A 57,671-nucleotide genomic window follows, 5' to 3' on the forward strand; every position below is an offset into this window, starting at 1 on the left:
TAGGCAAGCGTTTTATCCCATTCTTCTCCCTTTGGAGCGAACTCACGTCCTTTTACATATTCGAATGTCGTTTCGTCCGGAGCAATCATTCCACCACGAGCACCGCATTCAATACTCAAATTACAAAGTGTCATCCGCGCTTCCATGCTCAGGCTGGTAATCGCTGATCCTGCATATTCAATAAAATGACCTGTTCCACCACTGGTAGAGATTTGCGAGATAATGTAAAGTGCGATATCTTTTGACGTTACACCTTTACTCAGTTCTCCATCAACTGTAACACGCATCTTCTTTGGCTTTGGCTGCATGATACACTGACTGGCCAACACCATTTCCACCTCGCTGGTACCAATTCCAAAAGCAATTGCTCCAAAAGCTCCGTGCGTAGAAGTATGACTATCGCCACAAACAATGGTCATACCAGGTTGTGTTAAGCCCATTTCAGGCCCAATAATGTGAACAACTCCGTGTCCTTCGCTTCCTAAACCATGATGAGTTATACCATGTGTTTCGCAGTTACTTTTCAGCATGTCTACCTGCTTACGCGAAAGTTCGTCCTTGATACTCAGCTCCTGATCAATTGTTGGAACATTGTGATCTGGTGTCGCGGTAGTTTGATCTGGGCGAAACACTTTCAATCCTCTGTTTTTCAAGCCCAAAAATGCAACTGGACTAGTCACTTCATGAATAAAATGACGATCGATATACAATACATTTGGGCCTCCTTCTACTTGCTTCACTACGTGAGTATCCCAAATTTTGTCGAATAAAGTTTTTGCTTCCAATTTATTATCGTTTTTTGTTAAATTATACTTGATTATTTTACCGGAATCTTATTTACGGCATCAATAAAAGCTTCGACCGATGCTGTGATAATATCGGTATGAGCTCCGAATCCGAAAAATTTCACGCCATCAAAGTCCAGTTCCATATGCACCTTACCAACGTCGTCGCTTCCACGAGTAATGGCCTGAATCAAAAATTCTTCCAAGGTTACCTGACGACGAATAATTTGCTTCACCGCATTGATCGCTGCATCAACAGGACCGTTACCCGATGCTGTTGCATCAAATAGTTCTCCGGCAACATTTATTCGAACGGAAGCCATTGGCAACAACGACTTTCCGGTTACCACTTGCAAGAACTCCAGTTTTACGCGACGTTCCTTCTGCTCGGCATCGCCTACCAATAAAGCAACATCATCATCACGGATGTCTTTTTTCTTATCAGCCAACTCCAGAAATTTCTCATAAACGTCTTCCAACTTCTCTTTGGTCAACTCATAGCCCATCACTTCCAAACGGTGCTTCAATGCAGCACGTCCACTTCGGGCAGTCAGCACAATCGACGATTCATTGATACCGACATCTTTGGGATCGATGATTTCATAATTCTCACGATTCTTCAATACACCATCCTGGTGAATACCCGACGAGTGAGCAAAAGCATTACGCCCCACAATCGCCTTGTTTGGCTGCACCGGCATATTCATCAAGTTCGAAACCAATCGGCTGGTTTTATAGATATTCTTGGTATTGATATTCGTATCGAGACCCAACACCTGATAACGGCTCTTTAAGGTCATCACCACTTCTTCCAACGATGTATTTCCGGCACGCTCGCCAATTCCGTTAATAGTTACTTCAGCCTGACGAGCTCCATTTATAACTCCGGCTATTGTATTGGCTGTTGCCATTCCCAAATCGTTATGGCAATGGGTTGATAGAATTGCATTCTCAACACCACGAACATTATCGATCAGGTATTTGATTTTTTCACCAAATTCATAGGGCATGGTATAACCCGTTGTATCAGGAATATTAACAACCGTTGCCCCGGCTTTAATAACTGCTTCAACGACTTTAGCCAGATATTCGTTATCCGAACGACCGGCATCCTCGGCGTAAAACTCCACATCCTCGACATACTTTTTAGCGTATTTTACTGCAGCAACAGCACGTTCAAGAATTTTTTCAGGAGTTGAATTGAGTTTATGGTAGATATGGTAAGGTGATGTTCCAATTCCGGTATGAATCCGTCCCTTTTTTGCATATTTGAGGGATTCGGCGGCAACATCAATGTCTTTTTCTACTGCGCGGGTAAGGGCACAAATCGTTGGCCAGGTTACCGCTTTTGAAATTTCGACTACTGATTCAAAGTCGCCAGGACTTGAAATTGGAAATCCAGCCTCGATTACGTCGACACCCAATTCCTCCAAAGCTTTGGCCACTTCAATCTTCTCAACCGTGTTTAACTGACACCCCGGAACTTGTTCTCCGTCCCTCAAGGTTGTGTCAAAAATGTACAATCTGTCGCTCATGATGAAATGATTTATTTATTTTCTGTTACTCTTGTTTACGCCACAAAAAAAGCCACTCTCTTTTGAGAATGGCTTTATGTCTATTTTTTATTATTAGTTACTCCATACCATTCTCATTACCGCATCCATAGTAGAATACCGAGTAGAATACCGAGAATAGAAATAGAGCTAACGTGTGTCATTTGTTCAATGATTTCCTGCAAATATGACAATTTAATTTTAAACTGAAAATTTAAACGCCATTTATTTTACGATTCTTAATAAAAAGATGGAGTTATCCGTTTTATAAAAAAACTGATTATTCTTCTTTTCCGTTTAATATCCCGCACTCTAAAAAACCAAAAGTCTTTTTTTGCAATTACTCGCCTTTTCTTGTAACATTTCTTACTAGCTTGCATCAAAGGGGCAAAACTTAAAAAATAAAACAATGGAAGACTTGATGTTAGCATTAATTTGGCTTGGTTTTTTTGCCAGTATTTTCTTTGGATGGTATTATTTTCTGCAGGCTCGAAATAAAGAACGAATGGCTCTGATTGAGCGGGACAAGGATGTTTCTGAAATTTATGCCAAACGTGAATTTCGATTTCGGTTCCCTTGGTTAAAATTGGGGATGCTAATCACCGGAGTTGGCTTTGGTTTTACATTAACGGTACTAATGATGATGAACCCGGTACTGGAACAATTCGTAAAGCGAACAGACGGCATGGTTATAGCAGCATCAATAATTCTATTTGGAGGCATATCTATGGTAATTGCGCACTACATCGACAAACCAAGTAAAAACTAGAAGTCACGAATGGACGACCTTTACATCAAAAAGGTATTGAACGGTGACACGGAAGGATTCAGGTATTTTATAACTAACTACAAGGATCTGGCTTTTACTGTGGCCATCTCAATCGTAAAAGATGAGTTTTGGGCTGAAGAGGTCGTCCAGGAGTCGTTTATTAAAGTATTCAGAAATCTTAAGTCATTTAAAGGACGTTCGAGTTTTATAACCTGGTTTTATCGCATTGTTATCAACGAGGCATTTCAACGAATAAGGAATGAAAAGAAAGAACATTTTTACACCGATAATTTCTTCGACCAGGAACCGACAGAAGAAAGCTTCGTTGGACTGAGCGCCGAAGAGCAGATTGCTCTGGTTCAGGAATCACTAAAACGACTCTCACCAAAAGAAAGTTTGGTACTTCGCTTGTTTTATCTGGAAGAACAAGATGCCAAGACAGTTTCAGAAGAAACAGGATGGTCAGAATCCAATATTCGGGTGATCCTCCACCGTGGGAGAAAAAACATGCTGGCTATTGTTGAACAATTGATGCAAAACGAATACAAAGCAACTTGATATGGAGAATTTAAAAAAAGAAGACAGATTCATAAAAGACATGATGAGACATTCTGCCTTTAAAATGCCTTTCGAGGATTTTGAAGATCGGATGATGGACAAAATTTACGAGGAAAAGCAGCAAAAAACTTCCGTCCAAAAAAGTACTCGTATTGCCTGGGTCTTCTTTTTTCTGGGCTTGTTTTTTGGCTTGCTGATTACAAGTCTAACCTCTACAATGGACTACCAACTCATTGGAATTCCGCTGAAAAAACTAGCCTATCTTCTTCAAATTGGTATTGCTCTCGTACTTCTTTTCCAGCTTGATTGGTTATTGAACTTGACCTTGCGAAAAAAAGACTAAAAAACGACTCGAACCGGAGGTAATTCCTCTTGTTTTTCAAAACTGATTGTTGCTATCAAATCCTCATCCGAACCCCAACTCATTGGTGGGCAAGTTAACTTGAGGCTTTTACCTCTAAACCGAGCCTTCCGTATTTTGTCCAAACCTTCGTCATTGGGAAACAACGATCCCTCAACATGATGAATGATATAATCCTTTTCCCGGTTGTATTCGTAACTGCCGAAATAGGAAATTCCTTTTAAGTTGCTCTGATCTTGTTCTTTTGGCATATATTGAACCGAAAAATGACCCGATGCGGTGTAATTCACATACCCAATTGCATCTTTCCCGAACGGATATTTCAATTCTCCATTTTCTTTCTGAAGCTCAAAAGATAAAAGCTTCCAGGTACCAACAATTACACTATTCATGCTTTTCTGATTTAAATAAAATTGAATAGTGTTACGCTCAATGATTCGAATTGTTCACGAAAGGAAATATGTTTAAAAGCTTATTACTACAGGAAGTTTGATTGAAAATTAGCCCAAAGCAACATCTAAAGTCATCATAACAGCAAAACCAAGCATGGCACCAATTGTGGCAATATCAGTGTTTTTCTCCAACTGTGACTCGGGAATTAATTCTTCAACAACCACATAAATCATTGCTCCGGCAGCAAAAGATAATGCGTATGGCAATATTGGGCGCATCAGTAAAACAGCAGCAGCTCCAATTACGCCGGCAATGGGCTCAACAATACCGGATGCTTGTCCGTACATAAAACTTTTTGTTCTCGACATTCCCTCCCGGCGCAAAGGAACAGACACAGCTGCACCCTCGGGGAAATTTTGAATGCCAATACCAATGGCTAATGCAATTGCCCCGGCCAACGAAGCGGCAGGAATACCGGCAGCAACAGCACCAAAAGCCACACCTACTGCCAGTCCCTCGGGAATATTGTGCAAGGTAATTGCCATAACCAGCAGCACACTCCGACGCCACGATGTTGGTATCCCTTCGGCTTCTTCTTTCGGAAACCCAAGGTGAAGGTGTGGGAGATACTGGTCGGCTAGCCATAAAAAAGCTCCTCCGGACAAAAAGCCAATTACTGCTGGGATCCATGGTGAATTTGTGGTTTCTTCCGCCAACTCAATAGCTGGGGCAAGCAAGGACCAAAAGCTGGCAGCAATCATCACTCCTGCTGCAAATCCAAGCATTCCATCCAATACTTTCCGATTAATTTTTTTGAAGAAAAAAACCATCGCAGCTCCAAGTGCTGTTACAAACCAAGTAAATAATGTTGCAAGCAAAGCTTGTGTGATCGGACTCAATTCAACAAACCAAGAGTACATATTTTGTCTTTATTATATTCTGTATCAATTTTCATCAAAAAAAATAAGTCGGATAAAAAACGACAAGTCAATGTCTATTATTCCGGCGAGATGAAATTATAAAAAAAATAACGGTGTCCACTATGTCCTTGTTCAATGAAACTACCCAAATTCTGTATCCGCTAATAATCATCTTAAGTAAATGTCGGTGCAATCATGCTACAGATATACCACTTCCTTAAAATGATACTCGTGCATTGGCCCATCTTTCTCTTGTATCCTGAGTTGCCCAATCTCATTTACTCCTGTAATTTTCCCTGTGTAATGGTGATTTTCATCCTTGAAAGCGTGCCATTCATCAAATCGATATAGTCGGTCATGAAACTCCTGATCGAGGTATTCAAACTTTCCCGCAACCAACTGCGCATAATAATAATCGATCGATTGAAGAACCTCCTTCAAAAGCGCATCTAAATCGTAGGTCTCTCCTGAAATAAGTTTTAACGACACCGGATTAGAGGCATCAGAGTAAAAGCGAGCTTGATTGACATTTAGTCCAACACCAATAACACTCTGCCGAATTTGGCTATTCATAATTCCATTTTCAATTAAAATGCCACACGCTTTTCGATCATTTACATAGATATCATTGGGCCACTTTATTTTTACGTCGTCAATAAATTTACTCAAACAGTTTTCAATTCCAAGGCAAACAACCTTTGAGAGCATAAATGTTTGGTAAACTGGCAAAAAAGCAGGCTGAATAAAAATTGAAAAGGTCAGGTTTTTTCCAGCTTCACTTTCCCACTTATTTGCAAAGTGCCCACGTCCGGCAGTTTGGTCATGTGCCAAAAAGACAGTCCCCTCTTCTACTTCATTTTCATACACTTGACCGATGGCATAGTTATTGGTACTCTCGGTTCGATCTACTTTAACGATGGTTTTACCGATATACTGACACATAGTTCAAAAAATTAATTCGCATTTTAAAATAAGCTATTTTATAGATTTTCAAGCGTTTCCGATTTTTAAATAAAAAGTAACACCTGAATCTGAATAAAGAACAATCGGAATTTAAAATCGTTACTGTATTGATGCTTATTTCAGGTTGTTACCTAATGCATTTAAAATCGTCAAAATAAGTGAAAAAATTTATCTTTGTAGTTCTAAAATAAATCTATGCAGAAAACGCCAATAGGAAAAGATAGTCGACAGCTGTTAAACGCTATTCTTGAAGGGATTCATAAGATCAAGGGGAAAGACATTGTGAAAATAGACTTGACAAAAATAAATCATTCGGAATGTAATTACTTCATCATATGTCATGGGAACTCAACCACCCAAGTTGATGCTATTGCACGTTCAGTAGAAAAAACAGTTGAAGAGATGGTAGGAGAAAAAGCCTGGCACAAGGATGGTTACCAAAACTCAGTTTGGGTTTTGTTAGACTATGCAGATGTCATGGTACACGTATTTCAACATGAAACTCGAAAACATTATAATTTAGAAAACCTTTGGGCTGATGCAGCCACAGAAAAAATACAAACAGAAAATTAGACGAAATGGCAGATAACAATAAAAAGAATAAACAGCGTCCTAATTTGGGAAATTTTAAACCCGGGGGAAAGCCACCAAAATTTAATCCTTATTGGATTTATGGAATCGTAATTGTCATTTTTCTGGCAATCCAGTATTTCAGCTTTGGCGGTGGACCTGTAAAAACAACCTGGAACGAGGTTAAAAACGACATGTTGGAACAGCATGACATTGAACGAATTGTTGTGGTTAACCGGGAGGAAGCTCAAATATACCTGAAAGAGTCGAGCTATGATGACTATGCTGACAAATTAAACACCGGCCTTGGTGCCCCTTCAAAATTTGGTCCTCATTTCGTATTTACCATCGGATCAGTTGAAACTTTTGAAAGCAACCTGCAAGAAGCGCAAGCTAATTTTAACGATTCGGATAAAGTTCCCGTCGAGTATCAAACTGTTCACAATTATTTTAGCGAAATATTAAGCTGGATACTTCCTTTTCTGCTCATCATTGCTATTTGGTGGTGGATTTTCCGCCGTATGAGCAAAGGTACTGGAGGTGCTGGAGGTGCTGGAAATATATTCAGTGTCGGGAAATCGCAAGCTAAGGTTTTTGATAAAGACTCACGCGTTAGCACTACGTTTAAAGAGGTTGCCGGATTAGCTGAAGCAAAACAGGAAGTTGAAGAAGTTGTTTCCTTCTTAAAAAGCCCTGCAAAATATACGAAACTGGGTGGTAAAATCCCTAAAGGTGCACTTTTGGTTGGACCTCCGGGAACTGGTAAAACATTGTTGGCAAAAGCAGTTGCCGGCGAAGCCAACGTACCGTTTTTCTCCATGTCGGGTTCCGACTTTGTCGAAATGTTTGTCGGAGTTGGAGCATCACGTGTTCGGGATTTATTTAAACAAGCTAAAGAAAAAGCACCATGTATTGTCTTCATTGATGAGATTGATGCCATTGGGCGTGCCAGAGGTAGAAATCCCAACATGGGCTCAAACGACGAGCGCGAAAACACGCTAAACCAACTACTTACCGAGATGGATGGTTTCGACACCAATTCCGGGGTAATTATACTGGCTGCAACAAACCGGGCAGACATGCTTGACCGCGCCTTAATGCGTGCCGGGCGTTTCGACCGCCAAATACACGTAGAATTGCCCGACCTGAATGAGCGTGGTGAAATTTTCAAAGTTCACTTGCGCCCCATCAAATTATCAGATGAGGTGGAGGCCCAATTCCTGGCCAAGCAAACACCCGGATTTTCGGGTGCCGACATTGCCAACGTGTGTAACGAAGCAGCTCTGATTGCAGCCCGAAAAGAACGTGACAATGTTGGTCGCCAAGACTTTCTGGATGCCGTTGACCGTATTATCGGCGGCTTAGAAAAGAAAAATAAAATTATTTCGAAGGAGGAAAAAGAACGAATTGCCTACCACGAAGCAGGTCACGCTACAATTAGCTGGTTGCTCGAGCATGCACATCCATTGGTGAAAGTAACCATTGTTCCTCGCGGAAAAGCACTGGGAGCTGCCTGGTATTTACCCGAAGAGCGATCGATTACAACAAAAGAACAACTGCTTGACGAGATGTGCTCAGCCTTAGGAGGAAGAGCCGCCGAAGAAATTATTTTTGGAACGATTTCATCAGGTGCTCAAAACGATCTGGAGAAAATTACCAAACAAGCTTATGCGATGATTAGCATCTTTGGGATGAGCGAAAAAGTTGGAAATGTTAGTTTCTATGATTCAACCGGCCAAAACGACTATGGTTTTACGAAACCATACAGCGAAAAAACAGCCGAACTGATTGATGCCGAAGCAAAAGTACTGATCGATGCGCAATACAAACGGGCATTACAAGTACTGAAAGATAACGCTGATGGCCACAAAAAACTCGGAGCTCGCCTGCTGGAAAAAGAAGTTATTTTTGGTGAAGACCTGGAAGAAATATTTGGTAAAAGACCTTGGGTAAGAGAAGAATTGACAGCAGAAAAGCAAGAAGTCATTAAATCAATACCGTCGAAAGAAGAGCCCAACGAAGCAACTTCAGTGTAATTTCAATTACAATGAACTCATCAAGAGCAAAAATACTAAATAGATTACAGGAAACTCAAAATAAAAGGGACGGGCAACATTTAGCCCGTCCCGATTTCAAATCTCCAATTTACCCTTCACTGGACAAAAATCTAGTTGACTGTTTCCAAACGAACCTTGAACTGATTGGAGGTAAAGTTCTCCGCATCGAAAACCTTAATGCCGTAATTCCTGAATTAAAAAAACTGTTTGAATCAGAAAAGCTTGAACACCTTGTGTGTTTGGAGCCTAAAATACAGGATGTCCTAAATGGGAATATGGCATATAAAAATTCGCTGGATGATTTTGAGCACGTTGGCGTGGGTATAACAACCTGTGAATACTTAGTTGCACACCTTGGGTCTATTTTAGTCAGCTCAGCCTCGAGATCCGGTCGTCGACTAAATGTTTTTCCTGAGTGCCACATTGTACTGGCAAGTAAAGATCAGCTAGTTAGCTTCCTGGATGATGCATTAACCAAAATAGAAACGAAATATCCAGACCAATTTCCAAGTATGATTACCAACATCACCGGTCCTAGCCGTACCGCAGATATTGAAAAAACATTGGTCATGGGAATGCATGGTCCCAAAAAATTATTCGTACTTTTAGCTGACGAACTATTTTAAGAATCAGGCTATGGAAAAAGATTTAGTAATTGTTTATTCCTCCGATCAGGAATATCAGGTAAAGATTGCTCAGGAATTATTGGATGAACATGGTGTTGAATCCTTCACTCTTAATCAGCATGATTCTGTCATACCAAGTATCGGTCTTGTCGAGCTTTATGTGAACCAAAAAGATCAAAAAAACGCAGAGAAAATCCTCAAAAAGCTCAAACGTTGAAAAACCTTTTTGTCAGAACGCTTACTGGAATTGCTTTCACTGCGGTTGTTATTGGGAGTCTGTTGCTGAGTGAGTATGCCTTTGGCGCGCTTTTTTTAGCTGTTATAATCACCGGACTTCGTGAGTTTTTTAGCTTTTTTAAGAAAGCCCCTATTTCTCCAAACCAGATTGTGGTCGTCCCCATTGGCATTCTATTTTTTGTTTCCTTTTTTCTGGTTGGGAAAGGTATTTTACCGCAAATAGCCTACTACTGCCTCATTCCAATTTTTCTTTTAGTTTTTATTGCTGAGCTATATCGAGGAAAAGATTTTCCGTTTGAAAATATGGCCGCCGGTGTCCTCGGACTCATATATATTGCCCTTCCAATAAGCATGATCTGCCTATTGGTCTTTCCTTCAGCCAACATTTACAATCCATCGCTTTTACTGGCGCTATTTGCAATTATTTGGACCTATGACTCGGGTGCCTACCTGTTCGGAGTAAGCATAGGAAAGCATCGATTATTCGAGCGAATTTCACCAAAAAAATCATGGGAAGGAGCGATCGGTGGAGCACTGTCGGCTGTTGGCATTGCGGTTCTTATTTCAAGCAAATTTATTCCTGAAATTGCAATTCACCATTGGATCGCAATCGCTTTGCTCACTGTTGTGTTTTCAACTTTTGGCGATTTAACAGAGTCACTTTTCAAACGGCAATTCAACTTGAAAGACAGCGGCAACTTTCTGCCCGGTCATGGAGGCATTTTAGATCGGTTCGACAGTATCTTCTTTGCCGTTCCCATCATTGTCCTTTATCTCAAAATCTTCACCTGAAATCAATCAGAATTACGTCACTATTAATTATAAATTCTTATAATTCGTTTGTTAAAAACAACTCCATAAACACGGCATTGATTTATTTCCTTATTTTTGCACTGACAAAAACGAATGTTATTCTAATGGATCAACATTCAGACAACTATTGACATTACATACATTGACATTATGAAATTTCATCCGGCGGGAAAACCGATTATTCGAAATACAATAATAATCGTTCTTATAATAAACCTTGCGACCTGGCTATTAGCATCATGCGCTATTGTGGGATCAATCATTTCCTTTGGCACATTAATTCTACTAGCCCTTGTCCTTCAGTTTTTTAGATATCCTGATCGCAAAATTACACTCAACAGCAAACAAGTATTAGCTCCGGCTGATGGCAAAATTTGTACTATTGAAGAAACCGAAGAAAACGAGCACCTCCATCAAAAATGCAAGAAGGTCTCTATTTTTATGTCTCCTTTAAATGTGCATATCAATTGGATTCCGGCTCCCGGAACCATCACCTTTGTGAAGCATAAAAAAGGTGAGTTTTACGCTGCGTTCAAAGACAAATCGGCCGAGGAGAACGAACGAACCTGCGTTGCCATCAAGCTAAAAGACGGACGTGAAATCATGGCCAATCAGGTTGCCGGAGCAATGGCGCGGCGTATTCTAAACTTCCTGCATGTTGGGCAACTGGTTACACAGGATATGGAAATGGGCTTTATTCGATTTGGTAGTCGCGTTGATTTGTATTTACCGCTCGACACTGAAATTAAAGTAAAACTTGGCGATAAAGTCACGGGGTCACAAACTATAATTGGGGAGTTAAGCTAATGAGACGAGTCAGTGAATTATTTTTTTGGGTTCCTAATTTCATTACCTCAATGAATCTTGCGGCGGGAAGCTTGGCTGTTTTCTTTGGAATAGAAGGACAGTTAGGCTGGGCAGCCGTGTTTATTCTTGCTGCCGCGGTATTTGATTTCTTAGATGGGATGGCTGCACGTTTATTAGGCGCATATTCTGAAATTGGCAAACAATTGGACTCACTGGCTGACTTGATATCATTTGGACTGGCTCCGGCTGCCATGCTATTTACCATGCTCGAACTAGCCTTGTTTCAAAACAATCAACCCATTTTTGAAATTGATGCGACTCCATTACAGTGGATCTTTTTATTTTCAGTATTGCTTGTCCCTATTTCCGGAGCATTTCGGTTGGCAAAATTCAACCTGGATACCCGGCAAAGCGAGAGTTTCCTGGGACTACCCATACCGGCCAATGCTATTTTTTACGCATCACTCGGTCTCATCCTGGAACTAGGCACAAGCCCAGTCATTGAAAAGATCATTCTCAATCGGTTTAATCTACTCACAACAATTGCACTTCTCTCCGCTCTAATGATTTCAGAACTTCCTATGTTTTCAATGAAGTTCAAGCATCTGAAATGGACAGGCAACGAGGTTCGCTTTTTGTTTATCGCATTTTCTGTAGTACTTGCTATCCTGCTCCAATATTATGCTATTCCATTAATTATAATCGGCTACATTTTGATCTCAGTTCTCTTAAGGGTGATCAAAAAATAAGGCCATACCGACTTGGCATGACCTTGATTTATCTCCAGTAAAGAAAGTTTACTCTTCTACTCTCTCCAGTACATCGCTATATTTTTTCACAAAATACTTGACCAAATGATACGACAAAACAATTAGTGCCGGCCAGGTCAGGAAATATAAAATTAGTTTCAAATACATAGTTTCAAGCTTTAAATTGTAACATTAGCGGGTACTTAAAACCCGCTGATTATTAATTGTTTATTTTTTAGTTCTTTGACATTTTTGTAATCGTATTTCGTAAGTACTTCTCTTACAGGAGTTTTATCGAGTAGAGATATGCTAAGGATTTGTAGGATTTCGTAGATTGAGCGGTCAACTTTCAATTTGTTACCAATTATTGCAACAAGGCAGTATGCGATGATCGCACAATACATTTGGATTTTCACAGCATTGAGGGTTGTACCCCAAAAGGATTTTATCTTGAGATGCTGTTTCATCCATTTGAAGAACAGTTCTACTTCCCAGCGCTTTTTGTACAAATAAGCTATTTCTGTAGGTTTAAGTTCCATGTTGTTGGTAAGGAATATTAGTTCCTTATCTGATTCACAATCATAGTACTTTATCCTTCGAAGCTTCTCTGGATAATCCCTGCTTGGGTAGTAAGTTTCCAGCTTGCCGATTTGGTCATATTTCACTCCGGTTGCTTTGTCAACTGGGTTTGAATACATCCGCTTAAATCGCATGTTATCTTTTGCCCGTGTAACAAAGAAAGCCCGCTGCTGGTGAAGATGGTACAATCTTTTAAAATCAATGTAAGCTTTGTCGATCACATAAAAGCTTCCGGGCTCATATGGGATCAAATCAAGTGCATTGACATCGTGCATTTTGGCATTTGAGATATACAGGAACGTTGGAATTGATGTTTTCACATCATACAAAGTGTGCAGTTTAATGCCACCTTTTGTTTTCCGAAACTCAGCCCACCAAAATACACTAAGGCAAAGATCTATTGTTGATGAATCAAATGCATAAACATTGCCTTCAACATTAACTTCAAAGTCCGATCTGTAGCAGCTTTTGCGTGCTTCCTCTATGAGAACATAAGCAAAATCTTCAAAGATTTTATAGCTACGTTTTTCATTGGCTTTGCCAAGGTTCCTTCTGGTTACTGTTGAACCAAACCCAAGATGATAATATTTGGATTTGTGAGCTTCAAGACTTAAGAGTAAATCTCTCATACTGTCTCTTGAAGTAAGCTGTCCAAATACCATACAAAGCATTTGGTTCCAACATGTATAAGTTCTTACATGCTTATTCCCGTTGTGTTTGCTGACAATTTTGTCGAATACACGTCTGGGTAAAAAATCTGTAAGTTGAGCGAAAATATATTTGCCTTGGTTCATGGATAATTGCTTGTTTACATGCAAAAATCCATATTTTCAATTCAAATCGTCACGCTATCAAAAATCGCCACAAGTACGACTAACAAAGAATTTCAAAGAACGTATTTTAATTTTTAGTACCCACTAGTGAAATTGTAATACAACAAATTCAATTAATAGGCGTGAGAATCTTCCTCCTGCATTTCTGCCTCGTCGATTTTCTTGGAGTTCATGGCTTTCCACACCCACCAAATATAGGCCACCACAAATGGTACACCTAAAGAAACATAGCTCATAGCTGTCAATGTAAAGTGACTCGACGAAGCGGTTTCAATTGTCAGCGAATCCTGTAAAGCATAGTTCGACGGATAAAAGGCTGTTCCATTCAATCCGGCAATTAAAAACAAGGCCAACACTGCCAACACCGTACCGGCTCCTGCAAACCAAATTCCTCTGGAACTATTCTTCAAAATAGTAACACCAATTCCCCCAAGCACACCAACTACACCCAGTAAGAGAATAACCGCTACTAAAGGCATTTGAATTAAATTATGCAGGTATTTGAATTTCTCCATAAACACTTCTGTTTCATTGTACGCATATCCATCTTTCAGCACTAGCCAAATGACGAAGTACAAAAAGAAAACCAGAAACGGAATAGTATTATACAGGACTTGCTTTTTAGAACGTGTAAAGATCGCTTCACTTTCCACCGAGCTAATAAAATACAAAGCACCGAGGATACGTGCCAGAAAGAAAACAGACAAACCGAGAGCTACATTGTGAAAAGTCAACACCGCTTCAAGTCCTCTGAAAGGTGTTTCCCAACTCACGTTGTTCATATCATTCAGACTAAACATGGCTCCATTGAAAAATGTACCTACCGCGGTTCCTATCAGGATTGTTCCCAAAGCTCCGTTCAAGAATAAGAAAGCCTCAAAGGTTTTAGCTCCTAAAAAGTTGGCTGGCTTAGTTCGGTATTCGTATGAAACGGCCTGTATAACGAATGAAAACAAAATGGCGATCCAAACCCAATAAGCCCCACCAAACGAGGTAGCGTAAAACAAAGGGAAAGACGCAAAAAATGCTCCTCCAAAGGTTACCAGAGTTGTAAAGGTAAACTCCCATTTTCGCCCGAGTGTATTAACCAACATGGTTCGTTCCGGCTCAGTTTTCCCAATCGTATAGATTAACGTTTGGCCTCCCTGTACAAAAGTCAGGAAAACGAATAATGCACCCAACAGCGAGATAATCACCCACCAATATTGTTGCAAAGCTAAATGTGATAACGTTTCAAACATTAGTGCTGCCCTCCATCCATTTTAGGTCCAATTTTAATTTGTCGAAGCATAATTTTAAGTTCTGCGATTAAGAGCAAGGTAAAAATAGCTGCAAATAACCAGAAGGTTACCTGAACAGCACTTGTACTAATTTTTGTAACCGCGGCAACCGTAGGCATTAAATCTTGAATTACCCAGGGTTGGCGCCCTACCTCGGCCACAATCCATCCAGCCTGCGAAGCAATGTACGCCAATGGTATTGTCCATACAGCCAGCCGAAGGAAACCCTTCTTTTTTTCCAGCTTACCCCGAATTGTATATAAAAAGGCAAGGATAAAAAATACGATAAAATAAAAACCGAGCCCCACCATAATGTGAAAGCTGTAAAACGAAAGTGGCACACTTGGGATCAGCAGGTTTTTGTCGGTAATGTATCCGTAGCCAAAATAGTTGAAATAGTTTTCCTGAAAATCAGGATCCATAAATTCAGTTTTTAATTGATCTGCCAACTGACCATCACCGCTATTTTTAGCATCTTTATACTCTTTCAGTTTGATGATTGCTGCTTTTCCTCGCTCAATTTTCTCGTCGGCTGATAGGTAGCCATATTTTTCATTCCCATTAATCAAATCATTAATTCCGGGCACAAAAGCGTTCCAGTCCATATAAGCCATGTACGAAAGTACATTGGGAATTTCAAGCTTCATATTGAAGTCCAGTAAATTCTGGTTGGTGGGATCAGCATCCGACGTTGAAAAAACACCGAGCGCAATCAATCCGGCTCCTTCACTTCCATTGTACAAACCTTCAAAAGCAGCAAATTTCATCGGCTGCTGCTGCGCAATATCACGTGCCGAGCTGTCTCCGGTAAATGCCACATAAACGGAAGATACAAGCCCAAAAATAGCTGCTACAAGAATACTTTTCCGAGCAAAAACCAGGTTGCGTTTCTTCAATATAAACCAGGCTGAAATACCAATAACAAAAATTGACGCTAATACGAAACCGGAAGAAGTCGTGTGCAAAAACTTATAAATAGCAGTTGGCGAGAACAACACCTCCCAAAAACTAACCATTTCATTGCGGGCTGTTTCGGGATTAAACTGCATACCAACCGGATTTTGCATCCAGGCGTTGGCAACCAAAATCCATAGTGCCGAAAGATTTGCTCCGATAGCCGTCAACCAGGTTGATAACAGGTGAACTTTCTTACTCACCTTATTCCAGCCAAAAAACATGACTGCAATAAAGGTCGACTCCATGAAAAAGGCAAAAATACCTTCAATAGCCAGTGGTGCTCCGAAAATGTCGCCCACAAACCAGGAGTAATTGGACCAGTTGGTTCCAAACTCAAACTCCAAAATAATTCCGGTGGCCACTCCAATAGCGAAGTTAATACCAAACAGAACCATCCAGAACTTTGTGATTCTTTTCCATTCCACATTGCCTGTTTTCACGTACAAGGTTTCCATAATTGCGATAATCATGGTTAATCCCAGCGTGAGTGGAACGAAAAGCCAATGGTACATGGCAGTGAGCGCAAACTGCGCCCGTGACCAATTGACCAGAGATAAGTCGATAGCTTCTAACATTGATTTTTTATTTTACGGGTTCTACTAAATTTTCAAGCACATGATTACCTCGCTCTTCATCGGTATCAAAATTTGTTTTTAAAAAATTCGGAAAGAAAAAGAGCCTCAAAACAAAAAACATAATGAACAGCTTGACCAAAATTACGATCCAGACTTGCTTTCCCCAGGTACTCATCGACCGAAAACCATCATAATAAAGATGCCATGCCCTGGCAAGGAATTTACTTTTCATTTTTGGCTTATTTTTTTGTTTATCAGAAAAACCGACAGAAAATTAATCAAACACCAAACAAGTTCCTAATCAAATTGTTGAGCGAATTTTACAAATTATTAAAACGCATAAAACGATGCTTTTATCGTTAATAATACAATTACATTATAATCAAAAGATTTCGACTACTCGCTTAACTAAAACACATGATAAAAAAAATAAAGGCAATACTCCCGTAATCCGAAAACAAGTAGTTCGTATTTAGAATTTGGGACTTGTTAGGCTGATCATTAAAAACATTTTTACAACCTTTGAAGTCGCACGATGTTTTAAACACAAAAACAAATCAACCAACACAACAGGCTTGAAAACCGAACATCAAATATGCATTCATTGTGGCGAAGACTGCGGGCCAGCGCCAATCATCTGGAATGATCAGCCATTCTGCTGTAATGGTTGCCAAACAGTGTACGAGTTACTCAATGAGAAAAAACTCACGCAATATTATTCCATCCAAGCTGCGCCGGGCGTAAAGCTTGAAAACGAACACATCCAGAGCGAAGAGAAATTTGCTTATTTGGATCTGGAGGAGATCAAAAACAAGCTGCTGGATTTCTCCGATTCGGGGATCTCAAAAATTCGCTTTTTTATCCCTGCAATTCATTGTGCTTCCTGCATTTGGCTTTTGGAAAACCTTCACACACTTCACAATGGAGTTATCCAATCTTCAGTTAATTTTCCAAAGAAAGAAGTCAGCATTACTTTTCATGAAGAAAAAATCAGTCTTCGGCAACTTGTAGAATTGCTTGCATCCATTCATTATGTACCAGAAATAAGCGGACAAAATCTCGACAAAAATCCCAACCGAAAGGCAAGCAACAGCTTATTGATCAAAATAGGAATAGCCGGTTTTAGTTTTTTGAATGCCATGCTATATCATTTCCCACAATACTTGCCGGGAAGTGAGAACCTTGAATCAGGATTCAGGTTAGTATTTGGTTGGCTAAGTTTTGTTTTAAGCTTGCCTGTTTTATTTTATTGTGCCAACGACTATTTTTTGTCAGCATACAAGAGCTTGAAAAAGAAAATTATCAGCATTGATTTACCCATCGCGCTGGGGCTTATCACACTGTTTGTTCAGAGTTCCTTCGAATTGATCAGCGATCAGGGAATCGGTTATTTTGATTCGCTAACCGGCCTGGTATTTTTCTTGTTAGTTGGCAAATGGTACCAAAGTATCACCTACGAAGCGCTGACTTTTGAACGCACTTACAAATCTTATTTCCCGGTTGCAGTCACCAAAATCACGGACAATAAAAACACAACAATTCCCTTGGATGAACTGAAAGCCGGCGATCGAATTTTGGTACGCAATCAGGAGCTCATCCCTGCTGATGCGACTATCGCCAAAGGAAACGCTAGCATCGACTACAGTTTTGTAACCGGAGAATCGATCCCGGTAAGCAAAAATACGGGGGATTTTGTTTTCGCAGGAGGCCGGCAAATAGGAAGTGCCATTGAGCTGTTGATTCAAAAAGAAGTGGAGCAAAGTTACCTGACCCAACTGTGGAACCAGGATCAGAAAACGGACCATGAGTCAAAATCAATGTCGAGTGTCATCAATAAGGTTAGCCAGTATTTCACTATTGTAATCATTTCCATTGCGCTGGGAGCTGCCATTTATTGGAACTTTGCAGATCCAAGCAAAGCGCTTTTTGCGTTCACCTCTGTTTTAATTATTGCTTGTCCGTGTGCCCTGGCACTGACCATTCCATTTACTTTTGGCAGCACCATGCGACAGTTCGGGCGCAAGGGTTTTTACCTTAAAAATTCGGACGTTATTGAACGACTTTATAAAATAAAAACGGTTGTGTTTGATAAAACCGGAACGATTACACATTCGCAATCAACAAAGGTTGATTTCAAAGGCAAAAAACTGAATGGCGAACAGTTACAACTGATCAAGTCTGTGGTTTTTCATTCAACACACCCACTAAGCAAAACAATTAACAACGCCATAAAAACAGATCATCAATTTGAAGTCGTTAATTTTAAAGAGATTCCCTCTCTTGGAATAACAGGAATGGTCAACAACCAGCAAGTCAACATCGGATCGAAATATTTTGTAACCGGCGACCAGTCGGAAACCAAAGAATTGAAAACTCAGGTATGGATTTCGATCAATAATAAAACAGTGGGTCACTATCAGTTTGAGAATAATTACCGCGAAGGGTTGGCTGAAACGATCTCTCAACTAAAAACACGCTTCGAACTCCATTTAATTAGTGGCGACAATGAATCAGAACGAGAAAACCTGCTCCCACTGTTTCACGATCATGCCAAGCTCAACTTTAATCAATCGCCCACCGACAAGTTGGAATACGTCAGAAACCTTCAAAAAAACGGTGAAGATGTTCTGATGATTGGTGACGGACTAAATGATGCAGGAGCATTAAGCGAAAGCAAAGTTGGAGTTGTTATTGCCGACAATATTTACAATTTTACGCCTGCTTGCGATGCTATTTTGAAAGCCGATAAATTTGCATCGCTACAGCGTTTTATACAATTTTCGAAGACCAGTATGAAAATTGTTTGGTATTCATTTTTAATTTCATTTTTGTACAATTTGGTGGGAATCTCATTTGCAGTGCAAGGAAGTTTATCTCCGATTATTGCTGCAATCCTGATGCCATTGAGCTCTGTTACCGTAGTTGCTTTTGCAAGCTTTTCGGTAAATCTTAGTTCAAAAAATAAACTACGTTGAGTTTATCGTTTAAAACTCTTCAAAAAAATTGCTTAATTTCGGCAACAAAGTTTAACAAATCTTGTTGATTGAAGTTGATTTGTGAATAAATGTTGTGACCCGCAATATACAAGCAAGTTGAAGAAAAAAACTGAATCTTAAACTAAAACAGAAAAATATGTCCGTTGTATTTGTATTGATTATTATTGGAATATTAGTGGCATCCGTTTTTCTTGTTGCGTTTATCTGGGCCGTTCGCAGCGGTCAATTTGATGATTCTTACACCCCATCTGTCCGCATTTTATTCGATGATCCGGTTTCTTCGAAAGAAAACCAAAGTGACTTGCAAAAAGACAAGCCACAGGAAAAGCAATCTATTAAATCATAGCTATATGGAATTACAGAAGTTCACCTACGACAACAGGATTACACGGGATTTTGCCGTGGCAACGATTGTGTGGGGAGTTGTAGGAATGTTGGTAGGCTTACTGGTAGCCTTGCAAATTTTTATTCCTGAAATGAATTTCAGCCTGGAATATACCACCTTTGGAAGAACCAGACCCGTACATACCAACGCGGTTATTTTTGCCTTTGTTGGAAATGCCATCTTCACGGCTGTTTATTATTCCATGCCGCGTTTGCTAAAAACAAGCATGTATAGCAAGCTGTTGGGCAAGATTCATTTTTGGGGCTGGCAGTTAATCATTGTTGCCGCCGCTGTCACCTTGCTTGCGGGCTACACCTCGGGAAAAGAATACGCCGAACTGGAATGGCCACTTGATATTGCCATAACCGTGATTTGGGTGATTTTCGGAATCAACATATTTGGCACCATTTTACAACGCCGGGTGAGCCATATCTATGTAGCGATCTGGTTCTACATTGCCACTTGGGTAACCGTTGCCGTACTTCACATTGTCAACTCCATCGAAATTCCATATAGCTTGATGAAAAGTTATCCGGTGTATGCTGGTATTCAGGATGCGCTGGTGCAATGGTGGTATGGGCACAATGCCGTGGCGTTCTTTCTCACCACTCCCTTTCTTGGGCTGATGTATTATTTTGTTCCGAAGGCAGCCAACCGGCCGATCTACTCTTACAAATTATCGATTGTCCACTTTTGGTCGTTGATCTTCATATACATCTGGGCCGGACCGCACCACTTGCTGTACAGCTCGCTGCCCGACTGGCTGCAAGCACTGGGAACCACCTTCTCCATTATGCTGATCGCACCCAGCTGGGGTGGTATGATTAACGGCTTATTAACCCTGCGCGGAGCGTGGGACAAAGTGCGGAGAGACCCGGTTTTGAAGATGTTTGTGGTTGGAATTACAGCTTACGGCATGGCTACTTTTGAGGGCCCCATGCTTTCGCTGAAAACTGTAAATGCCATCAGCCATTTCACTGACTGGACCGTTGGACACGTACACATTGGCGCTTTGGGCTGGAATGGCATGCTCACCTTTGGAATGCTCTACTGGCTGGTACCACGAATTTACAATACCAAACTCTACTCTGTCAAACTGGCTAATGCACATTTCTGGATCTCCACGCTGGCCATTATATTTTATGCCGTTCCGCTTTACATTGGCGGAATTACGCAGGCGCTGATGTGGAAAGAATTCACTCCGGAAGGTTATCTGGCTTACCCCAACTTCCTGGAAACAGTTAGCCAGCTCATTCCGATGTACGCGACCCGTGCTTTTGGAGGCTTTCTGTATGTCGTCGGTATGCTCATGCTGGTGTTCAACGTTGTTAAAACAGCAAAACAAGGAAAACTCGTAGCAGTGGAAGAAGTGGAAGCTCCTGCATTACACGCTCAATCCGCTGTGAAAACGAACTCGGAAAGCTGGCACGGATTTTTGGAACGCAAACCCATCCGCTTCCTGATTTTTGCAACGATTGCCATTTTAATTGGTGGAATCTTTGAAATTATCCCGACTTACCTGATCAACTCGAACGTACCTATTATTTCGAGTGTACAACCTTACACCCCGCTTGAGTTACAAGGTCGTGATATTTATGTTCGCGAGGGATGTTACAATTGCCACTCACAAATGATCCGGCCATTCCGGTCCGAAACGGAACGCTACGGCGAATATTCGAAAGCAGGTGAATTTATTTACGATCATCCATTCCAGTTTGGCTCCAAACGGACAGGTCCGGATTTGGCGCGTGAGGGTGTAAAAACCGGACCGCTATACAAACCCAATGCCTGGCATTACAATCACTTCATTGATCCGCAAAAGATGAATGAAGGCTCCATCATGCCCAAATATCCGTGGCTGGCAGAGAAAGACATCAACCTGAAGTCGACCGCGCCAAAGATCAGAGCCATGAAAAAACTGGGAGTCCCCTATCCCGACAACTATGAGCACAAAGCCAACGAAGATCTGCTGAAACAAGCCGAAGAGATTGCCCAGAACCTGCGTGAAGCCGGAATTGAGACCGAAAGTACCAAGGAAATTATTGCGCTGATTGCCTACATACAACGCCTGGGTACGGATATTATGAAACCACAAGTTGAAGAAGAGGAGGAATAAACATGATCAAAGAACATTTGCAAAGTATCATTGGTGTGGAACTTTATGCCATTGTCGGCTTTCTGATCTTTTTTGTATTTTTCATTCTGGTCACTGTGCACACCATCCGAATGGATAAAAGCCGGGTGAGAAGACTGAGTGAAATTCCGCTGGAAGATGAATTTAGAACAAACCAGGAGTAGCCTAAAATAGAAATCCTATGAGCACAAAAGAAGAAAAAAAACACGAACAGCATCAATCTCAACCCGAAATAGACGAGGTAACCAATGACCAGTTACTCGAAGGACATGAATTTGATGGAATCCGCGAATTGGACAACAAGCTTCCGCCCTGGCTGAAATACTTGTTTTATGCGAGTATTGTTTTTTCGGCCGCTTACCTCACCTTGGTTTTTGTTTTTGAAGACGAGCGTGTAATTCAGGCTAAAGAATATCAAAAAGAAATGGCCGCCTACACGGAGGAGGAAGAAGCAGCGGCGGAAGAAGAACAAGCAGCTCCGGTTGAACGAACCCAAGAGGAAATTATGGCTAGCGGAGAAGCGACTTTCTCAAAAATATGCTCGGTTTGTCATGGTAAATTCGGCGAAGGTTTAGTTGGCCCCAACTTCACCGATGAATACTGGATTCACGGTGGATCACGCGAGGACATGCACCAAACAATTGTTACCGGGGTGATTGAAAAAGGCATGATCTCCTACAAGAACATACTCTCTGAAAGGCAAATTCAGGATGTGATCACCTACATCAAGAGTTTGCAGGGTACCAATCCTCCAAACCAAAAAGCCCCTGAAGGAGAAAAATATGATCCGGAGTCTGAAGGAGACACGCCAAGTTAACCGACTTTCATAAAGGCAAACTATGGACAACACAGCAAAACACACCGCCAATCAAAAAGCTAGCTTTCGCGATCACATGGCTACCATTGACAACGAAGGACAACGAGTTTGGCTTTTCCCCAAGATGCCGAAAGGCAAGTTGTACAACTATCGGCGGGTTGTTGCGTACTCGCTACTGCTGTTTTTCTATTTGGCTCCGCACCTAAAAATGGGAGGAGAACCACTTCTTTTTCTGAATTTTGTTGGACGAAAGTTCGTGTTCTTTGGAAATACGTTTTATCCACAGGATCTTCACTTGTTGATTTTTCCGGTCATTGCGCTCTTGGTTTTTATCATCTTATTTACCGTTGTTTACGGGCGCATTTTTTGCGGATGGACCTGCCCGCAAACGGTGTTCATGGAATTTTTGTACCGCCCAATTGAGTATCTGATTGATGGCGACCGTCGCAAACAACAAGTTCTGGCTCAGCAGGAAATGAACGTAGAAAAATTTTTGAAACGGATCGTTAAACACGTGCTTTTTCTGTCTATTTCATTTTGGACCATTCTCACCTTCTGGTCCTATCTCATTGGCTTTTCCGAAGTGCAGGTTTTTCTGTCGAACTGGCCCACCGCCAATTTCTCTGCCCTGCTCGTCGTACTGGCTTTTACCGGCATGCACTATTTTGTGTTTGGTTGGTTCCGCGAGCAGGTTTGCACACTGGTTTGCCCTTACGGAAGACTTCAGGGCGTAATGCTCGACAACGATTCCATCGTAGTGGCCTATGACTATGTGCGTGGCGAACCACGCGGCCGGGGCCGAAACGAAGAAAAAGGCGACTGCATTGACTGCAAACGCTGCGTGGATGTTTGTCCTACCGGAATCGACATTCGGAACGGCACGCAAATGGAATGCATAAACTGTACGGCCTGCATTGATGCCTGTAACTCGGTAATGTATACCGTAAACAAACCCAAAGGCCTGATCCGTTATGCTTCTGAAAACTCAATTCTGAAAGGGAAAAAACAACTCTTAAATGCGCGGGCAATTGCTTATTCTGTAGTTTTGATATTGCTGGTGGGTATCGCCAGCTATTCGTTTATAAACCGTGGCGATATTGAAACCACGCTCATTCGCGCACAAGGAAGTATGTTTCAAGAGTATGGTGCCGATTCATACAGTAATTTGTATAATCTGCAAATGGTAAATAAAACCAATGAGCCGGTGGATGCAGAACTAAAATTACTGGAACCCGAAGGACAAATCAGGATGATGGGTGACGAGCTCAATCTCAAAGTGGGAACCATTGCCAAACGCAATTTGCTAATCATCTTAAAAAAAGATCAACTCACAAAATCCAATACCCATCTGCGTATTGGAGTATACGAAAACGGTGAATTGGTAGACGAAATCAGTTCGAGCTTTGTTGGCCCGAACTCGCTGGACTATTAGCACACAAAAAGCTGCTGATTTTTTTTCGATGCCTTTTCGATACGGATGAAAGTTAACAAAGTACTCACGGATAAAAAGTACAACGATGAAATTAAAAATAAACTGGGGAACAGGCATTGTCATTGCACTGCTGATCATGATCTCAGGAATGCTTTTTCTGGTCTCCATCGCACTAAGGCAAGATTTCTATTTGGTTGAAAAGGATTATTACCAGAAATCGGTGAATTATCAAAGTCAAATTGACAAAATAAACAACGTTACCAAACTGGCCGTACCAGTCAAGCTCACTCAATCTGACAAAGCAATCCAAATCGATTTTCCAGAACTGTTCAAAAAGGAACAACTGAAAGGAACCATTCACATCTACAGCCCGGTGAGTGAAAAAAATGACATAAAACTGCCTATCTTACTAAATGCAGGCTTGAGCCAATCTATCTCAGTAAAAAATCTGCCCAAAGGACGCTATACGGTCAAGCTGGACTGGACTTCGAATGAGAAACCTTATTATCAGGAACTTGAAATGCAACTACCATGATCTTTGATTTCATTGCGCCATTAACGATCGGACTAGTCGGAAGTTTTCACTGCGTCGGCATGTGCGGTCCCATAGCAGTAGCCTTGCCCTTGAAGAGCCACAGTGCGGGAGCAAAAATAGCCGGTGGTTTGCTCTATAACATTGGCCGTACGCTAACCTACGCCGTGCTCGGTTTGCTGTTTGGTTTGCTTGGCGCAGGAATTCATCTGGCAGGTTTTCAACAATGGACCTCCATACTACTTGGAGTGAGCATGATTCTGACGGTGCTTTTCCCTTATTTTTTCAAGCAGCGAATAAGCCTCGGTGCTTTATTTACAGGCTATGCCGGACGGTTAATTTCACGCTTGCGCAAGCTGTTTTCCGACCATTCGCACCAATCGCTGTTCACCATTGGCTTGCTCAACGGACTGCTGCCTTGTGGACTCGTTTACGTGGCCATTGCAGGAGCTATCAATACCAACCATGTTCTTTCCGGAGCTCTGTTCATGATTCTATTTGGCTTAGGAACCATTCCCATGATGTTAATGATTTCACTAACCGGCAATATGATCAGCTCGAGCTTACGTACGGCCATGCGTCGGGTTGTTCCTTATTTTGTTGTTTTGCTGGGCATCCTTTTTATCCTGCGTGGCTTGTCGCTCGGAATTCCGTATATCAGTCCAAAAGCAGAAAAACTGGCTCCGGTGGAACGAACCATGGAAGAAAGTTGTTGTCACTAAATCAGATAAAAGATGTTTATTTCCGAAATTAAAATTGAACAGAAACCCAATAAATACGCTATATTCAGCTCAATAAAGCACGTGTACATCAGTGCCTCAAAAAAAATATCGCTTTTATGCTATTTTTTATAAACATTCGATGGTGGTTCTGGGTTTCTTATGATGAAAAAGTGGATCTATATCTTGTTTGCAAAAGAAATCAAGAATCACAAGTTCAAAACATATGAGACTAACGCCCAAACTATTAGTATTTTTATTTATTTCACTGTTCCAGCTCAGTTCATTTGGACAAAAAACAATTTTCAACGACGAATCATCAAAAGATCCTGAAATTGGGGTTGTTGAGCATTTGGACGAATATTTGCCAGATGGTATTTATATAACTGGAATTGATTCACAACGTGTATTATTGTCAGATTTAATTGATAAACCCACTATACTCAATTTCGTTTATTACCGCTGCCCCGGAATTTGTAGCCCATTAATGGAAGGATTAGCTGAAGTAATGGATCGATCGGACTTAAAACCCAATGAAGACTATCAGGTTCTTACTATAAGTTTTGATCCTACAGAAACGCTTGATTTGGCACAGCGCAAAAAAACGAACTACCTTAATTTGGTTAACAAGAAAGAGTCCATTGCCAAAGGTTGGCATTTTTACATATCAGACAGTGCAAGTATTGCCAAAGCAACAAATGCAGTCGGTTTTAAATATAAAAGAGTGGGCAACGATTTTACGCACGCAGCATCAGTCATGGTAATTAGTCCCGACGGAAAAATTACCCGCTATTTAAATGGGATCTATTTTCTTCCTTTTGAATTTAAAATGGCCGTTATCGAAGCAAACAAAGGACAGTCAGGTCCTACAATTAATAAGATATTACAGTTTTGCTATTCATATGATCCTGAAGGACAAACCTATGTTTTAAATGTCACGAAAGTTGCAGGGTCAATCATTTTATTTTTTGCATTGTTTATTTTCCTGTATTTAGTATTTAAACCTAAACGAAAAAAAGTTTAACAAACGAACATTTATATGCAAACAAGTTCTAAAATCCCCACTGATGTAAGTTATTTGGAATACAAAGGCAAGCATAAAGGGCTTAAGGCGTGGATTTTTTCTACCGACCACAAGCGTATTGGCCTGCTCTACCTGTATTCTATGATGACCTTGTTTTTAGTTGGAGTTACGTTGGGATTAGCCATGAAGTTTGAGCTGATTGCTCCAGGCAAAACCATCATGGAAGCCAAAGACTACAACGCTGTCTTTACGGTTCACGGTGTTATCATGATTTTTATGATTGTGATTCCGGGACTACCTGCAGTATTTGGTAACTTTATGCTTCCCATTATGATTGGAGCCAAAGATGTGGCTTTCCCTAAATTGAATCTATTGTCGTGGTGGGTTTATATTGCCGGAGCTTTTCTGGTCATCACCTCCGTCTTGTTTGGTGATGGATCGCCTGACACCGGCTGGACCTTTTACGCTCCCTACAGTTTTAAAACCGGGGCCAACATGCTCCCCGCTATATTTGGAGCTTTTGTACTGGGTTTTTCATCGATACTGACAGGGCTGAATTTCATTGTTACCATGCATCGTATGCGCGCCCCCGGTATGACATGGACCAAGATGCCACTGTTCCCCTGGTCACTTTATGGAACAGCCTGGATTCAGTTGTTAGCAACTCCTATCGTAGGAATTACCCTGGTATTGGTTGCCCTCGAACGTATTTTCGGCATCGGTGTTTTTGATCCCGCCCTGGGAGGAGACCCAATCTTGTATCAGCACCTGTTCTGGATCTATTCGCATCCAGCAGTTTATGTAATGATTCTACCTGCTATGGGTGCTATTTCTGAAATTATTCCAACTTTCTCTCAGAAACATATATTCGGTTATAAAGTCCTTGTCGTTTCTACTCTTGCCATCGCATTTGTGGGTTATTTTGTTTGGGGACACCACATGTTTACATCAGGGATGAGCGGAACGGCACAATATACGTTCTCCATCTTAACCTTTTTGGTTGCCATCCCAAGTGCCATTAAAGTATTCAACTGGATTTCGACGATGTACAAAGGATCAATCAATGTGCAGACTCCGTTTTACTGGGCCGCATCATTCATCTTTGTTTTCCTGATTGGCGGATTGTCGGGGCTGGTTGTTGGTGCATTGGCTACCAACGTTTACCTACACGATACCGCATTTGTGGTTGGGCACTTCCACTTCATCGTGTTTGGCGGGGTTGGATTCTCTTTTTTTGCAGCGATCCACTACTGGTTTCCAAAAATGTTTGGCCGCATGTATGATACAACCTGGGCTAATATTGGATGGCTAATTTTCACCATCGGTTTTCTCGCCTTATATTCTCCCATGTTCTATTTGGGTATGCAAGGTATGCCACGCCGTTATTACGATTATATGGAAGAATTTCATGCCGCCAATATTCTATCAACATTGGGCTCGTGGGTCATGACTCTGGGATTGATTATTGTGATTATTAACTTATTCCGGTCAGCCAAAAACGGACCGATTGCAGAAGCAAACCCGTGGAATGGAAAAACACTGGAATGGACTGTCCCTTCCCCACCACCTCTTGAAAATTTTGATGAAATCCCTGAGTATAAAGAAAACGACGGACCATACGAATATCAATAAACGCTATACCTATGTCACAAGTTATTCACCATGATGAGCACTATGACCCGGAGGGATCGAAAATCGGGATGTGGCTCTTCATTTTTACTGAATTGCTTCTTTTTGGAGGACTTTTCATTGTCTATTCGGTTTACCGGTACATGAATCCTGATGCATTTCACTTGGCTGCCGAAGAGCTAAACACAACTGTTGGCGCTTTAAACACCGTTATTCTGCTGATCAGTAGTATGACCATTGCCATGTCAACAACGGCTCTTCAGAAAAAGCAAAAAGCAACCACCATTGTATTGTTGGAAATTACCTTCATGTTGGCGTTAATTTTCCTGGTGAACAAATACTTTGAGTGGGGTGTGAAATTTGATCACGGTATTTTCCCGGGATCGGAATTTATGAAGGCGGAGATGAGCCAAGGTGAAGTATTATTCTTTGGATTATACTTCGTCATGACCGGACTGCATGCCCTGCACATTATAGCGGGATTAGTCATTATGGGATTTGCCTTGGCGCGGGTGCAAAAAGGCACCGTACACGCCGATCGCCCATCGCTATTGGAAAATGCCGGATTGTACTGGCATCTGGTCGATTTAATTTGGATTTTCCTTTTCCCTTTATTTTACTTAATCACCTAACAACTGAATCATGGAGAATGAAAAACATCATATCGTTCCGTACAGAATTTATGCGATTATTTTGCTGCTCTTGTTGTTATTGACGTTTCTGTCAATAGCGATAACAAATATCGAACTAGGAGCATTCACTGTTGCCGGAGCACTATTGCTTGCCTCAATCAAGTCGAGTTTGGTACTGGTCTATTTCATGCACCTGAAATTTGACAAAGCCTACATCCAAATTATGGTTGGATTGGTTATTTTGTTATTTATTGCTGTCGTTCTAGTTACGTTTTTTGACTACTATTTCAGATAAGAAACTATGTATATTTTAGCATCACCACAAGCCTCTAATTTTGTTGCCGGCGTTGATCGGGCATTCATTTTCATCCTTGCTGTAAGCTTTTTCTTTTTGATAGGCCTCACAGCAGTCATGATCTACTTTATATTCAAATACAATAGAAAACGACATCCAAAGGCTGTCCAAATTAAAGGAAGCAACTGGTTAGAATTTATTTGGACCATCATTCCCACAATTTTGGTGCTTATCATGTTTTACTACGGATGGGCAGGGTGGAAACCCATGAAAACGGCTCCGGATGATAGTTTTGAAATTACCGTCGTTGGCCGCATGTGGAACTTTACGTTCGAATATGACAACGGCAGACGAACTGACACCTTGTTTGTTCCAAAAGACCAGCCTGTTAAGTTAAACCTTCGATCGATGGACGTTATCCACTCGGTTTACATTCCAGCGTTTAGGGTGAAAGAGGACGTGGTGCCAGGAAGCGAAAAATTCATGTGGTTTACACCAACCAACGAAGGTATTTATGAGCTCTTTTGTACGGAGTACTGTGGATTACAGCACTCCTACATGTATAATTGGGTGAAAGTAATGCCTCAGGAAGATTTTAATAAATGGTATACCGACACAACCCAACAAGTAGCCAGCGCTGAAGTTACCTCGCCTGCAGCTGCAGGAAAACGAATTATGACCAACATCGGATGTTTTGCTTGTCACTCAACCGATGGATCAAAAATTATTGGTCCTTCCTTTAAAGGAATCTATGGCCATGAAGTGACGGTAAAAACAGACGGCAGCGAGCGCACCGTGACCGTTGATGATGAATACATCAAACGATCGATTTATGAGCCGGGTGCTGATGTTGTTGATGGTTTTAACCAGGGATTGATGCAAAGTTACAGAGGCCAGTTGAGTGACGACGACATTGCCAAAATTACTGAATATCTGAAAACTCTTCAATAGTATGAGGCGTCAAACCATTGGCTCCTATTTTCAAATTATTCTGCAGCTGGGCAAAGCTCGGATTTCTTTGCCCGTTGCTTTATCATCCCTCACCGGTTACGCCCTTCAAATGGGAACCATTGGCCTTGAAGGCCTTTACTTGGGCATTGGTGTATTTTTAATTTCATGTAGCTCTGGAGCAATCAATCACTTGCAAGAGCACAAGATTGATAAGAAAATGCCACGCACACAAAACAGGCCAATTCCTTCAGGAAAAATTTCGCCTTTACTCGCCTCGTTAGTCGTCTTACTTTATTTTATATCCGGCGCAGCAATTTTAACCATTCATTTTCCGCCAGCAGCACTTATCGCAAGCACAGTCACACTCATTTCGTACAACGGCTTTTACACTCCACTTAAAAAATACACCGCTTTTGCTGTTGTGCCGGGCTCATTGGTCGGTGCCTTACCTCCTTATATTGGCTGGCTGGCTACCGGGGGCGACCTGTTTAGCCCGATTATCTTCTGGGTAGCTGTTTTCTTTTTTATCGGCCAAATCCCTCATTTCTGGTTGCTGCTGCTGATGTTTGGAAAAGAATACAAACTGGTCGGATATCCTAGTTTGACAGATATATTTAGCGAAAACCAGATCAAACGCCTAAGCTATACCTGGATTTTATCGACCATTGCAGCCGCATTGATCATCGCCTTCAAAATCATGATCAGCAAAGTTGTAATCATCATTTTATTGACGTACATCTTCTATGTGCTGATTTCCACCAGTTCCCAGCTTCTTTTAAAACACAACCTTCAGGTACGAGGCACCTTCTTCAAACTAAATTTTCTATATCTTTTTATGATGATTGCTATAATCGTCGACAGCATTCTTTTTCGTTAATGAACAAACAAAAAACCCAGACGTTACATCAACATATTTGGATTTATTAATACTCTAGTCATGCAGAAAAAATCAATAATGTTTCTAACTGAATTAAAAAAGCACATGAAAACAAGCTTGCTTTTTATCGTGCTTAGTCTTTTTACCATAGCCTGCAATCAAAAAAAATCGACAACACCCAACAAAGAAACTGTTGCAGAGATTGACCTTGTTTATCATGTTGAAGGAATGACATGCGACCACTGCGAAATGTCGATTCAAAAAGGCGTAAACGAACTAAACGGAATCACACTGGTTGAAGCCAACCACGAAGATTCCACAGCACATGTTATTTACAATCCGGCAGAAACTGATGCCAAAGAGATTATTGCGGCAATTGAAAAAAGAGGCTATCACGTAATTCAATAAATAAACATGCGAAAAAAAATTAGCGTAATTGGAGCTACCGGAAAACTGGCGATCCCAGTTATCAATCGCTTACTTGAAAATGGGATAGCTGTAACAGCTATTGTTCGTGACATTGAGAAAGCGAGACAAGTCCTTTCTCCTGATGTTGAATTACTTGTTGCTGACTTGAAAGATATTGATTCGTTAAACAGTGCTTTACAGGGTACCGAAACGCTTTACCTGAATTTATCCACGCACCCATCGTCGAACGGCTTTCAAGCAGAGATTGATGGTGTCAAAAACCTGTTGAGTGCAGCGTTGGGAACACCACTAAAGCACATTATTAAAATTTCAGCTATCGGCGCTCTTCATCCAGAGTTTAACCTACAGGGTGAAAAATTTCAACCAAACGAAATAAGGATAAAAAGTCATCAATTAATTAAGAAATCCGGAATCAATTACACGATATTACATCCGACCTGGTTTGTAAATGCTCTGCCTTGGTTTGTAAACGATGGTAATTTTATCGTTTATGGTAAAGATGAGTTTCCGCTTTACTGGACTAACACCAATGATTTTGCAGATCTGATTGCGAATGCAATTGATAATAAGTCGTCGTTTAACCAGGAATTTCCGGTGCAAGGAAAAGATGCACTGACTTTTACTGAAGCAGGAGAAAAATATATCCAACTGACTAACAAGACATTAAACATTAAACAAATACCGATTAATGAAGACGCTGGAAAATTTAAGGCTTTAATGGAATATTACGAGAACTTTAAAGAGCAACTGGTGGCTGAAAAAACCTGGCATATTCTAGGCGAACCTCAATCGGGGATTGATCAGTTTATAAGAGAAAAGCTATAATAATATTTAGTTCCAATAATACGGAGAAGGGTTTCAAAAAATGAAATCCTTCTTTTTTTTACAATTATTAAGAATTGGAAAGCAACCATTTGGTTAATCTGTTTGTCATTAACAATAGAAACAAATCAGGAAACAAACTTTAAAATTTCATTCGATTAATTTTTCAGAAAACAAAAAGCAGAAATGAAAACATTAAAGTGAGTTTCGTACGTACCTTTTAAAACATCAACGTATGAAAGCACCACTTATCTTATTTAACTTATTGATGATTTCAAGCCTGATAGCTACAGCAGGCAAAGCACAAACATCCAACGTTTACGGCAAGGTGATGGACAACCAAACGCATAAACCTCTTTACGGGGTCAATGTTTGTCTTGAAGAAAATCAACTCGGTATTGGCACCATAACCAACGAAAATGGAGAATTCCGCCTCTGGAACCTTCCGGGTGATAGCATTAATGTTATCATCCGTTGTGACGGCTACCAACCATATTTACTAAAGATTACTCCATTGTTGAGTGCTTCGCAAGAAGTAAAGGAAATCTATCTGAAAACCGAAAAAAGTAAGGAGCGAAAACAAACCAGTTTTCTATTTTTGACGAAGAAAGACGATAAGTAAGCTTCCGGAATCATTCAACTTTAGTGGTAGACAACGGCATTAAAATCAAGATATCACGGTGTTCCCAAAAAGTCTCTCTAGTCAGGAATTTCATCAGGAAGTGCTTCCCTGACGCTGATTACTATACCCGAAAAGATTAAATCTTTGCCAGCCATTGGATGATTAAAATCCATGGTTACCTGATCATTTTTCCGGCCTACAATTTTGCCTAAAAGCTGATTTCCCTGGTTGTCAGCCATTGGAAAAACATGGCCAACCTGAACCACCTCATCATCAATTCGCCCATCTTCTTCAGCAAATGTGGTCACCGGTAAATCGATGATTGCTTTGGGATCAATTGGGCCGTAGGCTTCGTCTTGTGTTGCCTGAAAATAAAAATTCTCCCCGGCTGACAAGCCTTGTAGATTTTGTTCGAACACTTCCAACAACAGTTGATATCCGAATAAGAATTCCTGCGCTTCATCTGCAGAAACCTGCTGAAGTATTTTTTTATCTGCTGCATCAGCAACCGTATATTGAACGGAAGCAATCGTATTTATTTTGATTTTCAAAAGACAACAATTTTTAGATTCCATTTACCGGTTTCACGCGAATATTCCCCGGATAATAAAAGATTCATAAACTCCCTCGAATCTCTAATCAATACATTTTTATCTCGATGCTATGAGAATAGGGTATTCGAAAATCACCCCCTAACTGAAGTACTATTTTTTTGCTAAACTTCGTACATAGTGAACAATCTTCCATCTGTTCTCGGGACTGATCTGTCCTCCATGAGGCCCCATCAATCCTGAAAAAGAGCCCTTTGTAATCACATGAAAAATTTCACCATCGGGTTTTTGTTTCAAATAATCGTCAATTAATGAACGGGGTTTGGCCGGAAACATTTTACTCGTAAACAAGTGCCCGTTTCCATCGCCAATCTCTCCATGGCAACTAATACAGAAAATCTCATATTGGCGCTTTCCTTCATCCAATACCTCAGGCGTAGCACTTAGTGGATTCTCAAGTTGCTGGCCTGCTTTTACTTGTTCTTGCATTGACCTCCCCTCAAACGGATATGGCTTAAACCCTCGTGGAATAGTCCCTTCTGCCGGCAAACGCATGGTCTTCCCATCTTCAAAGACTGGATTTTCCGAATAGGTTTTGTAAGCCGGAGAATAAGCCATATCAGGAAAATATGTCCGCCCCGGCTGGTTTTTATCACGAGTGCATGCCGCAGTTAAAGCCACGACAAAAAGCAACAGATATAGGTTCACAGATTTTCTCATAATCAGTATTGCGTATGGTATTCAAGACTTTCTTTATAAAATGGATGATTCTTGGGTATCAACGGAGCTTTGGCCAATGAACGGAAAACAAAAAATAAGAATAGGCCGACAAAACCAATGGTAATTCCTACTTCAGTGATTCCAATTCCGGACGCTTCGCCACCAACAGCTCCTGGCATAATTAATTGGTAGAGATCGAGCCAGTGGCCAATAAAAACAACCACCGAAACAGGCAGCAGGATTGAAGAACCGCGTTTTGAATTCCGAGTCATCAAAGCAAAAAATGGAATCACGAAGTTCAAAATCAAATTGACGTAAAATATCGTGCTGAAATTTTTTTGCCGTTCATAAAAATAAACTGTTTCCTCGGGGATATTGGCATACCAGATCAACATGTACTGTGAGAACCACAAGTAGGCCCAAAAAACACTGAACCCAAAGAGATATTTCCCCAGATCATGAATGTGTTCGTTGTTGACGTGCCCCATATAACCCATGCGTCTCAAAGCAATCAAAAGAATAATCAATACTGCGGTTCCGCTAGCTAACATGCTTGAAAAAACATACCAGCCGTATAGCGTACTAAACCAATGCGCGTCAATCGACATCAGCCAGTCCCATGACGAAGTGACACTGGTAACCGCCAGAGTCACTACAAAAACGGCTGAAAAAATCCGAAACTTCCGGTAATATTTCAAATCGCCTGACTGATCAAGCAGTAGGGAATTCTTACGAATAAAATGAGCCAGAAGAATCCAGATAGCAAAATAGACCGTAAATCGAATATAAAAGAAGGGAGCATTCAAATAGGCTACTTTCTTCAGTAGAATTTCATCCAGATGGTCTTCATGCGTCCACTCATAAAGCAAGTGCAATCCGCCAAAAACAAAAAGCAGCAACATTAAAATACCAGCTACTGGAATAAAGGAGCTCATGCTCTCTCCAATCCGCTGAATGCTTGTGTGCCAACCTGATTCAGCAATGGTGTGAACGGTAACCAAGAATAGCCCGATTAGTCCCAAGGCAAGAAAATAGTAGGTATTCAACAACAGGTTTGCGGCAATACGCTCAGCTCCTGTGCCAATTAAAAAGCTGACTGCAAGCGAAAGAACACCAATTCCGATCATTCCGTAAATCAGGGTTGAAAGCTTCTTAGTTAATATGAATTTTTGATTCTCCATAACCATGTTATACTTTTAAAGTGATTCCTTCAGCACCAGCTTCAGCGAGTGCTAATTCGATTTCTTTGATATTCTCTTCGCCCTCGCCATCACCCACTTTCACAACAACCAAAAACCGATCGTCCGTGATGCGTTCGTCATGAATAACAGCTTTAGCAGCCGGCCCTAATTTATTGCTCACAAAAAAGGCAATCACCATGGCAAATGCAGCAAAAAGAACAGTTAACTCGAAAGTTACGGGCATAAACGAAGGCACGGCAAAAAACGGTTTTCCTCCAATATTAATTGGATAATCAACCGTGAAAACCCAAGCCTGAAAACCAAAACCAAGAGTAGCCCCAACAACTCCAGCAATAAAAGCGACCCGCGTCAACCTCGAACGCCTCATGTTTAAAGCCTTATCAACACCATGAACAGGGAAAGGTGTTAATACATCCATAATCTCTAAACCTTTAGCTTTCAGATGGCCTAAGCCCTTCAGCAAATCTTCTTCATCCAGATAGTAAGCTGTAATGTATCTATTCATGATCGGTTATTTTTTTTTGTTCACCTGAAGATTTTAAAACGCCTTTTACCTCTGCCACAGCAATGACCGGAAACACCCGGATGAACAGCAAAAATAAAGTGAAAAATAACCCCAATGTTCCAACATATAAGCCAACCTCAACCACCGTAGGTTTATACATCGTCCAACTTGAAGGTAGAAAATCGCGGTGTAATGAAGTGACTACAATGACGAAACGTTCGAACCACATGCCAATATTTACAAAAATGGATATGATGAAGGTTAGCAGCACACTTCTACGGATCTTTCGAAACCAAAAAAGCTGAGGCGTAATTACATTACAAGTCATCATGATCCAATAGGCCCAGGCGTAAGGTCCAAAAGCACGGTTAAAAAACGCATATGTTTCAAACTCGACTCCCGAATACCAGGCCATGAAAAACTCAGTCAAATAGGCTATCCCCACAATTGAACCTGTCAGAATGATTACTTTATTCATCGACTCTATATGATTCAGCGTAATGTAGTCTTCAAGGTTTAGTGCCTTTCGAGTTACGATCATCAGGGTGAGCACCATCGCAAAACCGGAGAAAATTGCTCCCGACACAAAGTAAGGAGGAAAGATGGTCGTGTGCCATCCCGGAATAACCGAGGTAGCAAAGTCGAAACTTACAATGGTGTGAACTGATAATACCAGCGGAGCAGCCAAACCTGCCAATATCAAACTGACGGTTTCGTGGCGTGACCAATGCCGGGCTGATCCGGTCCATCCAAAACTCAGAAACCCATAAATCGCTTTTCTGATTTTTGTTTTAGCCCGGTCGCGTACGGTACCCAAATCGGGAATCAAACCAACATACCAAAATATCAGGGAAACCGCAAAGTAGGTTGAAATGGCAAAAACGTCCCACAACAAGGGCGAGTTAAAGTTCACCCAAAGAGATCGTGTATTGGGATAGGGAAAGATATAAAAACCGAGTAAGAGTCGTCCCATGTGAATCAAAGGGAAAAAACCGGCACACATCACCGCAATCAGCGTCATGGCCTCGGCTGACCGATTGATACTGGTACGCCATTTCTGCCTAAAAAGCAGCAGAATAGCAGAAATAAACGTACCGGCATGTCCAATACCGACCCACCATACAAAGTTCGTGATTCCCCATCCCCAGCCAATGGTTTTATTGAGCCCCCATTCTCCAATCCCGTAAAACACGGTTCGGAAAGTGGCCCAGCCACCAAATAGAAGGGCGATGCCTGCCAGCGTAATTCCAGCATACCAGTACTTGGAGGGTTTACCTGCCATGGGTGACAAAACATCATCTGTCACTTGTTTGTAGTTCTTATTTCCCCGAATTAACGGTTCTCTAAGCGGAGATATGTACATCCTAATTCGTTTTAAGTTAAATGGTTTTATTTTTAACCTTGGTCAGGTAGCCGACCGATGGCAGCGTATGCAATTCTTCCAGCAGGTGGTAGTTACGCTCATCAGCAAAGAACTTTGAAATACGGCTTTCTTCATTATTCAAATCACCAAAAACAATGGCATCAGCCGGGCAGGACTGAGCACATGCAGGCACGACTTCGCCATCCTGCAAAGTTCTGCTTTCATTTTTAGCAAGCAATTTCTTCTCCTGAATACGCTGAATACAGAACGAGCATTTTTCAATTACACCTTTGGCACGAACTGTCACATCCGGATTCAACACCAAACGTCTCAAGTCGGTCGTCATCTCTGCCGGATCTTTTCTGTTGCCCGGCATGGAGTCGGCTCCTGTATAATCGAAGAAGTTAAATCGTCGAACCTTGTATGGGCAGTTGTTATTGCAATAGCGGGTACCAATACAACGGTTATAGGCCATCTGGTTAATTCCTTCATTGCTGTGGGTTGTAGCAGCCACCGGACAAACATTTTCGCAAGGCGCATTATCACAGTGCTGGCACATCACGGGCTGCCGAACCAGCTCCGGATTGTCCGGATCACCTTTATAATAACGGTCGATACGAATCCAATGCATCTCACGAGCCCTAATCACCTGCTCTTTTCCTACAACCGGAACATTATTTTCGGCAGAACAAGCCACGACACATGCATTACAGCCAGTGCACGAGTTCAAATCGATAGCCATTCCCCAGTGAAATCCCTCAAACTTAGGTCGCTCATAAAGTGACTTCATGTGCGCCTTAATTGTTTCACGCACTTCGTTGCCTGAGGCCGGGTTCGCCAAATAATCTTCCAGCGTTGTTTCAAGCACGAGGTTTCTCCCTTCCATGGAGTGGTGAGATTGCGTCCGGGCCAATTGGTAGTCACCGTCCACTTTCTCGATGGTCACCTGTGGTAAATGGTATTGCTTAATTCCATTGCTGGATTGAATAAGCGGAAAAGCGTTTTTTCCAACCGTACCATCAGGAATGCCCATGTTGAGTCTTCCGTAGCCCAAAGCCACTGAAATAGTTTTATATTCTTGCCCCGGCTGAACAATCACCGGAATGGGTCCAAAGTCATTAATATTGATAAGCTGTTCATCTTCCAGCTCCAGCTCGGCGGCTAGTTTTGGAGAAACTGCTGCATAATTATCCCAGCAAACTTTAGTAACCGGATCAGGAAGTTCCTGCAGCCACGGGTTATTGGCTTGCTTTCCGGATCCCACACTTATGTTCGTGTAGAACGACAGTTCCAGGGAATCGTCACCAGATGTGATTTTTGCTTGAGCCAGGGCGGAATCAACAGCTCCGGCATCAAATGCAAGCATTCCATTTTCCTGTTGTCCCGACTCATAAATACCATCATGTAACTTGCTGTTCCAAAAATCATCGAACGAAGTTTCACCGGAACCTGCAAACAACTTCTCTTCCCAGTTCTTCCGAATGTAAGTATGATAATCTACCGGATTACCAGCCCATTTCAGCAAACTTTCCTGTGCTGCCCGGGTTTTAAAAATTGGTCGAATGGTTGGTTGCGCGAGTGAATAAATACCCGTTTTCACTTCAGCATCATTCCATGCTTCCAGGTAGTGATGATCCGGACAAACGTAATGCACATGTTCCGAAGTTTCTTCACCCAAAATGGGCATCGCAATTTTCAGATCAATATTTTTCAGCGCACTAACAAACCGGTCTGCTTCAGGATAATCGAAAGCAGGATTGACATCATAAAGAATCAGTCCTTCAACTTGTCCGCTTTCCATTTCGCCAACCAGTCGATCCATGTCTTCATCCATGCCCTGACGCAGTTTCAAATGAATATCAGTTTGGATTGTTGATCCATAATTCTGTAACAGTTGATTGATCGCATTTACCAGCAATTGGTTTTCCACATCATTGCTTCCGCTAACTACCAATGACTTTCCCTTTTTGGATGACAACTCACCGGCAATCTTTTTCACATCAACCGGCGAGCTTGGAACTGATGACCCAGACTGTCCGTTTAGTGATAAAAGTTCCTGATACAGATTTGCCAGAACCAATTTTTCCTGAGAAGGTCGTATTTGGTAACGCTCATCAGCATTTGATCCGGTTAGGGACATGCCGCCTTCAAAGTGAATATGACGCGACATGCTGCGTTCACCATCAACCAGTTTCCTGTTTTTTGCATATTGTTTGGTGTATTCAACCGGAGAAAGCCACGTTCCAAGAAAGTCAGCATCAAAACCAACGATCAATTCGGCCTTGCTGAAGTCGTAAGCTGGAATAAAACCTTTTCCGAAAGTTTTCTCATTGGCCTTCAGAATACCCGAAGCCGACAGCACATCGTACTGGATGTGTTCCGAACCGGGATGAGCATCCAGAAACTCCTGAATAGCAGCTTTGGTCGAAGGACTGATGATGGTTGAGCTTAAAATCACAACTTTGCCTTGTCTCTTTTTTACCTCATCCAGAAAGAGCATGATTTTGTCATCAGCTTCGTCCCAGCTTATTTTCTTTCCTTCGTAGGTCGGATTTTTGTGGCGTTTGTTATCGTAAAGTCCCAACACCGAAGCTTGAGTCCGGGCATTAGTTCCCCCCATTGTAACTGAAGACATTGTATTCCCTTCAATTTTGATCGGACGCCCGTCTCGTACCTTAACCAAAATGCTACAGTAATCAATACCATCAAAATAGGTTGATGCAAAATAGCTTGCTTCTCCCGGGATAATCTTTTCGGGGCGAATTAAAAAAGGGATGGCTTTTTCAACAGGCTGTTTGCAGCTAACTGCAATTGCAGCAGAGGCCACCGAAAATCCAAAAACCTTCAAAAAGTCACGCCGTGAGTTTCCGGTTGACTTCGCCTCTTGTTTCATCTGAAGAATGGACTTTCTATCTCCGGCTTCGGACTCGCTTGATGCCTGCCGAGCGTCATAAATCAAATCATCCAAACTTTTATAATATTGTTCCTTCATTCCAAATAGGTTTGTTGTTTATTAATAATGACACTTCATACAATCGGTTCCACCAACCATTTCGACGGTAACCTTATCAATTTCACCTTTTTTGATTTGCTCATGAAACTCATCGTATGATTCATAGAAATTATTATCGACAAATTGAACTTCTTTTGTTCGGTGACATTCAAGACACCAGCCCATGCTCAAGTCTTCCACTTGTCTGACCACATCCATCTCGGCTATTTGCCCATGGCACTCAACGCAATCCAGGTTTCCTGCATTTACGTGCTGTGCGTGGCTAAAAAAGACATGATCGGGTAAGTTATGAATTCGCACCCATTCAACCGGAACGCCATTCTCTGTGGCATCAATAACTTTAGCAATTTCAAACTTTCCAGAGCGGGTTCCTTCCCGAACAAGCGAGTGGCAATTTAAACACAGATCGGTCGGAGGAATTCCGGCAGACTTGCTTTGTTCAACGGTAAAGTGGCAGTATTTACAATCAATTTTATTTTGTCCGGCATGGACTTTATGTGAAAACTTAATGGGTTGTTCGGGTTCGTAATTCTGCGATCGTCCTAAACTCACTCCCTCCTCGTAAAGCATCTTAACCTGGTATCCAAAAGCTCCCAGGAATATAATTAGCGGGACAGCCTTATATTTTATTTTTCTGAAAAAGATCATTTCCAATAGCGCCCACGTAACAATCAGTCCTAAGAAAAGAAAAAGCAGCAGTCGATCAATTGTTGGCTTAACAGGAGCGGGGCCACGCATCGACAAGTCATCCAAATAGGCCTTTACCGTTTTTAGATCTGCGTCTTCAAAATTATAATCTTTATGAACTTCGGCCATCTTACCTCCTGATGGTTCCATAATGACAGCCTTAAATTCAGCAAAACTCTTCTCAACATACTTATTGGCAATGTCATTTGCTGAAGGATTCCAGTTAAGCGTATCTGAGCGTGTAATATTGTGACATGACACACAGGATGTTTGCTCATTGTTGTGTGGCAATAATCCTCTAAAAAAACGTTCACCACGCTTAATATCGTTTCGGTAATGGCCAAATTTATCCTCTTCGGCGGGCTTGCTCTTCGCTGATGCCATTTCATTCGAAATCGTATCCGGCTTTGTAGCTGATCCTGTGGTATCAACCTGAGTTTCTGAGCCAGTTTCATCGACTGCCTTTGCAACAACGGAATCCGATTGGGTTGATGCAGTATCGGTTGGTGAGGACAATTTCACAGCAGCTGTATTTGCTGAATCTTGTTCACTTTGTTGCGTTTGTGGTTCAGCAGAAGCCGCTGCCGAAAAAACAAAAATTGACATGAGGAAAACTAAGAGAAAACCCTTTGGGGAAAACCCGGATTTCCTTAAAACAGGGAACTTAAGTTTCATTCTATAAGCTTTAGTAAGTTTTTTTTCAAACCTAGGATTTTGCGACTCATCAGAATTAACAAATTTTTTACTTTATGGTTTTCCATTCAAGCTAAAAAGTTGGTCAAAAAAAAACGCTCGAAGTCAATCACCAACTAACGAAAGCCAAAACATTCATTAAACAACTGACATCTAGCACTATTTCAAATAAACCGATGCCGCGCAAATAACCATCGTCTATATTTATTTATTTTCCATAGACAAATTCAATTAAAAATTATTCAAGATTCTCAGTAAGCTTTCGAACGATCTTCAGATTGTCAAGGAATTCTTTTGCAATAACCCGGACAATTGTATAAACCGGAATTGCCAGAATCATGCCTAAAATCCCTGCAACACTTCCAGCTGCTAAGATCACCAGAAAAATTTCCAGCGGATGAGCTTTAACACTGCTTGAATAAATCAGCGGTTGAAACAATATATTATCAATAATCTGTACCGAAGCGAAAACAAGCAACATAAAACCCAACAAGGGCAAGGTATGCGACGAAAAATCGGCATTGAGATTGATTGCAATACCTATTAGCAAACCAACTGTTGCACCCATCCACGGCCCCAAGTAAGGAATTACATTAAACAAACCGCAGAATAATCCAATTACCACCGAATGGCTAAACCCCACACCAACAAAGGTTAACCCGAGGGTTACCAGGGTTCCCACCATTGTTACTTCGAACAGCAAACCAATAAAGTAGCGCCGAAGTAGACTATAGATTGAGTTCAGAATTCGATCAACTTTTTCTTCGTAACCCGATGGAACCATAAGAAGGATGCCTTCTTTAAACATATTTTCTTCTTTTAAAAAGAAGAATGTAATAAATGAAACCGAGAAAAAAGCAACGAGTAATTCCCCCAAGGTGCCGGCGACAAATCCAAAAATTCCGGTCAACTGCGAAAACTGCATTCTATCTCCAATCTGCCCTCGCAATAGTTCAACCAAGTTAGCACTAGCATCAACATTGCCTTCCTCTCCGACAAAATCCATCCACTGTCTGATCGGTTTTTCAACAATTTGCAGAACAGCATTAAAATCGATAGTGGAAAGTTGCTCGAACTCCGCCACCAGCAGTGGAATCAAAAAGCGAACTGATCCGATAAAAAAGATCCAAAGAAGTAATATGGTAAAAAAAGCCGCAAGGGTATATGGAACCGAAAAACGACCAATATGAATTCCATGCAAAAAGCGAACTACAGGACGTCCAATCAGCGACAAAACAGCTGATATTAATATATAAGTGACAATATCGCTGAAGTACCAAACCAAAAACAGAAAGACAAGAACACCAACAGCTATTAATAAATTCTTTGTCCACCCTTGCACCTTAATCATATAATAACTTTTTATACAAATATACCGGAATAATTCAAGTTAGAAAGTTTAAACATCAAACACAACACAAGCGTTGTAAATCTAAATGCCCAACGATCAGTTTGGTGTTTCTCATGGCTAGTGATATCAAACAATAACAAGATTATTCATATTTTTTTGATAAATTTGTTTTACGCAAATAACCAATATGAGAGACAAAAAGCTTACTGCCCTAATTGTTGATGACGAAAAAGAAGATCGGGATATACTAACATACATGCTTAAAGAGCACAAAGAAATTACGATTATCGATCAGGCCGAAAGTACGGAGTCGGCACTTTTCAAATTCTTAGAACTCAAACCCGACATTGTTTTTCTCGATTTAGTAATGCCCGGAAAAAACGGCATGGAGCTTATTTCTCTTTTGAAGAAACAAAAACTAGAGACAAACATTGTAATTGTTAGTGCCTACCGTGATATGGCTATAGAAGCAATTAAAAATGAAGTTTATGACTTCCTGCTTAAACCGATTGGACCGCGAAAACTACATAGGGTAATTGCGAATATTGAAAGAAGAAGAAGCAAGGTAGATAACATACATTTAAACAACTTGCTTGGCAGTTTCAAGCAAGAAACTAAACTTAGGCTTTCTTCAACCAACAGTCATATATTGGTCGATCCAAATGATATTTTATACTGCGAAGCTGAAGGGACCTACACACATATTCACTTGGAAAACGGGAACATTGAACTGGCAAACACATATCTTGGTAAGATTGAAGATTTTCTAATTAAAAACAATAATTTTTTCAGAATTAGTAGACGCCACCTGATAAATCTTGATAAACTATGGCGAGCAAACAAGGCTGACAATTCCTGCATTTTAATCGCCAATAATGAGGAATTAAAATTGTACGGCTCGAAAAAACAGATTCGAGAACTTTGTAAAATCGATAATCCTAAATAATGGTTGAAAACAAGACGATAACCGCGATGATTATTGACGACGATGAAGAAGCAATCGCTCTTCTCGAAATTTACCTGAAAGCCTTTCAGGAGATTGAAATCGTTGACAAAACCACGAACCCCAAGCAAGGGATTAAACAGCTAATCAGAAAGATGCCGGACATGGTCTTTTTAGATATTGACATGCCGGACATTAACGGATTGGAAGTTGCAGAGGTTATCAAAGACAATCAGTTGAGCACCGAAATTGTATTTACAACAGCGCACAGCAAATATGCCTTTAAATCGTTAAACTTAGAACCACTGGACTACCTTGTAAAGCCTTTTGGTCCCGAAGAATTAATTTCTGTCGTTAACCGTTACAAAACAAGGATAAAACGGAAAGAATTAGAGCGCAGCATGGACATCTTCATCCAAAATAACCGTCCAGTAAAAAAGGTGAAACTCACGACAAATTCCGGGGTTGTATTTATTAATCCACAAGAGGTTATGCTGCTTCAGGCAAAAATAAATTACAGCATTGCCCATTTGTCCAACGGAAGTATTGAACTAATTACTCAACCGATGCAAAAGATCATCGACTTAATGGATTTTTCCAACCTGGTAAAAGCAAACCGCTCATCTTATATCAATATTCAATATTTGCGCAAAGTTGACCGCCGAAATAAAATATGCATGTTAACTCACAAAGACATTGTTATTGAGGAACCAATCAACCGTTCAAGTATTTCTTTCTTCGAAAAGTTGAATTGCTTCCCCATCACCTGATCGAGTTAACCTAGCTCTTCAGCAAGGCAAAATCAAGTACATCACTGATGTTCTTTACAAAATGAAACTTCAGCCCCTTCAAATAAACGTCTTTAATTTCCTCCAAATCTTTCTCATTATCAGCGGATAAAAGAACCTCTTTAATACCAGCGCGCTTTGCTGCCAGAATTTTTTCTTTGATTCCCCCAACCGGCAGCACTTTGCCGCGTAACGTAATCTCGCCAGTCATCGCAATATTCTTCCGTACTTTTCTTTTCGTTAAAGCCGAGGCCAATGAAGTTACCATCGTAACACCTGCCGAAGGGCCATCTTTGGGAATCGCTCCCTCCGGAACATGCACATGGAAATTATTCTTGTCAAACATTTCCTGTTCCAGCCCCAGCTCCTCGCGGTGCGATTTTAAATATTCCATTGCCAGCATGGCAGATTCTTTCATCACTTCTCCCAGGTTACCAGTCAATGTCAAACCACCTTTTCCGGTACTTAAACTAGACTCTACAAATAGAATTTCGCCACCATGGGCAGTCCAGGCCAAACCAGTAACAACGCCGGGTATCTCATTACCCTGGTAGCTTTCGCGCGTATATTGAACCACACCGAGATATTCCCGAATATCTTCTTTGGTTAATTTCTTATTATAAGGTTCTTCGAAAGCAATTTTTTTAGCTATTCGACGGATAATCTTGGCAAGCTTTTTATTCAATTCACGTACACCAGATTCGCGCGTATAATTTTCAACAACGTGTTCAAGAATGTCCTTTGTAAACGAAACCTGATTTTTCTTCACCCCATGATCCTTCAATTGCTTAGGAAGCAAATGGCGCTTGGCGATTTCAATCTTCTCCTCAACAATATATCCGTTTACATCGATCAACTCCAGGCGGTCACGCAAGGGCGCTGCAATGGTGCTCAGCGTATTGGCTGTCGCCACAAACATCACATTAGACAAGTCATAATCGACTTCCACATAATTATCATGAAACTCTGAATTTTGCTCAGGGTCCAGCACCTCAAGCAACGCCGAGGCCGGATCGCCATGAAAATCCTGCGACACCTTGTCAATCTCATCAAGAATAAAAACGGGATTTGAGGTTTTTGCTTTCTTAATATTTTGCAAAATACGTCCCGGCATTGCTCCAATGTAGGTTTTCCGATGACCACGAATTTCAGCTTCATCACGCATTCCACCAAGGCTCATGCGAATATACTTTCGATTAAGAGCTCTTCCGATTGACTTTCCAAGCGAAGTTTTACCAACTCCCGGAGGACCATATAAACACAAAATTGGGGCCTTCATATCCTTTTTCAACTTCAATACAGCCAGGTGCTCCAAAATGCGTTCCTTCACTTTCTCCAATCCGTAGTGATCTTCATCCAACACCTTTTGTGCATGCTTCAGGTCGAAATTATCTTCAGTATACTCATTCCAAGGAAGCTCAAGCAATGTCTGACAATATGAGAATTGAACTGAATACTCACCAGCTGCTGGGTTTAATCGGTGTAGCTTGGTTACTTCTTTATCGAAAAAAGCAGCAACTTCTTCACTCCACTTCTTATCCTTGGCAGCTTCTTTCATGTCAGCAATTTCCTGCTCTATCGGATTGCCTCCCAGCTCATCCTGAATGGTTTTCATTTGCTGGTTAAGCAAATATTCACGTTGCTGCTGATCTAAGTCCGTTTTTACTTTGGTTTGAATATCACGCTTCAACTCCAACATTTGAACCTCTTTCACCAAGTATGAAATGGCTTGTATTCCACGCTCACGAACATCAGCAATTTCGAGCAATTTCTGTTTTTCCTCAACCTCAAGGTCAGTGTTGGAACAAATAAAGTTGATCAGGAAGGTTGAGTTTTCGATATTCTTAACCGCGAAAGTTGCTTCGGGAGGTACATTGCTCGAATATTGAGCGACTTTAATTGACAAATCTTTAAGAGATCCAACAACAGCACTGAATTCAGTATTATTCTCCGCTGGTAAGATTTCGTCGAGCAAAGTAACCTGGGCTCTAAAATAAGGGAACTCTTCCAGATAATTGGTCACTTCGAACCTCCGTTTCCCTTGAATAATCACAGAAGTTGACCCGTCGGGCATCTCAAGAACTTTCAGGATTTGAGCGACTGTGCCGACCTGGTACAAATCTTTTTGCTCCGGATCATCAATGCTGCCATCCTGTTGAGTCACCGTTCCCAGTAGTTTATCCCCACGAAAAACATCTTGAATGAGTTTCAGTGATTTTTGTCTTCCAACTGTAATCGGAATCACAACACCCGGGAATAATACTGTATTTCGAAGTGGCAAAATTGGCAGTACTTCTGGCGCCTGAAAATTTTTCAGTTCTTCTTCATTTCCATCGGCAATGATTGGAATAATTTCAGAATCATCGTCTCCCATACCTGTGAATATCATATTTTTTAATGAATGACCTCTATTTTCTCCCATTATATTTTCTCTTTCTCTATCAGTGTGACAATCTGGCGTAAAATTAGCCATATTAATTCAGGGCTATTATTAGTCAATAGCCATGCCAAAAGAATTTGATGCAAGTTTAAAAACTGCGAAAAACCGAAGTCCAATCAAAAACGGTAGTTAGTATTTGTTTGTCAATTTCGGTCAACTCCCGATTGCGACGTGTCATCACTTTTTCTGCGACACTAAAAACACTTTTCAGTTGATGAAGTTTAAAACCTCCCGGGCCTCCATCGGCAAACGAAGGTACAAACTGTCGTGGAAACCCGGTTCCATGAATATTGCAGCCCACACCAACAACCGTTCCGGTATTGAACATGGAACTAATGCCTGCTTTGGAATGATCTCCCATGATCAGTCCGCCAAACTGCAATCCGGTTTTATAAAAACGGCCGGTGGTATAATTCCACATTTTAACCGGCTCGTAGTTATTTTTCAGGTTCGAAACATTGGTTCCGGCACCTAAGTTACACCACTCGCCCAAAACCGAGTTACCTAAAAAACCATCATGTCCTTTATTGGAATATCCAATCAGAATTGATTGACTGATTTCGCCACCAACTTTTGAAAATGGTCCAACGGTTGTTGCTCCGTATATTTTACTTCCCATGTTCACCACCGCATGATCGCCCAACACAAAAGGTCCGCGAATAAACGATCCTTCCATTATTTCAGCATCTCTCCCAATGTAAACGGGCCCGGCTGTCGCATTAATCGTAGCAAACTCGAGTTTCGCGCCCTGCTCCACAAAGATATTCTCCGGATGAATTAACTGATTTGTATGACTAATTGGCTCTGATTCACGATCGGCTGTCAACAAGTCAAAATCCAACTGAATTTGGCGGGAGTTAAATTCGGTCAAATCCCAAGGATATTGAACCAGATCCAACTCTCCTGCAAAATCCTTCCAGTGAATTTCAGCAGTATTTTCATAAAAAGAATCGGATGCGGCTTCATCAACAAGAGCAACAATTGGCTGGCCATTCCACACAATTCCTTGCCCCAACTGAAGCTTTTCCACCTGAGCAGTCAACTCGTCTGTTGGACAAACATGAGCATTGATCAATAAATTTTCAGATGCGATTACTTTGGGATATTTAGCTTGTAAATAGCTCTCTGTTTGCCATGAAAAATCTCCTTTCAGACGCTTTCCCCACTTTTCCGTTATCGTTAAAATTCCGGTTCGCAGCTCAGAGACAGGACGAGTAAAGCAAAGTGGCAACAGGTTTTCCCGCTCCGGAGAATCCAACAAAATTGCATTCATGACGATTTTTTTTCAAAAGTAGACAAAAAAAAAGCTCCGCAAAAGCGGAGCTCATATATCGTATTTAAACGTAGATTACTTTTTCTTGCTATCCATGTGTTTCTTATAACGGTTCATGAATTTGTCAACACGTCCAGCAGTATCAACCAATTTCATTTTACCGGTATAGAATGGATGCGAACTACTTGAGATCTCCACTTTCATCAATGGATACTCAACTCCGTCAACCACTTCAGTTTCTTTTGTGTTAACGGTTGATTTCGTCAAATAAACCTGGCCATTTGACATATCTTTAAACGCTACTACGCGATAATTTTCCGGATGTATTTCTTTTTTCATTGCTGATTCTTTTTCAACTTTATTTCAATCGGTGTGCAAAGATACTTACCTATTTTAAATTTCCAAAAAGTTTTTCTTCTTTTATTCATCTTTTTCAGTTCCAATTATTGGAGCCCGCTCAAACGGCTTATTCCGATCAAACAGATAGCGCATGGTATGATGCGTTTTTACATGTTTCCCGCCTACTGATTCGTACAACGAAATGATCTTGGGGTTAAAATCGCCGGCCCAGGAAAGCTCAACTTCAGTATACTGTGGCTTTTTCTTCATCAACTTATCCTGATGCCAGAAAATAGCAGACTCAATACCGGACTTTTGAAACTTTGGAACGACACCCATAATTAAGATACGCGTACGTGTAATTGTCTTTTTCTTTTTGTAATAAAGAAATTTCAGCATGTTGATGAAATTCAGCTTTCCGTTCAGCTTTTGCAATATCTGGTTGATATCAGGCACCATTACAAATAATGCGATGGGTTCTCCTTCATGATAGGCAAACCAAATCATTTCCGGATCCAACACGGCTTTTGAGTCCTTAATAAAGTCCCGCAGGTCCTGCGGATCCAGAGGATTGAAATGCTCGTGAAACCGCCAGGCTTCATCATAAATATAGCTGAAATCTTTGATAAACTTCTCCGTATCGCTATAATCGAAATGCTTAAAACTATATCCCGGCTTTTGTGCTACCCAACCCGCGATTTTCCAGAAACGTTCCGGAAACGGCACCGAGTAATCCAGGTGATAGCTAAATTGCTCAAAATAAACTTTGAAACCATAGTTATCAAATCGCTTTTGGTAGTACTTCGGATTGTAAGGCATGCCATAACCTTGTGGCATAAAACCATCTACTAACAAGCCCCAGTTCATGTAGTTTTCGCCAAAGTTTACCGGTCCATCCATGGCCTCCATTCCGCGCTCTTTCAACCAATCGCGAGCCGTGTCGAATAACAAATTAGCCACTTCCTGATCATCAATACATTCAAAAAAACCACAACTTCCGGTGGGTTGCTCAAACGTTTTTGCCTTATCGTAATTGATAAACGCAGCGATACGTCCAACAGGATTACCCGATTGATCGACAATCACCCACCGTTCAGCTTCTCCATGTTTAAATGACGGATTTTTAGCAGGATCAAAGGTATTTTCAACCATTCCCTGGATTGGTGCTGCCCAGTTTTTATCACCCTTATAAATCAGGTGTGGTAATTTGTGAAAGAGCTTTATAGTTTCTGAGTTATTGACTTTTTGTAACTGCATGTGCTTGGTTAATTGTTTTAGTTGACAAGATACAATTATTTATATTTGTAAAAGATGATTTTTGATTAGTCCTCAATGATTGCCGAGCGCTTGAATTCTTTTTCCCGGTCAAATAAATAACGCAGGGTCAAATGTGTTATGGCCTTTTTCCCACCTACCGCTTCAAAAATTGAGATCATTTTCGGATTGAAATCGCCCACCCAACTGAGCTCCATTTCATTGTACCAATCTTTTCTGAGAAGCACTTGCCTTAACTGGTAAAAAATAGCCGACTCGATGCCCGATTTTTGAAACTTCGGAATAACTCCCATTACAATTACCCGACAACGGTTAATTACCTTTTTCCTTTTCAAATAATACAATCGGAGCAACTTAACTAAGTTCATTTTTCCACTTGGGAAGTATTTTATCAATTGGTTCGCATCAGGAATCATCATGAAAAATCCGATTGGCACACCTTCTTTGTAAACAAACCAAATGAATTCTTCCTCCAGTATTAACTTCGACTGGTTAATCATGTCACGTAAATCCTGCGGATCAACTGGCTTATAATTATCATGCTTACTCCAGGCCTGGTCATAAATATTAATAAAATCGCGAATGTATGTTTCTTGGTTTTTAAATGTGAAATTTTCAAAAGTATAGCCTGGCTTTTTAGCCGTCCATGCCGCAATTTTCCAAAAGCGTTCAGGCAAATCAGGGCTTGTAATATTTAAGTGATAACTGAATTGCTGGTAGTAGGTTTTAAATCCATAATTATTCCATAGCTTCTGGTAATAGTCCGGATTATAATTCATCCCAAATGTCTGTGGAATAAATCCATCGACAAGCAACCCCCAATGAAAAAAGTTTTCCCCAATATTAATTGGCCCATCCATGGCTTCCATTCCTTCAGCAGTCAACCAATCTTTTGAGACATTAAACAAAGCATCAGCCACTTCCTGTTCCTCAACACACTCAAAAAAACCAACTCCTCCGGTTGGTTGATCAAACTGACTGGCATAACTGGACGAATAAAATGCAGCAATTCTGCCGACCAGCTTGCCTTCTTTATAGGCAACCCAACGACAAGCCTTCCCTTTTTTTAAGGTATTATTTTTTTCAGGATTGAAAATATCCTCAATCATCATTCGAAGAGGAGCAACCCAGTTTTTATCGTGTTTATATATTGAATAAGGAAGCTGATGAAATGCATTAATCAGCTTTTTGTTCGTCACCTCTATTAGCTGCATTTACTTTATCTTGGTTTGAAAGCACCGAAATTAATACTTATCGCCAGAAAACAAAAACAGGAACCGAAGCTCCTGTTATATTTTTAATACTTATCTAAATGAATTTGATCCAATCAGCACTGCTATTTTTATAATCTTTACAAACTAGTTTCAGCTTAAACTAGTCACGGCTGGCCAGTTTCGATAGCAACCTCAATATTTCGAGGTACAGCCACACCAAAGTAACCATTAATCCGAAAGCTCCATACCATTCCATTATTTTTGGTGCTCGGGCTGCGGCTCCCCTTTGGATAAAGTCGAAATCTAAAATCAAATTTAAAGCAGCAACAGCGACAACGACTAAACTAAACCCAATGCTGAACAGACTATTGCCATGCAAAAAACCGAAGCTGGCTCCAAACATACCCGCAATAAAACTGATGAAATAAATCAGTGCAATTCCTCCGGTAGCAGCCATTATAGCCATTCGAAACTTTCCGGTTGCCCGAATTTTTCCTGAGCGAAACAGAAACAGCATAATAAAAAATACACCAAAAGTTAAAGCCACAGCACGCATAACTAATCCCGGGTATTGGACTTCGAAGAAAGCAGAGATACCTCCCAGAAAAAGACCTTCGAAAACGGCATAAATTGGCGCTGTAATATTAGAATAGCGTGGAGCAAAAACCGTAATAATAGCAACAATAAAACCACCGATTCCGCCGCCGATTAACCACGGCGCAACGACCGAAAATGCGCCTTCAGGTGACCCATAATCATAAACGCCGAAAAACTTACGCCAGGTAAACGCAGCGGCAAAAGCCAATATCAGAAACATCAGACCGGTTTTATTTATCGCACCATTAACGGTCATAACATCAGTTTGAGCACCCGTTTGCACCTTGCTAAAAACTGAATTCCCAAAAACCGGATTTGATGATTTTGTCAAATTCATAATTCGAATATTTAAATTGTTCGCGTCAATAACTATAAAAACCATACCATGATTTTCATACTGACATTTTGTACTCAAATGATACAACCAAGAAAAACTGTTAAAGTTCGACGAAATCTCCGAGTAGCAAATTGGCCATTTTCTGTGCCTGCTTCTCTTCCATTTCTTTTGCTAAGTTCAGAAATTCGACACACCGTTCTTTCAAAAAATCACTCCGGTTACCCACAATCAACAAACTGCGGTAAATAATCTGCCCCAGTTCCGGATCCTTAATCAGGGGAACAAGAACGTCAAAGAATGGCTCAAACATTTCATCAATGGCCTTTTTATCAACCATCGCAAGTCGTCCCATCAGGTGGAGGCCTGTAAATCGCACCAAATGCTTTTTTCCCCGGCACCATTCCAATGCTTTCACATACGCAAATTTCGACTGCACAAACGAGTTGGAAACAGCCTGCTCTGCGATCTCCGAAGTAGCAAAGCTTTTCGTCCAAAAATCCAGTTGCTCTTCTGTCATTTTTTCAGGCTCATCCAACAAAGTAGCTATAATCATACTCTCGCGCCATTGCTTATTCCAAAGTTTCAGAGCCAGCAAATGATTTTTTTCGTACTGCTTAGCCAACTCACGCAACGAAATAATGGAAGCCCCCCAATTGATTTTGTAAACCAAGCCCATGGCTTTCATTTGAGCAACCGTTTCTCCATTTTTCAACCGCCGTATTTTAGCAAGAATCTCTCGAAACTGTTTATCAACCGACGGATCATCAATTAATATATCCATATCAATAAATTACAAATTCAACCACGTAAAATAGAATTAGCAAAAGTAAGGAATAGATAAGGTGCCTGGAAATATTCTGGTATTTTGTAATTGAAATATTTAATTTATTTTGAACGATAACAATCAAATACAGCTTTTCGAACAAGTAAGCGACCACTGTTGCATAGGCAACTCCGGCAATTCCCCAGAACTGAACAAACCAAAGGCTAAGCGAGACATTAAGCAAGAACTCCCAAAACGATGCCCAGGCGATCGATTTTGTTTGCTTTAGACCAATCAGAAGTGTTTGAGGAAAAACCAACCGACTAACAATTAGCAGCAAGTAAATATTAAACACCGTAGCACTCTCAGCAAAATGGGAATTAAAAACAATGGGGAACAGCTCGTGACTCGCCACCAATAAGGCCGCAGAAAGTGGAAAAAGGTAATTCGCCAGGCGAGTAGACTCTCTTTTAATTTTTGTAAGCGTTTCGATCAGCAAATCCTTATTCGACAATTCCGGCAACAAAGCATTACTAAACGCGTTGGCCAATAACAGCACGAAAGGTAACTCGCGCGCACCATATCGGAACACCGCAAAAGCCGCCTCATCAAACTTTGAGGTAATGATAAATCCGTCGACATATTGAGCTGAGCCTCCCAACAAAGCAGAAAAAATAAGAGGTGACGAAAGCGTCAGATGCTCCTTCATAAATGTCCATGAGAAATGATTCTCCTGAGCACGCACAATCAGAAGCAGCAAATAAGCATAGCGCATAAAAGCCGCCAACACTAATCCATACAATGAGAATTGAATGGGCATTCCGAGAACAGTTGGCAGGCTGACTAAAAGCAGCAACACCGAAAAACTGATACCGCCATAGAATACGATAGCACGGGTTTGATTTCGCAGCAAGAAAAAGTACTCAACCAAATTGGCAGGGACACTAAAAAAAAGATAAGCCAACAACAGGTAGAGATAAGGGAATGAGTCAATACCAATACTTTTGCCGACAACAGGCTGACTAACTGCAAGCAAAGCTCCTATAACTAAAACTGTAAAAAAGCTGATCAGCAAGAACGCATTGAAAACCGGAGATTGTGATCCAGCTCTTTCATCCTTTGAAATAGGTAGTAAACCACGAATCAGACCATTCAGCCAAAAGAAACTAACCGCTCCTGCCAGAAACAAAAATTGCTCGTATTCTCCAATCGACTCCGTGGTCAAACTGGTTTTGGTAAAGACAACACCAATCAAAATAAAAGTACCAAACCGCAACAGGTGGAAAATCTGCAAAGACGAAATATTGGTCAGCCTAAATTTCATTGATCAAATCTAAAACTAAATACGCAAAGGACAAATCAAAATCAATCCACTCAAAACTTACACCTTGTATGGCATGATATGAGCTTTAATGGCCACAGTGGTATTTGAAATGGCCGACACCCCGCGAATTTCTTTATCCTGCAAAGTAAGGCACTCGTCATATTTCACTTCCCGATACACACGTTTCCTATTTTTCCATAAAGTACCGTAATTGATCGAGCATGATTGGAACATCATCCTGATCAATTCCCTGCTTGATCAACTGCGGCAAATCTTCGTAAAAAACCTCCATAAATTCACTTTCGGAGAACCCTGCATTGGAGATCGACTGTTTGTAATATTCCAATGCTGATTTCCGGTTTCCCAAGCTCCATTGCACATGTCCCATGTTCATCAGATCGTGCTTGTTAGGCTCATCATCCATCAACTTCTGAAAATATTTTTCTGATTGTTCCTTTTTGCCGGTCAGGAATGAACACCATGCAATGGGACGCCACACTTTTTTATTGCCCGGTTTTAAATATTCTACCTTGAAATAATACTTTAGCGCTTCATCAAACCGATCCAACTCAAGTAAACAATGACCAATATTGAGGTGGTTATTCAAATCGTCAGGGTTCATCTTTTCAACCTCATGATAATACTCCAGGGCTTTTATAGGCTGCTTAAGATTTCGGAAACACAGTGCGATTTTTTTTAGGTTCCACAAACGGTTTAAATCAAACAGCTCTGCCTTTTGGTATGCATCCAGTGCTTTATTATAATCGCCCAGTTTTTGATAGCTAAAGGCAATTTTTTGATACAATTCAGCATCTTTCCCTTCATCCAGTAAGTATTCAAAAATATCGATCACCTCCTCAAAATGATTCTTCGAAAAATAGTATTCCCCAATATTTCGGAGTATCGTTTTATCTTCTTTCAGAATATCTCCCAATGCCGTTTTGTTATGAAAATCAAACCGCCAACTAAACACATCATCAAAGTCCTTTTTTCGGGGATGCAGCTTATAAAACCGATACAAATCCTGAATATATTGATTGGAGATAAACCCGGCTTTTTTGCCCGGATCGGTGAGTGCTTCATCTTGTTCAATCTCCTGAGATTGGTTCATCTCCGCTTGAATCCCCTGCAACATAAATTCCCGACTTTCCTTCGGGATATTTTGCATGCTCAGGCAAAACGAATATTTGTCAGAATTACAGAGGATAGGCGCGCTGCTTATCGTTTCAACAAAGCCTCGGGTTATTTCATCCGAAAGATCCAACTTCTCATTCAGGCTAGGATTATCAGCAAAAAACGGGATGAACCAGTTGGCTATTTCATTAAAAAACGGAAACGATTTCAGCATCGAAAACGATCCCATAAAAACATCGGCTCCCTCCATTTGTAATTCCGAAAACTCTTCCATTTTATCCATCAGCCCGGGTGAATCTTTGAAAATATCCTGCCACTCCGGATTTTTATCATCCGAAAGTCCTTCTTCCATCAGGCTGTCCAGATTGATTTTGTCTTTCAGGTTCGGACTAATCTTAATCATCTCAGGAAGTAACTCATTCTGAATTCGTTGCTGTAGCTTCTCGGTTTCCTTGCTACGAATTAACTGCACAATAACCCGCTCAAGGTTTCGCTTGAACTCAGCGTCTTCATTCAGAATTTTCAATCGTCCTGTCAGTTCAGAGTAGAATCGCATTCGTGCGTCGTATTGATAAAGAGCTATCAGTAAACCGACCACCGCACGCTGACTCACAACGATGTCTTTTGCCTCATAAGCATCAAATAATAAAAGGAATTTCTCTGAATCAAAATAACGCTGCAAACTCAAGGTTAAAGCGGTCACTAAAAGCGATTTGTAAGAGATTTCAATCGATGGGCTGGTTAAAACCCGTTTGAAAAACTGAACTTCATCAACACTCAGTTGATCGCGAAACCAAAAATGATAAAACAAACGCAACATTTGCTGATGATGCTTCTCTGTTTCAGCTTGTTTATCCCGGTCGGTTGTTGCCTTTCCTGCGGTCATTGCTTGCAGTTCATCACCTAAATAATGCGCCTCGAACTTCATGAAAAATGAATCAAAATCGGTAATAAACTGATCCTTGAAAGATCTTCGCTTTTCATATTCAACGGACGACGCGTATTTCAACCGAATGGCTTCATTTACCTGATCAGCCAGCTCAAAAGCAGACTCAATTAGTTTGCGATACACCTTTTGTCGCTCCGGATCCTGAATACCTTCAACCGTATACTGAAGCATATAATGATAGGTTTGATCCAATTCGCGCCATTCATCGTAAAAAACCCCCAAGCCATTTTCGCTGATAAGCTCCTTTAATAAATCGAATGCAGGCTTCAACTTACGCTCTGTCAGGTTGTGGCATATTTCTATATATCGTTTATGTAATTCTTTATTTGTCATTGCTGTTATCATTTTTTTAAAAGATACGAAAAACCAGTACCATCAAAAAGCACTCCAACGCAAATATGACTGCCAGATGTGCAGCCAAAGAACTCATCTGGAAAAATTGTCAAGAGAAACGAGCATGTAAAAGCTCGTACACAAATGGGTATTATAAGCAAGCTACATACGCCGCAATTGAAAAGTATAATTTGCAAACGGATGAAATTTAAGGACATCGTTTCTTTACGACGAGAAAAAAAGTCGACTAGATTGCTAAATTAATTTTGAACTTTAACGACAAGTTATCCTTGAAAGAATCTAGCTGGTAAGGACCGAGTCGGTAAAAAGCTCCGGCGCCCAACTTTAGCAACCCCACCCGAACCAATTTCGTGCCCAGCAAGCCCACTTCATAATACCCTTTTGGAATTGATGAATAGCGCGAAGAAAAGTTCACTTGATCATCGTATTCCGATTGGCCGACTCCTGCATTGAAAACCATGAAAATATCAGGATGGTTTTGTTTATCGCGAAATAATGCAGGTCCAAAATTATGCCTCCAGAAAAGTGCCACCAACTGATCGGTAACAAACTCATTCACCCGCATAGTCGCAAATGAGTTCTCGTTGTAATTTGAAAATAGTTGTGAGCGAGAAAAAGGCGGACTCGCCAGTAAATTCAGCACACCACCCGACTCCCGCAGCGAACCGAGCAAAGTAAATTCACTCTCACCCAGTTTACCAACCATATAAGAATCGCTCAGTTTAAATTCAACAGCTTGATAGGGTCTGTCTGAATGTTGATCCAATGCTCGTTCGAAATTGAAGTGAATTACCGGAAACCGTCCTCCCCTGGAAAATATCTCACCTAGCTGCCGAAACAGTTTTTCTTTAAATGTTAAACGAAATTGAACGCCTACCAGATGATAGTTAACCAACGGATCGGTTATGGATTCATCCAAAAATGTCGGATTATTGAGCTGGTAGTTCTTCCAATAAATCTTGGTAATAAAGGAAGGTAGAATACGACCAACAAAGCCGGCCTGATAAATTTCGTGATAAGTAAAATGAGTCCGATACCAAACATCTAATTGATGAGAGATGAAAGGTTTTGGCTGGTCTAAAAAATCAATGCTTCCATCTTCTTTAATATCATTTTCGTAATGCACGAAAAAGCGACTGTCACTCGCCGAGTCGAACCGGAAAAACAGATCTCCA

56 protein-coding genes (2 of these 56 cut by a window edge) are annotated in these 57,671 nt (G+C 40.9%); 29 read left to right on the top strand and 27 right to left on the bottom strand.

Translation table 11 applies throughout. From position 1 onward, the window contains the following. On the bottom strand, positions 1 to 785 hold the 5' portion of the coding sequence (gene leuC, locus ACTB00_RS07155) for a 3-isopropylmalate dehydratase large subunit (protein ID WP_463299226.1). Its footprint begins 616 nt before the window's first position; only the first 785 of its 1,401 coding nucleotides appear in the window; it begins with the start codon at positions 783 to 785; its stop codon lies off the left edge, out of view. Positions 786 to 817: 32 nt separating this feature from the next. After that, positions 818 to 2,320, bottom strand: coding sequence for a 2-isopropylmalate synthase (locus ACTB00_RS07160; protein WP_463299227.1), 1,503 nt, complete (start codon positions 2,318 to 2,320; stop codon positions 818 to 820). A 427-nt stretch (positions 2,321 to 2,747) separates the two neighbouring features. Here ACTB00_RS07160 and ACTB00_RS07165 point away from each other — a divergent pair, with 427 nt between their 5' ends. The 3 genes from ACTB00_RS07165 to ACTB00_RS07175 are packed head-to-tail and all read left to right on the top strand — an operon-like array spanning position 2,748 to position 4,008. After that, a complete protein-coding gene (locus tag ACTB00_RS07165) occupies positions 2,748 to 3,107 on the top strand; it encodes a DUF6249 domain-containing protein (protein WP_463299228.1) in 360 nt (119 codons plus the stop codon). A gap of 9 nt (positions 3,108 to 3,116) precedes the next feature. Continuing rightward, positions 3,117 to 3,665 carry an RNA polymerase sigma factor gene (locus tag ACTB00_RS07170; protein ID WP_463299229.1) on the top strand — a complete coding sequence of 183 codons (549 nt, stop codon included), beginning with the start codon at positions 3,117 to 3,119 and terminating at the stop codon, positions 3,663 to 3,665. A gap of 1 nt (position 3,666) precedes the next feature. Further along, on the top strand, positions 3,667 to 4,008 hold the full coding sequence (locus ACTB00_RS07175; protein WP_463299230.1) for a hypothetical protein: 342 nt from the start codon (positions 3,667 to 3,669) through the stop codon (positions 4,006 to 4,008). Here ACTB00_RS07175 and ACTB00_RS07180 read toward each other — a convergent pair. The 3 genes from ACTB00_RS07180 to ACTB00_RS07190 all read right to left on the bottom strand — a co-directional run bounded on the left by ACTB00_RS07180 (position 4,005) and on the right by ACTB00_RS07190 (position 6,281). After that, positions 4,005 to 4,418 carry a lipocalin-like domain-containing protein gene (locus ACTB00_RS07180; RefSeq protein WP_463299231.1) on the bottom strand — a complete coding sequence of 138 codons (414 nt, stop codon included), beginning with the start codon at positions 4,416 to 4,418 and terminating at the stop codon, positions 4,005 to 4,007. The genes ACTB00_RS07175 and ACTB00_RS07180 overlap by 4 nt on opposite strands. A 108-nt stretch (positions 4,419 to 4,526) precedes the next feature. Next, positions 4,527 to 5,339, bottom strand: coding sequence for a ZIP family metal transporter (locus ACTB00_RS07185; RefSeq protein ID WP_463299232.1), 813 nt, complete (start codon positions 5,337 to 5,339; stop codon positions 4,527 to 4,529). A 198-nt stretch (positions 5,340 to 5,537) separates the two neighbouring features. Continuing rightward, positions 5,538 to 6,281 carry a biotin--[acetyl-CoA-carboxylase] ligase gene (locus ACTB00_RS07190; protein ID WP_463299233.1) on the bottom strand — a complete coding sequence of 248 codons (744 nt, stop codon included), beginning with the start codon at positions 6,279 to 6,281 and terminating at the stop codon, positions 5,538 to 5,540. 216 nt (positions 6,282 to 6,497) lie between these two features. Here ACTB00_RS07190 and rsfS point away from each other — a divergent pair, with 216 nt between their 5' ends. From rsfS to ACTB00_RS07225, 7 genes are all read left to right on the top strand, one after another. Further along, the gene (rsfS, locus tag ACTB00_RS07195) at positions 6,498 to 6,875 is read left to right on the top strand and encodes a ribosome silencing factor (protein ID WP_463299234.1); all 378 of its coding nucleotides are present in this window, start codon (positions 6,498 to 6,500) and stop codon (positions 6,873 to 6,875) included. A 5-nt stretch (positions 6,876 to 6,880) separates the two neighbouring features. After that, positions 6,881 to 8,908: an ATP-dependent zinc metalloprotease FtsH gene (gene ftsH, locus ACTB00_RS07200; protein WP_463299235.1), complete on the top strand. Its 2,028-nt coding sequence runs from the start codon at positions 6,881 to 6,883 to the stop codon at positions 8,906 to 8,908. Positions 8,909 to 8,919: 11 nt separating this feature from the next. Beyond that, positions 8,920 to 9,555 carry a LutC/YkgG family protein gene (locus ACTB00_RS07205; protein ID WP_463299236.1) on the top strand — a complete coding sequence of 212 codons (636 nt, stop codon included), beginning with the start codon at positions 8,920 to 8,922 and terminating at the stop codon, positions 9,553 to 9,555. 10 nt (positions 9,556 to 9,565) lie between these two features. Then, positions 9,566 to 9,772: a putative signal transducing protein gene (locus ACTB00_RS07210; RefSeq protein ID WP_463299237.1), complete on the top strand. Its 207-nt coding sequence runs from the start codon at positions 9,566 to 9,568 to the stop codon at positions 9,770 to 9,772. Further along, complete coding sequence (locus tag ACTB00_RS07215; RefSeq protein ID WP_463299238.1) at positions 9,769 to 10,584, top strand: phosphatidate cytidylyltransferase; 816 nt, start codon at positions 9,769 to 9,771, stop codon at positions 10,582 to 10,584. The genes ACTB00_RS07210 and ACTB00_RS07215 overlap by 4 nt, the downstream gene beginning before the upstream one ends. Positions 10,585 to 10,755: 171 nt before the next feature. After that, positions 10,756 to 11,412, top strand: a complete 657-nt coding sequence (locus ACTB00_RS07220; protein ID WP_463299239.1) for a phosphatidylserine decarboxylase family protein — start codon at positions 10,756 to 10,758, stop codon at positions 11,410 to 11,412. Then, positions 11,412 to 12,161, top strand: coding sequence for a CDP-alcohol phosphatidyltransferase family protein (locus ACTB00_RS07225; protein ID WP_463299240.1), 750 nt, complete (start codon positions 11,412 to 11,414; stop codon positions 12,159 to 12,161). The genes ACTB00_RS07220 and ACTB00_RS07225 overlap by 1 nt, the downstream gene beginning before the upstream one ends. Positions 12,162 to 12,364: 203 nt before the next feature. On the opposite strand, the gene ACTB00_RS07230 is transcribed toward ACTB00_RS07225, so the two are convergent. The 4 genes from ACTB00_RS07230 to ACTB00_RS07245 all read right to left on the bottom strand — a co-directional run bounded on the left by ACTB00_RS07230 (position 12,365) and on the right by ACTB00_RS07245 (position 16,617). After that, the gene (locus tag ACTB00_RS07230) at positions 12,365 to 13,534 is read right to left on the bottom strand and encodes an IS4 family transposase (RefSeq protein ID WP_463299241.1); all 1,170 of its coding nucleotides are present in this window, start codon (positions 13,532 to 13,534) and stop codon (positions 12,365 to 12,367) included. 152 nt (positions 13,535 to 13,686) lie between these two features. Beyond that, positions 13,687 to 14,814: a cytochrome d ubiquinol oxidase subunit II gene (locus ACTB00_RS07235; RefSeq protein WP_463299242.1), complete on the bottom strand. Its 1,128-nt coding sequence runs from the start codon at positions 14,812 to 14,814 to the stop codon at positions 13,687 to 13,689. Then, positions 14,814 to 16,385 carry a cytochrome ubiquinol oxidase subunit I gene (locus tag ACTB00_RS07240; protein WP_463299243.1) on the bottom strand — a complete coding sequence of 524 codons (1,572 nt, stop codon included), beginning with the start codon at positions 16,383 to 16,385 and terminating at the stop codon, positions 14,814 to 14,816. Before ACTB00_RS07240 ends, ACTB00_RS07235 begins: the two co-directional genes overlap by 1 nt. Before the next feature lie 7 nt (positions 16,386 to 16,392). Continuing rightward, positions 16,393 to 16,617: a DUF4492 domain-containing protein gene (locus tag ACTB00_RS07245; RefSeq protein WP_463299244.1), complete on the bottom strand. Its 225-nt coding sequence runs from the start codon at positions 16,615 to 16,617 to the stop codon at positions 16,393 to 16,395. A gap of 343 nt (positions 16,618 to 16,960) precedes the next feature. Here ACTB00_RS07245 and ACTB00_RS07250 point away from each other — a divergent pair, with 343 nt between their 5' ends. The 17 genes from ACTB00_RS07250 (at position 16,961) to ACTB00_RS07330 (ending at position 32,681) form a co-directional block, all read left to right on the top strand. Further along, entirely contained in the window at positions 16,961 to 19,360 is a 2,400-nt protein-coding gene (locus ACTB00_RS07250; protein WP_463299245.1) for a heavy metal translocating P-type ATPase, read from the top strand. Between the two features lie 157 nt (positions 19,361 to 19,517). After that, positions 19,518 to 19,727 (top strand): cbb3-type cytochrome oxidase assembly protein CcoS, encoded by a 210-nt coding sequence (gene ccoS, locus ACTB00_RS07255; protein ID WP_463299246.1) that lies wholly within the window; start codon positions 19,518 to 19,520, stop codon positions 19,725 to 19,727. Between the two features lie 4 nt (positions 19,728 to 19,731). Then, complete coding sequence (gene ccoN / locus ACTB00_RS07260) at positions 19,732 to 21,882, top strand: cytochrome-c oxidase, cbb3-type subunit I (RefSeq protein ID WP_463299247.1); 2,151 nt, start codon at positions 19,732 to 19,734, stop codon at positions 21,880 to 21,882. A gap of 2 nt (positions 21,883 to 21,884) precedes the next feature. Further along, on the top strand, positions 21,885 to 22,064 hold the full coding sequence (locus ACTB00_RS07265) for a CcoQ/FixQ family Cbb3-type cytochrome c oxidase assembly chaperone (protein WP_159521905.1): 180 nt from the start codon (positions 21,885 to 21,887) through the stop codon (positions 22,062 to 22,064). Between the two features lie 17 nt (positions 22,065 to 22,081). After that, positions 22,082 to 22,717 (top strand): cbb3-type cytochrome c oxidase N-terminal domain-containing protein, encoded by a 636-nt coding sequence (locus ACTB00_RS07270; RefSeq protein ID WP_463299248.1) that lies wholly within the window; start codon positions 22,082 to 22,084, stop codon positions 22,715 to 22,717. Positions 22,718 to 22,739: 22 nt separating this feature from the next. Continuing rightward, the gene (gene ccoG, locus ACTB00_RS07275; protein WP_463299249.1) at positions 22,740 to 24,149 is read left to right on the top strand and encodes a cytochrome c oxidase accessory protein CcoG; all 1,410 of its coding nucleotides are present in this window, start codon (positions 22,740 to 22,742) and stop codon (positions 24,147 to 24,149) included. An 85-nt stretch (positions 24,150 to 24,234) separates the two neighbouring features. Further along, a complete protein-coding gene (locus tag ACTB00_RS07280) occupies positions 24,235 to 24,684 on the top strand; it encodes a FixH family protein (RefSeq protein WP_463299250.1) in 450 nt (149 codons plus the stop codon). Continuing rightward, on the top strand, positions 24,681 to 25,403 hold the full coding sequence (locus ACTB00_RS07285) for a sulfite exporter TauE/SafE family protein (protein ID WP_463299251.1): 723 nt from the start codon (positions 24,681 to 24,683) through the stop codon (positions 25,401 to 25,403). The genes ACTB00_RS07280 and ACTB00_RS07285 overlap by 4 nt, the downstream gene beginning before the upstream one ends. Positions 25,404 to 25,626: 223 nt before the next feature. Then, positions 25,627 to 26,424 carry an SCO family protein gene (locus tag ACTB00_RS07290; RefSeq protein ID WP_463299252.1) on the top strand — a complete coding sequence of 266 codons (798 nt, stop codon included), beginning with the start codon at positions 25,627 to 25,629 and terminating at the stop codon, positions 26,422 to 26,424. Between the two features lie 15 nt (positions 26,425 to 26,439). Beyond that, positions 26,440 to 28,056, top strand: a complete 1,617-nt coding sequence (locus tag ACTB00_RS07295) for a cytochrome c oxidase subunit I (RefSeq protein WP_463299253.1) — start codon at positions 26,440 to 26,442, stop codon at positions 28,054 to 28,056. An 11-nt stretch (positions 28,057 to 28,067) separates the two neighbouring features. Next, on the top strand, positions 28,068 to 28,685 hold the full coding sequence (locus tag ACTB00_RS07300) for a cytochrome c oxidase subunit 3 family protein (RefSeq protein WP_159521919.1): 618 nt from the start codon (positions 28,068 to 28,070) through the stop codon (positions 28,683 to 28,685). A gap of 10 nt (positions 28,686 to 28,695) precedes the next feature. Further along, positions 28,696 to 28,980, top strand: coding sequence for a cytochrome C oxidase subunit IV family protein (locus ACTB00_RS07305; RefSeq protein WP_159521921.1), 285 nt, complete (start codon positions 28,696 to 28,698; stop codon positions 28,978 to 28,980). Positions 28,981 to 28,986: 6 nt separating this feature from the next. Next, a complete protein-coding gene (coxB, locus tag ACTB00_RS07310; protein WP_463299254.1) occupies positions 28,987 to 29,931 on the top strand; it encodes a cytochrome c oxidase subunit II in 945 nt (314 codons plus the stop codon). Between the two features lies 1 nt (position 29,932). Beyond that, positions 29,933 to 30,808: a protoheme IX farnesyltransferase gene (locus ACTB00_RS07315; protein WP_463299255.1), complete on the top strand. Its 876-nt coding sequence runs from the start codon at positions 29,933 to 29,935 to the stop codon at positions 30,806 to 30,808. A 105-nt stretch (positions 30,809 to 30,913) separates the two neighbouring features. Continuing rightward, the gene (locus tag ACTB00_RS07320; RefSeq protein ID WP_463299256.1) at positions 30,914 to 31,216 is read left to right on the top strand and encodes a heavy-metal-associated domain-containing protein; all 303 of its coding nucleotides are present in this window, start codon (positions 30,914 to 30,916) and stop codon (positions 31,214 to 31,216) included. A gap of 6 nt (positions 31,217 to 31,222) precedes the next feature. Further along, positions 31,223 to 32,062: an SDR family oxidoreductase gene (locus ACTB00_RS07325; protein WP_463299257.1), complete on the top strand. Its 840-nt coding sequence runs from the start codon at positions 31,223 to 31,225 to the stop codon at positions 32,060 to 32,062. Between the two features lie 232 nt (positions 32,063 to 32,294). Next, complete coding sequence (locus ACTB00_RS07330) at positions 32,295 to 32,681, top strand: carboxypeptidase-like regulatory domain-containing protein (protein WP_463299258.1); 387 nt, start codon at positions 32,295 to 32,297, stop codon at positions 32,679 to 32,681. 77 nt (positions 32,682 to 32,758) lie between these two features. On the opposite strand, the gene ACTB00_RS07335 is transcribed toward ACTB00_RS07330, so the two are convergent. The 8 genes from ACTB00_RS07335 to ACTB00_RS07370 all read right to left on the bottom strand — a co-directional run bounded on the left by ACTB00_RS07335 (position 32,759) and on the right by ACTB00_RS07370 (position 42,766). Continuing rightward, positions 32,759 to 33,232 (bottom strand): FKBP-type peptidyl-prolyl cis-trans isomerase, encoded by a 474-nt coding sequence (locus tag ACTB00_RS07335; RefSeq protein WP_463299259.1) that lies wholly within the window; start codon positions 33,230 to 33,232, stop codon positions 32,759 to 32,761. A gap of 153 nt (positions 33,233 to 33,385) precedes the next feature. Then, entirely contained in the window at positions 33,386 to 33,952 is a 567-nt protein-coding gene (locus ACTB00_RS07340; protein WP_463299260.1) for a c-type cytochrome, read from the bottom strand. A gap of 2 nt (positions 33,953 to 33,954) precedes the next feature. Next, on the bottom strand, positions 33,955 to 35,133 hold the full coding sequence (locus tag ACTB00_RS07345) for a hypothetical protein (protein ID WP_463299261.1): 1,179 nt from the start codon (positions 35,131 to 35,133) through the stop codon (positions 33,955 to 33,957). A gap of 7 nt (positions 35,134 to 35,140) precedes the next feature. Continuing rightward, the gene (locus tag ACTB00_RS07350) at positions 35,141 to 35,659 is read right to left on the bottom strand and encodes a DUF3341 domain-containing protein (RefSeq protein WP_463299262.1); all 519 of its coding nucleotides are present in this window, start codon (positions 35,657 to 35,659) and stop codon (positions 35,141 to 35,143) included. Further along, positions 35,652 to 37,022 (bottom strand): NrfD/PsrC family molybdoenzyme membrane anchor subunit, encoded by a 1,371-nt coding sequence (gene nrfD / locus ACTB00_RS07355; protein WP_463299263.1) that lies wholly within the window; start codon positions 37,020 to 37,022, stop codon positions 35,652 to 35,654. The genes ACTB00_RS07350 and nrfD overlap by 8 nt, the downstream gene beginning before the upstream one ends. A 16-nt stretch (positions 37,023 to 37,038) precedes the next feature. Next, a complete protein-coding gene (locus ACTB00_RS07360) occupies positions 37,039 to 40,014 on the bottom strand; it encodes a 4Fe-4S dicluster domain-containing protein (protein WP_463299264.1) in 2,976 nt (991 codons plus the stop codon). A gap of 21 nt (positions 40,015 to 40,035) precedes the next feature. Further along, the gene (locus ACTB00_RS07365) at positions 40,036 to 41,328 is read right to left on the bottom strand and encodes a cytochrome c3 family protein (protein ID WP_463299265.1); all 1,293 of its coding nucleotides are present in this window, start codon (positions 41,326 to 41,328) and stop codon (positions 40,036 to 40,038) included. 325 nt (positions 41,329 to 41,653) lie between these two features. After that, positions 41,654 to 42,766 (bottom strand): AI-2E family transporter, encoded by a 1,113-nt coding sequence (locus tag ACTB00_RS07370; protein WP_463299266.1) that lies wholly within the window; start codon positions 42,764 to 42,766, stop codon positions 41,654 to 41,656. Positions 42,767 to 42,953: 187 nt separating this feature from the next. Here ACTB00_RS07370 and ACTB00_RS07375 point away from each other — a divergent pair, with 187 nt between their 5' ends. Beyond that, positions 42,954 to 43,712 (top strand): LytR/AlgR family response regulator transcription factor, encoded by a 759-nt coding sequence (locus ACTB00_RS07375; RefSeq protein WP_463299267.1) that lies wholly within the window; start codon positions 42,954 to 42,956, stop codon positions 43,710 to 43,712. Then, a complete protein-coding gene (locus ACTB00_RS07380; protein WP_463299268.1) occupies positions 43,712 to 44,479 on the top strand; it encodes a LytR/AlgR family response regulator transcription factor in 768 nt (255 codons plus the stop codon). Before ACTB00_RS07375 ends, ACTB00_RS07380 begins: the two co-directional genes overlap by 1 nt. A 10-nt stretch (positions 44,480 to 44,489) precedes the next feature. Here the strand turns inward: ACTB00_RS07380 and lon are convergent, their stop codons facing one another. The 10 genes from lon to ACTB00_RS07430 form a co-directional block, all read right to left on the bottom strand. Further along, positions 44,490 to 46,919 (bottom strand): endopeptidase La, encoded by a 2,430-nt coding sequence (lon, locus tag ACTB00_RS07385; protein ID WP_463299269.1) that lies wholly within the window; start codon positions 46,917 to 46,919, stop codon positions 44,490 to 44,492. A 106-nt stretch (positions 46,920 to 47,025) separates the two neighbouring features. Continuing rightward, positions 47,026 to 48,210: a GlmU family protein gene (locus ACTB00_RS07390; RefSeq protein WP_463299270.1), complete on the bottom strand. Its 1,185-nt coding sequence runs from the start codon at positions 48,208 to 48,210 to the stop codon at positions 47,026 to 47,028. A gap of 75 nt (positions 48,211 to 48,285) precedes the next feature. After that, positions 48,286 to 48,549, bottom strand: a complete 264-nt coding sequence (locus ACTB00_RS07395) for a type B 50S ribosomal protein L31 (protein ID WP_159521958.1) — start codon at positions 48,547 to 48,549, stop codon at positions 48,286 to 48,288. An 81-nt stretch (positions 48,550 to 48,630) separates the two neighbouring features. Continuing rightward, the gene (locus ACTB00_RS07400; RefSeq protein ID WP_463299271.1) at positions 48,631 to 49,806 is read right to left on the bottom strand and encodes a GNAT family N-acetyltransferase; all 1,176 of its coding nucleotides are present in this window, start codon (positions 49,804 to 49,806) and stop codon (positions 48,631 to 48,633) included. Between the two features lie 65 nt (positions 49,807 to 49,871). Next, the gene (locus tag ACTB00_RS07405; RefSeq protein WP_463299272.1) at positions 49,872 to 51,038 is read right to left on the bottom strand and encodes a GNAT family N-acetyltransferase; all 1,167 of its coding nucleotides are present in this window, start codon (positions 51,036 to 51,038) and stop codon (positions 49,872 to 49,874) included. 160 nt (positions 51,039 to 51,198) lie between these two features. Continuing rightward, positions 51,199 to 51,972: a Bax inhibitor-1/YccA family protein gene (locus ACTB00_RS07410; RefSeq protein WP_463299273.1), complete on the bottom strand. Its 774-nt coding sequence runs from the start codon at positions 51,970 to 51,972 to the stop codon at positions 51,199 to 51,201. 100 nt (positions 51,973 to 52,072) lie between these two features. Next, positions 52,073 to 52,753 carry a DNA alkylation repair protein gene (locus ACTB00_RS07415; RefSeq protein WP_463299274.1) on the bottom strand — a complete coding sequence of 227 codons (681 nt, stop codon included), beginning with the start codon at positions 52,751 to 52,753 and terminating at the stop codon, positions 52,073 to 52,075. A 1-nt stretch (position 52,754) separates the two neighbouring features. After that, positions 52,755 to 54,059: an MATE family efflux transporter gene (locus tag ACTB00_RS07420; protein WP_463299275.1), complete on the bottom strand. Its 1,305-nt coding sequence runs from the start codon at positions 54,057 to 54,059 to the stop codon at positions 52,755 to 52,757. Positions 54,060 to 54,246: 187 nt separating this feature from the next. Continuing rightward, positions 54,247 to 56,475 carry a tetratricopeptide repeat protein gene (locus tag ACTB00_RS07425; protein WP_463299276.1) on the bottom strand — a complete coding sequence of 743 codons (2,229 nt, stop codon included), beginning with the start codon at positions 56,473 to 56,475 and terminating at the stop codon, positions 54,247 to 54,249. 247 nt (positions 56,476 to 56,722) lie between these two features. Further along, on the bottom strand, positions 56,723 to 57,671 hold the end of the coding sequence (locus tag ACTB00_RS07430) for a DUF5686 family protein (RefSeq protein ID WP_463299277.1). The gene runs 1,478 nt beyond the window's last position; 949 of the gene's 2,427 nt are visible here — the last part of the coding sequence; its start codon lies beyond the right edge, outside the window; its stop codon occupies positions 56,723 to 56,725.

This window comes from Sunxiuqinia sp. (genome assembly GCF_055140945.1).

Excerpts from the sequence above, each read along its gene's own strand:
- ACTB00_RS07365 (WP_463299265.1), bottom strand. The coding sequence starts at position 41,328 with ATGTCAATTTTTGTTTTTTCGGCAGCGGCTTCTGCTGAACCACAAACG.
- ACTB00_RS07170 (WP_463299229.1), top strand. The coding sequence starts at position 3,117 with ATGGACGACCTTTACATCAAAAAGGTATTGAACGGTGACACGGAAGGA.
- ACTB00_RS07295 (WP_463299253.1), top strand. The coding sequence starts at position 26,440 with ATGCAAACAAGTTCTAAAATCCCCACTGATGTAAGTTATTTGGAATAC.
- ACTB00_RS07395 (WP_159521958.1), bottom strand. The coding sequence starts at position 48,549 with ATGAAAAAAGAAATACATCCGGAAAATTATCGCGTAGTAGCGTTTAAA.
- ACTB00_RS07235 (WP_463299242.1), bottom strand. The coding sequence starts at position 14,814 with ATGTTTGAAACGTTATCACATTTAGCTTTGCAACAATATTGGTGGGTG.
- ACTB00_RS07305 (WP_159521921.1), top strand. The coding sequence starts at position 28,696 with ATGGAGAATGAAAAACATCATATCGTTCCGTACAGAATTTATGCGATT.
- ACTB00_RS07360 (WP_463299264.1), bottom strand. The coding sequence starts at position 40,014 with ATGAAGGAACAATATTATAAAAGTTTGGATGATTTGATTTATGACGCT.
- ACTB00_RS07340 (WP_463299260.1), bottom strand. The coding sequence starts at position 33,952 with ATGAGAAAATCTGTGAACCTATATCTGTTGCTTTTTGTCGTGGCTTTA.
- ACTB00_RS07165 (WP_463299228.1), top strand. The coding sequence starts at position 2,748 with ATGGAAGACTTGATGTTAGCATTAATTTGGCTTGGTTTTTTTGCCAGT.
- ACTB00_RS07240 (WP_463299243.1), bottom strand. The coding sequence starts at position 16,385 with ATGTTAGAAGCTATCGACTTATCTCTGGTCAATTGGTCACGGGCGCAG.
- ccoS (WP_463299246.1), top strand. The coding sequence starts at position 19,518 with ATGTCCGTTGTATTTGTATTGATTATTATTGGAATATTAGTGGCATCC.
- rsfS (WP_463299234.1), top strand. The coding sequence starts at position 6,498 with ATGCAGAAAACGCCAATAGGAAAAGATAGTCGACAGCTGTTAAACGCT.
- ACTB00_RS07425 (WP_463299276.1), bottom strand. The coding sequence starts at position 56,475 with ATGACAAATAAAGAATTACATAAACGATATATAGAAATATGCCACAAC.
- ACTB00_RS07280 (WP_463299250.1), top strand. The coding sequence starts at position 24,235 with ATGAAATTAAAAATAAACTGGGGAACAGGCATTGTCATTGCACTGCTG.
- ACTB00_RS07185 (WP_463299232.1), bottom strand. The coding sequence starts at position 5,339 with ATGTACTCTTGGTTTGTTGAATTGAGTCCGATCACACAAGCTTTGCTT.
- ACTB00_RS07220 (WP_463299239.1), top strand. The coding sequence starts at position 10,756 with ATGAAATTTCATCCGGCGGGAAAACCGATTATTCGAAATACAATAATA.
- ACTB00_RS07380 (WP_463299268.1), top strand. The coding sequence starts at position 43,712 with ATGGTTGAAAACAAGACGATAACCGCGATGATTATTGACGACGATGAA.
- ftsH (WP_463299235.1), top strand. The coding sequence starts at position 6,881 with ATGGCAGATAACAATAAAAAGAATAAACAGCGTCCTAATTTGGGAAAT.
- ACTB00_RS07230 (WP_463299241.1), bottom strand. The coding sequence starts at position 13,534 with ATGAACCAAGGCAAATATATTTTCGCTCAACTTACAGATTTTTTACCC.
- ACTB00_RS07205 (WP_463299236.1), top strand. The coding sequence starts at position 8,920 with ATGAACTCATCAAGAGCAAAAATACTAAATAGATTACAGGAAACTCAA.
- ACTB00_RS07370 (WP_463299266.1), bottom strand. The coding sequence starts at position 42,766 with ATGATTAAGGTGCAAGGGTGGACAAAGAATTTATTAATAGCTGTTGGT.
- nrfD (WP_463299263.1), bottom strand. The coding sequence starts at position 37,022 with ATGTACATATCTCCGCTTAGAGAACCGTTAATTCGGGGAAATAAGAAC.
- coxB (WP_463299254.1), top strand. The coding sequence starts at position 28,987 with ATGTATATTTTAGCATCACCACAAGCCTCTAATTTTGTTGCCGGCGTT.
- ACTB00_RS07405 (WP_463299272.1), bottom strand. The coding sequence starts at position 51,038 with ATGCAGCTAATAGAGGTGACGAACAAAAAGCTGATTAATGCATTTCAT.
- ccoN (WP_463299247.1), top strand. The coding sequence starts at position 19,732 with ATGGAATTACAGAAGTTCACCTACGACAACAGGATTACACGGGATTTT.
- ACTB00_RS07265 (WP_159521905.1), top strand. The coding sequence starts at position 21,885 with ATGATCAAAGAACATTTGCAAAGTATCATTGGTGTGGAACTTTATGCC.
- ACTB00_RS07345 (WP_463299261.1), bottom strand. The coding sequence starts at position 35,133 with ATGGAGAATCAAAAATTCATATTAACTAAGAAGCTTTCAACCCTGATT.
- ACTB00_RS07325 (WP_463299257.1), top strand. The coding sequence starts at position 31,223 with ATGCGAAAAAAAATTAGCGTAATTGGAGCTACCGGAAAACTGGCGATC.
- ACTB00_RS07270 (WP_463299248.1), top strand. The coding sequence starts at position 22,082 with ATGAGCACAAAAGAAGAAAAAAAACACGAACAGCATCAATCTCAACCC.
- ACTB00_RS07350 (WP_463299262.1), bottom strand. The coding sequence starts at position 35,659 with ATGAATAGATACATTACAGCTTACTATCTGGATGAAGAAGATTTGCTG.
- ACTB00_RS07400 (WP_463299271.1), bottom strand. The coding sequence starts at position 49,806 with ATGCAGTTACAAAAAGTCAATAACTCAGAAACTATAAAGCTCTTTCAC.
- ACTB00_RS07330 (WP_463299258.1), top strand. The coding sequence starts at position 32,295 with ATGAAAGCACCACTTATCTTATTTAACTTATTGATGATTTCAAGCCTG.
- ACTB00_RS07210 (WP_463299237.1), top strand. The coding sequence starts at position 9,566 with ATGGAAAAAGATTTAGTAATTGTTTATTCCTCCGATCAGGAATATCAG.
- ACTB00_RS07420 (WP_463299275.1), bottom strand. The coding sequence starts at position 54,059 with ATGAAATTTAGGCTGACCAATATTTCGTCTTTGCAGATTTTCCACCTG.
- ACTB00_RS07290 (WP_463299252.1), top strand. The coding sequence starts at position 25,627 with ATGAGACTAACGCCCAAACTATTAGTATTTTTATTTATTTCACTGTTC.
- ACTB00_RS07315 (WP_463299255.1), top strand. The coding sequence starts at position 29,933 with ATGAGGCGTCAAACCATTGGCTCCTATTTTCAAATTATTCTGCAGCTG.
- ACTB00_RS07415 (WP_463299274.1), bottom strand. The coding sequence starts at position 52,753 with ATGGATATATTAATTGATGATCCGTCGGTTGATAAACAGTTTCGAGAG.
- ACTB00_RS07375 (WP_463299267.1), top strand. The coding sequence starts at position 42,954 with ATGAGAGACAAAAAGCTTACTGCCCTAATTGTTGATGACGAAAAAGAA.
- ACTB00_RS07410 (WP_463299273.1), bottom strand. The coding sequence starts at position 51,972 with ATGAATTTGACAAAATCATCAAATCCGGTTTTTGGGAATTCAGTTTTT.
- ACTB00_RS07175 (WP_463299230.1), top strand. The coding sequence starts at position 3,667 with ATGGAGAATTTAAAAAAAGAAGACAGATTCATAAAAGACATGATGAGA.
- lon (WP_463299269.1), bottom strand. The coding sequence starts at position 46,919 with ATGGGAGAAAATAGAGGTCATTCATTAAAAAATATGATATTCACAGGT.
- ACTB00_RS07190 (WP_463299233.1), bottom strand. The coding sequence starts at position 6,281 with ATGTGTCAGTATATCGGTAAAACCATCGTTAAAGTAGATCGAACCGAG.
- ACTB00_RS07160 (WP_463299227.1), bottom strand. The coding sequence starts at position 2,320 with ATGAGCGACAGATTGTACATTTTTGACACAACCTTGAGGGACGGAGAA.
- ACTB00_RS07285 (WP_463299251.1), top strand. The coding sequence starts at position 24,681 with ATGATCTTTGATTTCATTGCGCCATTAACGATCGGACTAGTCGGAAGT.
- ACTB00_RS07320 (WP_463299256.1), top strand. The coding sequence starts at position 30,914 with ATGAAAACAAGCTTGCTTTTTATCGTGCTTAGTCTTTTTACCATAGCC.
- ACTB00_RS07300 (WP_159521919.1), top strand. The coding sequence starts at position 28,068 with ATGTCACAAGTTATTCACCATGATGAGCACTATGACCCGGAGGGATCG.
- ACTB00_RS07225 (WP_463299240.1), top strand. The coding sequence starts at position 11,412 with ATGAGACGAGTCAGTGAATTATTTTTTTGGGTTCCTAATTTCATTACC.
- ACTB00_RS07180 (WP_463299231.1), bottom strand. The coding sequence starts at position 4,418 with ATGAATAGTGTAATTGTTGGTACCTGGAAGCTTTTATCTTTTGAGCTT.
- ccoG (WP_463299249.1), top strand. The coding sequence starts at position 22,740 with ATGGACAACACAGCAAAACACACCGCCAATCAAAAAGCTAGCTTTCGC.
- ACTB00_RS07390 (WP_463299270.1), bottom strand. The coding sequence starts at position 48,210 with ATGAATGCAATTTTGTTGGATTCTCCGGAGCGGGAAAACCTGTTGCCA.
- ACTB00_RS07245 (WP_463299244.1), bottom strand. The coding sequence starts at position 16,617 with ATGAAAAGTAAATTCCTTGCCAGGGCATGGCATCTTTATTATGATGGT.